The organism is Ruegeria sp. CH6, assembly GCF_056537005.1.
Map to the genome: position 1 here is coordinate 1 of NZ_JBQFQS010000006.1, position 56,878 is coordinate 56,878.

Below are 56,878 nucleotides of genomic sequence, written 5' to 3' on the forward strand. Positions count from 1 at the left end.
CATCTGCTACCTCCATATCTGCTCAAAGATATGGAATCACGGATCAGAAAACTGGGGAAGACTGAATCTGATAAAGCCAGACGCGCTCTAAATATGCTGGTCACGGTCAGCGGCATGGTCATGATTTGGCCGGGGATTGTGCTCTTTTCGGTCACTTCAACCTCCTGAAATTCGCGCATAACTGTTGGAAGTATTGTTTGCTGTTTTTAGAGCGGGGCTTGGGGCATCTCTCCGATTTCCTGCTCGATCCTCCAGGCAGTCTGCAAAACGCCCAGATCATCATATCTGCGCCCGACAAGCTGAACGCCAATCGGCAAGTGGCTGTGATCCAGCCCGGCCGGGATACTCGCAACCGGCTGTTCGGTCAGATTGAACAGGAAGGTATTGGCCCAGCTTTCAAAGGGCCTTTCAGGATCCGATCCGGGCAGTTCGGCCGCAAACGCGGTGTCCGGCGTCGACGGAAGCAGTACAAAGTCATGCACTCCCATCATTGCCAGAGCGCGCTCGCGCAAGGTCTGCGTATGATCGAAGTTACGATGATGCTGAACCGCAGTCAGACTACGGGCATCATCGGACCAGTCACGAATGTAAGGTGTTTTGGCCTGTTCAGCCGCAGGCTGGCGCATCAACTCTGACAAAGTGCGGATCTTATAGAACGCTTCGGCCGGTTCCCAGTCGACACGGCTGAATGGTGCGGTTTCGCAATAGGTGACCTCTGCCCCCAAATCACGCAACACTTGTGCAACCTTCAGGACGGCTACGCGCACATCATCAGCTACCGGTGCACCCAGACCAAGTTCGGGAACGACCAGAACCGATTTTGTCTTGAAATCTGAACGGGACAACCGGGAAATATAGTTGGTGTCTTCGCGTTCCAACGCAGAAAAATCGCGTGTGTCCTCGCCTGTCAGGACATTCATGTGGAGCGCAACATCGCCAAAGCTACGCGCCAGAGGGCCGGCTGTCAGGGCCGGGCTGTTACACCTGTAATATGGCACGCGCCCCTGACTGGGTTTGAAGCCCGCCAATCCGCAATACGAGGCAGGCAGACGGATTGAACCCACAATATCTGTGCCAATTGAAACAGGCTCGATCCCTGCGGCAACACTGGCCGATGCACCAGAGGATGACGCGCCGGTCGTGCGTGACAGGTTCCAGGGGTTACGGGTGACCCCGTGTTTCGAACTGACGCCCCCGGCAAGGATACCGTAGTCGCACATAGTGTTCTTGCCTAGGATGACTGATCCGGCCTCGCGCATCCGCGCGACTGTCGGATGATCGGTGGTGCTGATCGTCTCGGATCCGGCGGCTGACCCGCGAAAAGCAGGCATGCCAATACAATCCAATGCATCCTTGATCGTTGTTGGAACACCGTCCAACGAGCCTTGTGGCTCGTTATCATACCAGCGTTGTTCAGAGGCGCGTGCCGCATCTAACGCGGGCTCTGCCTCCAGATGGTATATGGCATTGATCTTTGAGTTGACCTGAGCGATCCGGTCCAAAGCGGCCTGCGTCACCTCGACCGGAGACAGCTCCAGTCGGGCATAGGCCTGCACCAACGCACGCGCCGAAAGTTGAGAATAAGGGGCCGTCATGTGCGAAAATTCTGGCTCGGTCAGATTGAGGGATCAGTCTTCGGTGCGCTGGACGTAATAAACCTTGGCCGCAATTTTCCAGCCCTCGCCCGTACGGACCAGTGACAGGTAGTCGATGAAATATCGGGGTTGCACGGCGCAGTCGATTTTGACCATGGCGGTATTCGGGCCGGACTGGTCGATCGAGATTGTGTGGCCGTATACCGGATAGTCCTTGGATTTCGGGCTTTCACGCCCGCCAATGAGCTCTTTGTAATTATCCAGCGTCATGTGGACATAGCTACCGTCTTCATTGGCGCAGCACAGGTCGCATTCCGGCAGGAACATCTGATCGGTCTTGCTGATGTCCCCATCATGCAGATTTTCGATGTAAGCTTGCATCAGGGCTTCGATTTCGGCGAATGCGGTCATGGGATGTCCTCGGTCGTGAGTGTGTTGAGACGCTGTGGGAGTTTGCCATCACGCGGCCTTGCTGGCGGGCAACCTCTGACGATATCGTCTGAGGTCTTCGATCGTACCCACCTTGAGACCATGACGAGCCCCGAATTCCAGAAGGTCGGGCAGCCGCGCCATTTCACCGTCATCCTTCATGATCTCACAGATCACGCCGGCATCGCCCTGCCCTGACAATCGGGCCAGATCGACCGCGGCTTCGGTATGGCCTTCGCGTTCAAGCACGCCACCAGACTTTGCCACCAGCGGGAACATGTGCCCTGGCGAAACCAGATCGGCAACCGACCCATCATCGGACGACAGCAACGCAATTGTTCGCGCGCGATCGCTGGCGGAAATACCTGTGGTTGTACCTTCTTTGGCGTCCACAGAAATGGTGAACGCTGTGTGGTGAGGGTCGGTGTTTAACGCTGCCATAGGCCCTAGGCTGAACTGCTGGGCCCGTTCGGGGCTGATCGCCATGCAAATCAGACCCCGACCAAAACGCGCCATGAAGTTTACGGCCACCACATCCGCACAGGTGGCAGGGATTACCAAATCGCCCTCGTTTTCACGGCTCTCATCATCGACGAGGATAACCATGCGTCCCAGAGCGCAGTCCGCGATAATGTCTTCGATAGGCGACAGCCGATAAACTTCGTGCAGGTCGAACATGATATTTCCTTACCCGTTCAGCGGCTTGATGACGCCTTCGGCGAATTCGATCAGTGCTTCTTGTTCGATCTCGTCACCAAAGTAGTTAACGTGGTGCCAGACAAAGAACTCATCGATTTGGTAACGTTCGGCCAACTCACCGACCTGATCCAGAACCTGTTGACGCGAGCCATCCCAGACACGACCAAGCGGCACATGGTATGGCGGCGCGTCGTAGGCCGAGAACCAAAGCTTATCGAACATCTCGCGATACTGTTTGGTCTTGGCCGGGGTCTTGCCCATCATCAGATGTGCGCCCAAAGCCAGAACATCGTTATTGGTCGCGTCTTTGAGACCCTTTTCATGCGCTGCCTGCAGGCAGTTCTCAAGGATCACCGGCATAAACTCTTCTTTGTCGGCGGTCACAAAGGACACCATCTTTGCGCCTTCCGAAGCCCAGAATTTTGCGGTTTCCATCGAGTACGAGAACGGCGCATAGACTTTGGGGTGCGGCTTTTGCAACGGGCGAGGAACGATCCCCGACTTGCGCAGGATTTTGTTCTCATCGACAGGACTGTCACCGCCCCACAGCTTCGTCGGGTTGAACTCCCATTCCACATTGGACGGAAAATTCCAGAACTCGCCCTGATGCTCGGTCAGATCATCGGTCCACAGCGACTTGATCAGACGCCAGTTCTCATACAAGGCGCGGCGATTGCGCTGGTCGGCCTCGGATTTATCGGACTCGGCCGAGGTGATATCCAAATGTTGACCCATAGTTGCGGTCCAGCGCGGTGTGTTCCCACGCGAAAAGCCTGCAAAGACGCGACCTCCAGTCATGTGATCCAGCAAGGCTATGTCCTCAGCCGTCTTGATCGGGTTCATCGCGGTCAGGTTCATCCCCAGCTGACCCACCTTAAAATCCTTGGTGTGCTGGGCGATGTACATGTTCCAGAACAGCGGGTTGGTGGTGCATTCCACCCCTTCGACCTGCATGTGGTGTTCGGTCAGACAGAAACCTTCGTAGCCAAGCTCCTCGGCCAGAACCATCTGATCCCGCAACGTGGTCATCATCTTGTTGAATCGCGCGGGGTCGCGACCGGCAAGCTGAACATCTTCGCCGTGCTGACGCGCGAAAGGAATGGCGAGAATCTTGAACTTCATGCGGGTGTTCTCCCGGAGTTTTATTGAACGTTCACTAACTGTCACACACAGCATCTCTTTGCGTCAAGTCTTGAATCACCTTCCCCAGCGTCTTGTGCGTATTGCAGATTTTTCTAACTGGACATCTGGTAGGGATTTCAAGATGTTGACCACAGGTCAGATCCAAAGGAGGCAGGCCGCGTGTTTTTGTATTCCGCATCGCAAGTAGAGGAATTTCTTGAGAAATCCCAATTGGATACCGTATGCCTGACTCTGGCGATCGATGCTGCACGCGATGAATTAAAGAGCCTGGGAAACACGACGCAATCAACAATGATCAATGCATCAGCGACCAATTTGGCAGCAGCTGGTCAGGGTCAGATCGAGGCGCAGGCAGCCCGAATTTCACCCGACGATTCGCCACTGAACTCGTTTCGCGTTTCCATTGTTCAGACCGATCAGAACCTTGGCAGTTCTTCTGTCATCATGGAAGTGATCTGTACCTTTTCCGTAGAGTCTGCTGTTGGCACAGCTCCCATCACAGTACCGCCAGAAAAACCTGCACGTCCGCTGTCTGATACAGCCGAAGAGCGGCGCCGTCAGATCTTTGAAGGCGCCTGCAAAGTAATTGCAAAACACGGTTTCGGAAACGCATCCATGCGCGAGATCGCAAAGGAATCCGGACTGTCGGTTCCCCTGATGTACAAATACATCAAGGACAAGGACGAAATCCTGCATCTGATTACGACCATGTGCATGCAGGGTATTATCGACTTTTTCGACACAGGCGAGTTGTTTAAGGGCCCTGCAGATCAGAACCTGATTAGAGCCGTGGATCGCTATATCGATTACATCGGCGAAAACCGTCGCTACATTAATCTGGTTTATTCGGAGACTCGTTCAATGTCGGCTGAAAACCGGGCCCGCGTATTCGACATGGAGCGCAAATTCATGGGGCGTTGGCAAACAATTCTGGATCAGGGCGTTGAGCAGCAGATTTTCCGCCCGATGAATACGGAACTCATGGCCAACTATCTGTACTTTCTGTGTACGGTATGGTCATTGCGGCACTGGAGCATCGGCAAGTTCCCCGAACAAGAAATACGCGATAGCCTGAAAATGCTTATCCTCGACGGCGTATTGTCGCCTAGCGGCAATAGTGAGCAGTAAACTTCGCACCATGTGACGCGTTCCAATCAAAGCGAACGTCAACTTTTCGTTGCAAAACCTGCCCATGCGCCCATTCATGATTGCTCAATACGTTCAATTTTTGAAGATTTGTTGACATCCTGATTCAACAAAAAACAGAATTGATATATTACCTAATGTGTTCTGAGAAAGCGCTGCATCAGAGCTGGATTGCGATCGAGCCGATTTTAGATTACCAGTTTCGTATTCAAGAATTTTTTGTGTTATTGTTGCACGAATAGTTAATTGTAAATCGAGTTTTGAGGGTAGTCATTTCTGTGTCCAAACCCCCGACCAGCGCATTCAGACTGCGCCCGTTGACGAAATCGGATCTGGAGATCATCACATACTGGTTTCAGGATGTGGAAGATCTGGCTCGTTTTGACAGAAAATCTCGCATCCCGCTCAACCAGTGCCAGATGGAGGAGCACTGGAGTAATATTGTTGGGACACCTATCGACCATAGTACATGCTGGTTCATGATCGAATCCGACAGTGGCGAAGCGCTTGGGGCGATAGGACTAGAGGCAATATCGCAGATCAACCGAGATGCTGTCGTCGCGCTGTTCATCGATAAATCAATCCGGCGATGCGGCGTCGGGATCAGAGCACTGTGTCTGGTTCTGGATTTTGCTTTCAGACAATTGGGCTTGAATCGCGTAACATCGTACTATCGTGCTGATAACCACAACAGCCGCGATCTGGTCAGCCGGGTAGGATGTCAGGTCGAAGGCAAAATGCGAGAAGCCTGGTTTGCAAACGGACAGTTTCACGACATGGTGGCTGTTGGTATTCTGCAGGAGGAATGGAGGGTTAAGCGTCAGGAATTGACGCATGAATTGGGTTCGGAAACAATAATCACCATTGGGCCGGACGCGTCAGCGGCCTGGTCCTGGCCGCCGCAATGTGCCGAGCGCGAATAAACGACTGAAACTAGCAGTCCATCTTGGGGGAACAGCGTGCAGCCATACCGTAGCCTATATGATCGAAGCAAAGTGCTAATCGAGTACCGACCGTGAACGACACCAATTCTGGACCATTGATCAGACAACGACTTGGCGCCGTATTGTTTGCCGATGTCGTCGGTTACTCAAGGCTCATGAGTCAAAATGAACTGGACACCTACAGTTCATTGAAGTCCCTCCTGTCACAGCTCGAAGCCACCTGTACGCATTATCAGGGCAATGTCATAGAAATTCGGGGCGATGGCATTCTTGCCCTGTTTGAAACGGCCACGAGCGCCGTCAAATTTGCGATCGAACTACACAGAATTGCTGCACAGCACAACAGGACGCGCACGGAAAATGACAAGATCAAGTTCCGCGCTGGCATTCACCTTGGGGAAATCCTGATCGACGAACGCGGTATCCATGGTGACAACGTTAATATCGCAGCAAGGCTGCAGGAGATCGCAGAACCCGAGCGTGTCTATGTCAGTGCAGCGGTATATGAACAGGTCTGCAATCGGCTGCGTTACGGCTATGAGTTCCTCGGACCGAAACAGCTCAAGAACATATTGTCGCCAATTTCGACCTATTGCGTGCGCAGCGAGGCCGAGGGGGCGACCATGGCCGCAACCTTGCGCCCTGATTCACCAGTAGAATTGATGGATCGTCCGGACATCCCTTCCGTAGCGATCCTGCCCTTCACCAGCGCCGGTAATGACGAGGCAGACAGTTGGATCGCAGATGGGCTGACCGATGACATCATTATGAACCTGTCCAAATTCCGGAACTTGTTCGTTATCGCCCGCAACTCATCATTCTTCTTCAAAACCCAGTCTATGTCGCCGAAAGAGGCAGCGCGCCGGCTAAACGTGCGTTACATCGCGCGAGGCAGCGTTCGCAGATCGGACAGTCGCATCCGTATCACTGCCGAACTGATTGATGCGATGTCCGAAAGGACAATTTGGGGTGAGCGTTTTGACCGCAAGATCGACGACGTTTTCGACATTCTGGATGAAGTGACCGAGTGCATTGTTGCCTCCACCGCCGTGATGATTGAATCCCATGAGCGCAAGAGGATGGTCCAAGCCACGCCTAGTAACCTCGCAGCTTACGGAGAGGTCCTCAAGGGGCAGCACTATATTTTCAGATATACGCGCAACGACAACCGGATAGCTCAGAGCTGTTACGAATCCGCCTTGGAGCGCGACGACAGATACGCGCGCGCCGCAGCCGCTTTGTCACGAACCCTGAACATCGACTGGCGCTACTCCTGGACCACTGACCCCGACACCGCGCTCGACAAGGCACTGGTTTATGCGCAGCGCGCGGTAGAGTTGGACCCCACGGATGCCAGAGGCTTTGGCGAGCTGGGCTACGTGCATCTCTATCGCAAAGAACACGACGCAGCGATCGAATCTTACAAGCGGGCATTGTCTCTCAACCCCAATGACGCGGACATGCACTCAGACTATGCTGATGCGATGGCACATTCGGGGCAAAATGAAACGGCAATTGAATATCTGCAGCGAGCCATGCGGCTCAATCCCTACTTTCCGGATCAATATTTGTGGCATCTTGCCGGAGCGTACTTCAATCTTCAGGAATACTCTCAGACTGTTCAGCATGTAAGCAAGATGAACAACCCGACCGAGGGGCAGCGCCTTCTGGCGGCCAGTTTCGCACATATGGGCAAGTTGGACGCGGCCCGGGATATTGCCGACAGGCACCGCAAGGCGCATCCGAATTTTTCGCTCAAGCGTTGGGAGAACGTGCAGCCGGATCGGCGCCCTGAGGACACCCAGCACTTTGTCGAAGGCCTCAAAAAGGCTGGTTTCCAGTAAGGCGCCACCGGGATGCTTACCGACCGAACACGCTCTCGTCGTTAACCGGGGCAGTGGTCCAAAATGTCAGAACTACAATGGTCGCATTTGCGCCCATCGCAGACAAACGGCGTCAAATCAGTCGTCATCCAATCCACGCTCTGACAAGATCACCAAAGGACGAGGGGCATCACCAGCCAGACATGCCGTTAAACCTGCTGCTCCGGAAGGCGTTGTAGAGTACCCCATCTCCCTTGCTTTGCCCACGGCCTCTTCGGCCTCGGCATCTGTCACAATCAACCATTCATCTGCTGCATCACGCAAAATCTCGTACGCAAGCATCGATGGCGTCTTGCAGTCCAGACGGCCCATGTTCGAAGTCGGCCCCGAAACCGTCACCAACTGTCCTGCCCGCGCACTTTCGCGTAGACACGGCGCGGCATCGGGTTCAACGACAAGAATACGTGGTTGTACAGCCCATGATGAGCGGATCATGTAAGCGACTGCCGCAGCCAGCCCACCAACACCAGCCTGCAGATACACATGGCTGGGCCAACTGCCTGTTGCCTCAAAGGTTTCGCGCATCTCCTCAGCCATAACGGTATAGCCCTCCATCACCAGACGGGGCGGTTCGGTATATCCGGTCCACGATCCGTCAGCCAAATGGACGGCACCACTGGCCTCGGAATCCTCGATCGCGGCGGCGATGCTGGCTTCATAATCTGCGCCTGATCTAACAACCTCGGCACCTTTTTCGCGCAGCCGAGTTGCAAAGGCTTCGGGTACTGTCTCCGCGAGGTGAATACGCGCTTTGGCACCAAACATCGCGGCACCTGCTGCGACCGCCATCCCGTGATTACCTGCGCTGGCACACACGAAAGTCATCGCTTCAGCGGTTCGAAGAAAGTCGTCACTGCTATAGCCCTCGGGCGCGACCGAGATACCCGCCTTGTCCGCAATCATTTGCGCCACGGCATAGATCCCACCCAGCGCCTTGAACGCGCCCAACCCCATACGTGCGGTCTCATCTTTGACCAAAAGTGTTCTGCCGCCGTATTCAAAACTGTCCAACGGGGTCGGCCTGTAAACGGAGTTCATCCGCCAAAGAGCACGCGGTTTTTCGGGGTCTAGTGTGATTCTCTGTTCCATGAACACGACGGTATCGAATAGTTCTGATATTATCTGATCACCATTGACGTATTTTGCGAGAATTTTTCTCGACAATTCGTCAAATACCGGAGCCTCTCGATGGACAAGCATGACGCACAGCTTTTGGACTTGATGCAGACCGACTCGAGGCGTGGGCTGGAAGCGATGGCAGCCGAAACCGGATTGTCTGTAGCGTCGGTGCAGCGACGGCTACGATCTTTGCGCGACAAAGGCATGATCACGAAAGAAGTTGCTGTGATCGATCCCAAAAAGATCGGCGTTCATATGACATTTGTAGTGATGGTCGAACTTGAACGCGAACGCCAAGATCAAATCGATGCGTTCACCCGATGCATTCAGACCGAGCCGATGGTTCAGCAATGCTACTACGTAACGGGTGAGGCCGATTTCTGCCTGATTTGCACAGCAATCGACATGGAGGATTTTGAAGCGCTGACAAAACGTCTTTTCTTCAACAACTCAAATGTCCGGCGCTTTCGAACTTCCGTCGTGATGGGGCGCAAGAAAACAGGTCTGGAACTGCCGATCCCAACCGCCGACCTCAACGATCCCTAACTTCGCAAAAACAATATACTCAACTCGGAAAGGGTCACACTCTTTCGATACTCTGCGCGATCTGCGTTGCCTCTTCAACGCTCAGGCGTGGGGGATGCCAATCGCGACCAGGCGCTGCATCAAGCAGCTTCTTGGTATATTCATGTTTGGGCGCGTTAAATACCTCGTCTGCAGTACCAAACTCGACCATCACGCCCTTCTCCATCACAGTGATATAGTCAGAAATTTGCGCAGCGACCCTCAGATCATGGGTGATGAAAATGATGGCCATCTGATACTTTTTTTGCAGATCGTTCATCAGGCGCAGTACCTGTTTTTGAATCGACAGGTCCAGCGCTGAGACAGATTCATCAGCAATCACAACATCCGGGTTCATCGACAGCGCGCGGGCAATGCCAATGCGCTGACGCTGACCACCCGAGAAATTGCGCGGGGTGCGATAATACGCTTCGGGCTTCAAACCGACGAGGTCCAGCAACTCCATCGCTTTGGCTTTGGCCTCCCGCTGGCTCATGCCCTGCAGGGTCGGTCCGCGCGTGATAATGTTCCCAACGGTTTGCGTGGGATTAAGCGACCCGTACGGATCCTGAAAAATCATCTGTATTTCGCGTCGCGCCTGTTGCAGTGACTGGTCCTGCAAGGCGAGAAAATCGTGTTCTTTGACTATGACCGCCCCTTCAGTCGGCTCAATCAATCGGATCAGAGCCTTGGCAAGCGTGGATTTTCCCGACCCGCTTTCACCCACAACCCCCAGAGTTTCGCCACGTCGCAAAGCAAAGCTGGCATCGTTGAGCGCATGGACCTGCTTGGATCCAGTACCATAAACCTTGTGCAGTGATTTCACTTCAACAATAGCGGGGTCGTTTCTCGTCAGATCAGGAGATCGAACAGTCTCTAGCAGCGGCATCGCATCAACCAGAAGCCTTGTGTAATCCTCTTTGGGGTGCATCAGGATTTCTTGTGTGGTCCCCTGTTCGATAACCTTACCCCAACACATGACAGCAACGCGGTCGGCTACATCTGCCACCACACCAAAATCATGCGTGATAAAGACGGTCGCGTTATCGTAAAGCTCTTTCAGATCATTGATCAGGTTCAGGATTTCCTTTTGCGTCGTGACATCCAGCGCCGTGGTCGGTTCATCGGCAATCAAAATGTCTGGCTTGCACGCCAATGCCATGGCGATGACGATCCGCTGACATTGTCCGCCCGAGACCTGGTGGGGGTAGCTATCGTAGATCCGGGGCGGTGAGGGCAGCTTCATCTGCTCAAGCAGTTTCAGCGTCTCTGCTCTGCGCTGCACTCTGGAAATCTCGGGCCTGTGCAGCTTGAAAACTTCATCTACCTGCGCGCCGATTTTGATCGACGGATTCAGCGCTGCCATGGGTTCCTGATAGATCATCGAGATTCTTGCGCCGCGGATTTCATTCAGCTCGGACTGAGTAAAATGCAGCACGTTGCGCCCGTCGAACAGAACCTCACCAGCACTCACGCGCAGACGGGGCGGCACATCGTTCATGATGGCACTGGTCATCACCGACTTGCCTGATCCGCTTTCACCGACAATACAGGTAACTTCACCGCGTTTCAGCGTCAGTGTCACATCTTCAACCGCGTATTTTCGGTCGGCGCCCTTTGGCAATTCAATCGACAGGCTCTTGATTTCCAGGATCGGATCGTTGGAACGGCTGGCGTCAGACATGGCGGCTTCCCTGTTAGTATCTTTCTGCTAGCTGGGAAAACCTGGCCTTGTCGTTCACAGCCAAGCAGTAATTTCGACTTTACACAAGACTCATGATCCATTCCCCTTGACATATTCCTACTATTATAGTCAGGAAAGGCGCGCCCAGCTTTTCCTCGGTTTCCCTGCCAGGCGACTTTTTCATGGTTTGGCAAGGAAGCGCACATGGAGCCGATTTCACAACCATCGCGCGGACCTCAGCGCAACAAAGCTTCGCGGATGGCTAAGCAGCAAACGGTTTCAAGCTGCGGTTTCGATGAATTTGAAAAACATGTGCTGCACGTTTCACGCTACTTCTTTCTGGCGTTTTCCGAACCGCAGAGCGAAGCATGGATCGACGCATTCCGTCACGCTGAACAGGTGTTTCCTGTTCCTTTTGGCGCAACCATCGCAAACGCAGTGCTGATAGCCTTGAATGATATGCGCAAAAGTCGGATTCGGGCGTTTAGGTATACAAACCCGCACTGCGTGAACTGCGCGCAGGGCATAACAGATGAAGAACGCTATCTGATATTGGCTCTGCAGAGCATCCGCCGCGGAACTCGGGGGGTTGCAGAAACCAATTGCATGCTCTTGTGCGAAGGCGGCCACAGCACAAAGCTCTTGGCATCACTTGAGCGTATCGCAATCATAACCGGCGATGTCTCAAAGCCACGATACAACTGATCCTGATCCCGGGCAGCAGCCCGTCCGTTCAGACGGCGTAAACGCGTCAACCGAAACGCACGTGTTTCCATGTCCCCAGCGCCCGTAGTTTCGGCAAGTTGCGCGCAATTGAAGGCCGCTGCCTGCTTCATGCCAACTGGCTGAAAACATACAAGAATCGTCAGATAATGGGGTAAGCCTTTGAACACATCAGGAAATTGCTGACTTTTTGAGAGTGTTACAAATGATGATACCATTCAAACCATAGACTCTACCTCAAGCCACTAAACTCAGCCAGGGAGAAGCACTATGAAGGGCGACAAGAAGGTATTGGAATATCTCAACAAAGCACTGCGCCACGAGTTGACGGCCGTCAGTCAGTATTGGCTCCACTATCGGCTGCAGGATGACTGGGGCCTCGGCAGCATGGCCAAGAAAAGCCGCGAGGAATCCATTGAAGAGATGGAGCACGCAGACAAACTGATCGAGAGGATCATCTTTCTGGAGGGCCACCCAAACCTACAGAAACTTGACCCTTTACGCATCGGACAAAACCCACGTGAAACTCTGGAATGCGACCTCGCTGCCGAACAGAGTGCGCGCAAGCTCTACAAAGAGGCACGCGATGTCTGCAAGGATGCCGGCGACTATGTCTCGATGAGCTTGTTTGAAAGTCTGATGTCAGACGAAGAAGGTCATATCGATTTTCTGGAAACGCAACTGGAGTTGCACGACCGGGTCGGTGCCGAACACTTTGCGCAACTCAATGCCACCAAGATGGAGGATGCCGACTAAACTGAACGTCTGTGAACAGCGGTTCGGACCCAGCGTTCTTATGCGTCAATATTAGTCGTCCAACATGGCAACACAGCTATCAAAACTCCACGCAGCATGATCGCCATGGATCATCAACGAACCCGTACGCTGCCATCTGTAACGGAGTGGCATACACAAGGCACGTGAGGGCGGATCGCTCAGGTAACTGCTTCCGGCGATCCGCCCCAATCCGACACTCAGCTTATTTGATTTCTTCCGTTTCCTGAACCTCACCGGGCCCATGAACCTTCTCGCGGAACCATTGCGCCAACACATAGAGGGCCGGAATAAAGAACACGCCGACAAATGAAGCCGCGATCATGCCGCCAAAGACCGGTGTCCCAACGCCCTTGCGCGCAAGCATTGATGCTCCGGTCGCGATGACCAGAGGGAAAAGCCCTGCGATGAAGGCAAAACTGGTCATCATCACGGCGCGGAATCGAGATCGCCCGCCGTCAATCGCTGCGTCCACGATGCTCATACCCTTCGCGCGCCTGTCCATTGCAAATTCCACAATCAGAATGGCGTTCTTGGCGGCCAAGGCGATCAGAACAACAAGCCCGATCTGGGCATAGAGGTTGTTGGCCAGACCCGCGATCAGCAATGCCGCCATAGCGCCGCAAGCTGCAAACGAGACCGAGAGCAATACGATCAGTGGGATCGTCCAGCTTTCATACAAAGCAACCAGAAACAGGTAAGCAAAGAGCACCGCAAGGCCCAATACGATTGGGGTCTTTCCTGCCGCGGCGATTTCCTGTTGTGCAGTTCCCGTCCAGTCATAGCTATAACCATTGGGCAAGGATTTGGCGGCCATCTGCTCCATGGCGGTGATCGATTGGCCCGATGACACACCCGGCGCCGGATTGCCGGATATCGTCACAGACCGATAGTTATTGTATCGCACCAGTTTCTCAGGTCCGGTCGTCAGTTCCGTCGTAGCAACAGAACGCACCGGAACCATCTCACCCTGATTGTTGCGTACGTGAATCCGACTGACATCTCCGATGGTGCCTCGGAATTCTTCCTCCGCTTCAAGATTAACCTGCCAGGTCCGCCCGAACAGGTTCATGTCATTGACGTAATACCCGCCCATTGTGACCTGCATCGCCTGAAACAATGTGCTGACATCAACACCCAAGGTCTGCAGCTTCTCTCGATCCAGATTCAAATTCAGCTTGGGCGTATTGGCCGAAAACGTCGTATACACGCCCGAAAGCCGCGGATCGCTATTGGCATCCGTGATCAATCCCTTTGCGGCAGCACCCAGTTCCAGCGGGCTGCCACCTTGCAAATCCAAGAGTTGGAATTCGAACCCTGAACCGGTTCCCAACCCGGAAATCGGCGGAAGGTTAAAGGGAATACCGATGGCCGATTTCATTGCCGCGAGGTGTTGGCCCGTATAAGCAATCGATGCATCCACGGACAGGGAAGGGTCCGTGCGTTCTTCGAAAGGTTTCATGATGGCAATCATGAAACCGGCATTTGATTCCGTAAGCCCATCAATAATGCTGTAGCCCGTGACCGTCATCACATCCTGAACGCCCGGAGCCTTCAAGAGGATTTCATAGGCCTCATCCATGACCTTGGCCGTGCGATTTACCGATGCGCCCTGAGGCAGCTGGATTTCCACAAAGTAAGCACCCTGATCTTCGGTCGGCAGGAATCCGGACGGTGCTATCTTGAACAATGTGCCTGCACCAAACATGGCAGCCCCAAGAAAGACCAGGCCAAGAATGGCGCGCCGCGCAAACATACCTGCGACGACAGCATACCCATCCCGGGCGTTGTCAATCCTGCGGGATACCCAGGCCAGAGGGCCCTTTTTGGGTCCCTCATGACGTTTGAGAAGGATCGCACACAATGCCGGGCTAAGCGTCAGCGCATTCAGCGCCGATATCAGCATCGAAAAAGACACCGCCACGGCAAACTGACGGAACATGGCCCCCGTAATCCCCGGTATAAACGCAACCGGAACGAAGACCGACAAAAGAACAAACGTGATGGCCAGAATAGGGGCGGTGATCTGCTCCATCGCCTCGGCGGTGGCTTCGGGGACGGAAAGATCGGGGCGCTCTGACATGACTTTTTCGACATTTTCGAGAACAACGATTGCATCATCAACAACGATGCCGATCGCCAGAACCAACGCTAAAAGTGTCACGGTGTTGATCGAAAAACCAAGCGCCATCATGAATGCCAGCGCGCCGATCAGCGAAACCGGGACCGCAATCAACGGTATCAAGGCCATCCGCAGGCTGCCCAAGAACAGGAACACCACGAGCACGACCAAAGCAAAAGCCTCGATCAGGGTTTTAACAACCTCATCGATACTGGCCTCGACAAAGTAGACAGAGTTATAGGGAATTTGCCATTTGACCCCATCAGGGAAGGATGGTTCCAACTGCTCGATTGCATTGCGCACTTCTTCAGCCGTGTTCAGCGCATTGGCCCCCGGAGCCAGATAGACCCCGATCATCGCAGTCGGACTGCCGTCAAACTGAGCAAATGAGTCCTGCGACTGCGCGCCCAGATCAACCCGCCCGATGTCGCGGATATATATGAACGACCCATCGGGTTGAGCACGGACAACAATGTTCTCGAATTCTTCGACTGTGCTCAGACGTCCCTGCGTCTGAATGTTCAGTTGAAACGTGGGGTCTTCCGACATCGGCTGAGCGCCGACACGTCCCACAGCCGCCTGAACGTTCTGAGAATTCAACGCAGAAACAACGTCAGACACCGCAACATTCAGCCCGGTCATGGTGTCCACATCCAGCCATATCCGCATGGAATAGTTCTGCGCACCAAAGATCGTGGCATCCCCGACACCCGGCGACCGTTTGATACTGTCGAGCAGATTGATGGTTGCAAAATTGGACAAATACAGTGTGTCGTGTTCAGGATTGTCCGACGTGACCGCAATCGCCTGCAAAAGCGAAGTTGATTGCTTTTGCGTAACAACCCCCGCTCGCACCACCTCATCAGGAAGTGAGGCCGTTGCAAGCGATACCCGGTTCTGAACGTTGACCGCATTGATATCCGGATCCGTTCCGGGTTCGAACGTGACCTGTAAGCTGTAGCTGCCATTCCCACCGCTGGTGGACTTCATGTACAGCATGTCGCTGACGCCGATAATCTGTTCCTCAATGGGCTGGGCGACAGTGGATTCGACAACCTCGGCGCTGGCCCCAGGGTAATAGGCTGTCACTTGTACCGTGGGTGGAACAATGTCTGGCAGTTGCTGCACCGGCAATTGCGTCAGCGAGATCAGACCAGCCAACGTGAACAATACGGAAATGACGATCGCAAAGCGCGGTCTGCGAATGAAAAGACGAGAGATCATTCGCTTATTCCTTGGCTGGTTGCTTGGTGGTATCTGCCGGCTCTGCCGTGACTTCCATACCCACGCGCACCTTCTGCGCGCCTTGGGTGATCACCTTGTCGCCCTCTTTCAGCCCGTCAGTGACCACGGCCTGTGTTCCGGTAACCTCACCGGTCTTGATCGGTGTTTTTGCAACCTTCCCGTCGCTTCCAACTGTCAGGACAAAATAGCCACTCTGATCGCTTTGCAGCGCGTCGGCGGGTATGGTCAGGGACTTTTTATCCGGACTGTCTATCACGTTGACCCTGGCAAGCTGATCATTCAGCAACGCCCCGTCAGGATTGGGAAAAATCCCACGGACAAGAACGGTATCCGTGCTTTCCTGAACCGTGGTATCGATGACATCCACCTTTCCCGTGCCCTCATATACCTCACCATTCGCCAGAGTGAGCTGAAGCGTGACTTTACCACCCTGCAGGTTTTTACCTTTTTTCTGGAAATCAAGCAGTTGCGCATTGGCTACCGGAAAGGAAACATAGATCGGATCAATGCTGGTCAGCGTCAGAAGCGTGCCGCTTTGCGGACCCACATAAGCACCCTTGCTTAGGTCTGTCAGACCGATACGCCCGTCAAAAGGTGCTGCGATTTTGGTGTAGGAAAGCTGAATCTGAGCATCCTGCAAGCTGCCCTGCAACTGCGTGATCAAACCATCAGCCTGACCCTGCTCGGCTTGCGCCTTCTGGACGACATTTTCCGGCGTATCACCTTTGGCAAACAGTTTTTGCTGCCGGTCCAGTTCGATATCGGCCAGAGTTTTCTGCGCCTTCGCGGATTCAATCTGGCCCTGAATCTGAGTGATATCGGCCTGATAGGAATCTTCTTCAATCTCAATCAGGACATCTCCTGATGCGACCTTTGCACCGTCTTTGAAATTGATGTTTTCAATGAACCCATCAACGCGAGCGATGATATCGACCGAGTCAATCGCCTCGATGCGACCAAGATAGGTATCGCTGTATGTGACCGCCGTCATCGATGCTTCTGCGACCACGACGCTCGGCTTGGGAGGGGCCTCTGTCTGCGCCTCAACCGGGGCGGACGACAGGATGAATGCCAACAAACATAGTGTCGAACCCGATACGAAGCCTGATTTTGTGAAATACATTGCAAACCCTTGGTAATTTATTTTGCATAGCCCCGCCGCAACGTGGCAGCCCACCCAAAGAATGAGACTGCAACAAATCTGCGAGCGAAGTCACGAAAAAGATCGAAGCAGGGAGCACAATTGACCAAGATATGGCGTGACGCAATAGAAAGTGCCGGATCAACAACTTGGCGACAGATCCTCATGAGCGTCACGATAGTGCCCAGCTCCACTGGTTCGTACCGGTCTAAAACGGCAGTTGGCTCAGATCAAACCCAGAGCAACAGCAGATTGTGGATGGATTTCAAGATCGGAAAAGGTCGCGACATTGTCCCCAACAATGTTGTCCTGCCGCATAAGCGCCACCTGAGCGGTCGTAATAGGCGGCTGGGGCAAGACCGCCATAGTCACCGCAAGCAGCCACCAGAGTTCGTAGGGCACAGGTACTAGCAACCTCTTTTTGCCGCCGCGCCGCGCCAGTCTTTGGACTATATCCCTGTAGGTGAGGACATCTGGCCCACCTAATTCGTAAATGCGCCCGCGAGCATCGGAAAATCCGGAGACACGAACCGCGGCCCTCGCAACATCACCGACCCAGACCGGCTGCAACTGAACACTTCCATCCCCGAACAACGGAAAAATCGGCATGCGTTGTACGATCGCGCCGAGGTCACCAAAAAAAGCACCGTTTCGGCTAAACAAGACACTTGGGCGCAGTATCGTAGCATCCGGACAGGCGCAGAGAACTACTCTTTCTCCTTCCGCCCGCGCACGCACATAGGCGGATCGAGAATTGCGATCAGCTCTGATCCCGGAGACATGAATCAGGGATCTGACACCAACCGAGATCGCAGCCTCGGCGACGGAGCGCGCACCGATCACATGGATATCCTGAAAGGTTTCCGAGCGGGTTTCGCTATAAAATCCGATACAATTGACGACGACGGCAGCGCCATTGAAGACACGCCGCAACCTCTCTGGTTCCTTCAAATCACACCGCACCACACCAACAGAGCTCTCATCACCAATGCCCAGTTGAACAGCATTTTCTGGAAATCGCGTCGCAACGCTGACGATGAACCCCGCTTCCTTCAATTCCCGGACAACTCTGCGTCCGAGGAATCCAGTACCGCCAAGAACGACCGCCGTTTCTCCGGTCTTTGTCGTGGCCATGGCCGCCTCCTGTGATGCTGCGCTTCACCGCTTGCTTCAATCGTCCGACTTTGAGGATTTGGGCAACAGATCAATAGGCAAAGGAAACACGACCGTCGTTGTACCATCCGCGGCGATATCGTTTAGAGCGTTGAAATAGCGCAGTTGCATGGAGTTTGGCTGGGTCGCCAGAAGTTTGCCCGCTTCGACCAGTTTCGACGCCGCCTGAAACTCACCTTGCGCATTGATGACCCGCGCCCGTCGCAAACGTTCGGCCTCGGCCTGTTTGGCAATGGCACGCACCATGCTCTCGTCGATATCCACGTGCTTGATTTCGACATTCGCTACCTTGATGCCCCAAGCGTCCGTCTGGCGATCCAAGATCTCCTGGATGTCAGCATTTAGCTTGTCCCTCTCAGCCAGCATCTCGTCCAGTTCGTGCTTGCCCAGAACCGACCGCAAAGTAGTTTGTGCCAATTGGCTGACGGCGGCCCGGAAATCAGCCACGTTGATGATTGCCCGCTGCGGATCGACGATACGAAAGTAAATCACCGCGTTAACCTTGACCGAGACATTGTCACGGCTGATCACGTCCTGACTGGGCACATCTTCCACGAACATACGCAGGTCGGTGCGCACAAGCTGCTGTACCACCGGAATGATCAGAACAAAGCCCGGTCCCGAAACCCGTGTGAACCGCCCCAGAGTGAACAACACCCCGCGCTCATACTCCCGAAAGATGTAGATTGCTGCCTGCAGGAACAGGAAGACCAGCACCAACGCGATGAGATAGGCGATCCATTCAAACTGGAATGCTTGCATCATCAAACCCCTCCACCAGTTTCAGATTGCTTGTCCATCGCCGGGCCGACACGCAGCGTTAGCCCGTCGACCCCCAAAACGCGCACCTCTTGACCAGGCCGCAAGTCGGCATTCCCGTCGGCCTTCCAGCGCTCGCCCTCGACCCAAACAAACCCGCCCCCATCGGACCAATCCAATACGCGCGCTGGCGCCCCGAGCATCCGGTTCGCGCCCGTAACCGGCGCACGCCGGTAGGTCTGAATCGTATATCCAAGAAGTACAGCCAGGATCGATGCGCTGACCATCGCCATGACACCGATCAGCCACCACGAGACGCGGTAGGCTTCGACATCCGTGTCCACAAGCATCGCTGCCCCCAGAGAGAAGGCGATGATCCCACCCAGCCCCAGCACCCCGAAACTGGGAGAGAAAGCTTCGGCCACCATGAATGCGATACCAAGGCCGATAAGTGCCAGCCCGGCGTAATCAAGAGGCAGTTGATTGAGCGCATAGAGCCCCAGCGTCAGGCAGATCGCACCAACCACTCCGGGCACAACAGCCCCAGGGTTCCAGAACTCGAATATCAGGCCATAAACACCCAACATCATCAGCACCAATGCCACGTTCGGGTTTGAAAGGATGCTGAGTATGCGTGTGACTGCCCCCATCTCGATCCGTTCCACGGGCAGACCTGAGACCTTCAGCGTTTCTCGGGTTTCACCCATCACCACGCTGCGCCCATCCGCATCCCGCAACAGCGCATGCAAATCCGAAGCCATCAGGTCGATAACATTCAGTTCCAGCGCCTGTGCTGCGGACAGACTCTCTGCTTGCCGCACCGCGCTTTCAGCCCAGTCCGGATTGCGATCGTGCAATTCAGCCAGACTGCGGATCAGGGCCGCCGCATCGTTTGTGGCCTTGGCCGACATGACATCCTTTGGGGCCAGCGGATCGTCAGCGCCACCCTCTTCAGTCTCGTCACTCTTCTCGTCTGCAGCATCGTGGGGTTGCCCAGGCAAACCACCAGGAAGACCACCAATTGCAACTGGTGTGGCCGCACCCAGATTGGTTCCCGGTGCCATTGCTGCAACATGGCTGGCATAGAGGATATAGGTACCTGCGCTGGCGGCATGGGCACCCGGAGGCGCGACATAGGTAATTACCGGAACTGGTGAAAGCAGTATCTCGGAAATAATCTCGCGCGTTGCGTCAGCCAGCCCTCCCGGGGTGTTGAGCTGAAATACGACAGCAGAGGTTGGTTGGTTCCTTGAGCCCTCAAGAACGCGGGCAACATGATGCACTGTTGCCGGGCCAATTGGTCCTTCTATCACCGTGTGCAACACGCGGTTCTCAGTTGCCTCTGCCGTATCAACCTGACCATCTAAACGGTCTGCTGACAGAAAGGCCAGAATAATAAGACAGAGGAATCGTAGCTGTTGCTTCGCAAGCTCCATCTCTGCTTCTCCAGAACATAAGATAGAGCGATCCGCCGTGGGCTCAAATCACCGACAGAATTTGCGCTGCTTATTCGAGCGCGTGGCCACGGTCACAAGATTGATCGCAAGGCTATACTTCCGCTGCATCCATTGTGACCTCACAGGCCGCTGCCGGACGTTGCGTAGTCAATATTGATATAAAGATTGTTTGTTGACTATTTTAGTAAGCTTTATTAACGGTCCCACGTCACTGAACAGTGATTCAGAAAACAAGACCAAAACAGACCACCGCCAGCTTAGTGCAAGCCCTTCCGGTCCAAGTGTGTATCGAAGGGACAGAAATGCGTGCACAATTTCGAATGATGAGGCTTTTGGGCACAGCCTCTTGCCTGAGCATAATCGCAGCAGGGGCTTTGGCGCAGGAACAGGGACAGGAAGATGGCTTCCTGGGCACCTTGGAACTGAGTGAAAGTAAACGTGAGATCCAGACAGACACGGCAATTCCGATCACAAACATTGATCAGGAAGAGATCAATGATCGGCAGGCCAACACTGTTGCAGAACTGATCGACTCGGTTCCTGGTGTGACGCTTGTGAATGGCTCGACGCCTCAGGGGTCCGGTATTAATATCCGCGGCTTCGGCGCGAATGGTACATTCGGAACCGACCAGAAAGTTCTGATTCAGGTCGATGGCGCGACCACCGGTGCCGAAGAGCTTTATCGTATCGGCAACCAGCTGTTCACCGATCCGGAGCTTTATAAAAGCGTATCCGTTCTACGCGGCACCGTAGGTTCATTCGAGTACGGATCCGGCGTTGTTGGCGGTGCAATTCTGCTGGAAACCAAAGACGCCTCTGACTTCACCGGAGGTCAACCTGGCTTCCGCTTCCGACAAACCTTTGGCGGAGCATCAAATGGCGATGGCTTCCTGTCCTCATCCATTCTGGCATGGCAACCGACCGAGCAGTATGAATTCTTGCTGAACTACACTCACCGCGAACAGAGCGATCAGAAAGATGGCGGCGGCGAAACCATCGGAAACAGTGCATTTGAGCTGCCGTCATACCTTGCGAAAGCCAAATTCTCATTCGGTGACAATCTCGAGCACTCTCTGACCGCGTCTTGGAACAACTCGACCTCTCAGGAAAGAGATGTCCCTTACGACTCGTTTGGAACGACTTCCGGTGCTTTTGGGAATGTCGACAGAGATATCGAGACGGCTGTTGGTATCTTGCGCTATCAATATCGACCTGCAGACAATGATCTGATCGATCTTGACGTCAATCTGAGCTACTCGGATCAGCAAATCGACAGTTCTGCCGTAGGACGTCCTTCGCCACTGCTGGACGCCGATCACCGGTATGAAACGACTAAGCTGACGGTCAAGAACACAGCTTATTTCCAGACCGGAATAGTCAATCACGACCTGCGCGTCGGTGTTGAATACATCAACCGCGAACGGCTTGATGCGTTTGCAGCGCCCGGTGGAACGGATCGTCGATTTGCATTCTTTGCAATTGACGACATGCAGGTAGGTGAAAACTGGACAATCACACCCGCCATTCGCTACGAGACCCAATCGATCAAAGGCGACGCGGACCAAAGCCCGCCGGACAACGCCAGCTACAACAACAATGCCCTGATGGGCGGGTTGTCGGCACGTTACGAATTCGAAAGTGGTTTCGCGGTATTTGCCAGCGGTGCCTATACGGAGAATCTGCCGATCATCGACGATCTTGGAACTCCGTTGTTCATGACCCAGCCCGAGAAATCGACGACCTGGGAAGCTGGCTTCTCATATGACCGTGGCGATGTGTTTTCCTCTGGTGACGTTATACGTGCCAAAGTCAACCTGTACGATACAACCCTGCGGGACATCACGTCGTATCGTAATCTTGACGAAGTCAACGCTCAGGGCGTTGAGATCGAAGCATCCTATGCACATGCAAGCGGCTTCTACGTCGACTTCAATGCCAACGTGACAGATGCGACAGAAACCAACAACACCGGGGCTGAATCCCGCTGGCGCAACGAACCGGCAGACACAGCCCGCCTTACACTCGGCAAACGGTTTGGTGAAACGCTGGATGTAAGCTGGGAAATCTTGGGTGCCAAAGCGGTTCAAACCAACGGCCGTACTCTGGCTGCCGGGTATGGTGTGAATACACTGCGCGCAACCTACCTGCCGCAAGAAGGCGTCCTTGAAGGTTTCGAGTTCCGCGTCGGGATCGAGAACATCCTGGACAAGAACTACCTGCCGTATCTGTCGACCCGAAATGCACCAGGTCGCAACTTCAAGCTGACACTGGCGAAAACCTTCTGAACCAATCGAAAGGACCGACAATGAAGAAAACCCATTTTCGCAACATTGTCCGAGCGGTCCCGACAATCCTGCCCCTGATCACAGGGGCAGGATTTGCCGCAGCTCAGGAACCCCCCGGTGTTATGATCGAACTGAGTTCGGCGGAAGCCAAAGACGACGGCTGCCTGCTGAATTTTCTGATCGAGAACAGCAATCCGGATGATATTTCCTCAGCGGTTTATGAGGTCGTCCTTTTCGGCGAAGAGGGAGAGGTTTCGTTGCTGACTCTGCTCGACTTCGCCGAACTACCCACCGGACGCCCGAGGGTAAGACAGTTTCAGTTCAACGACAGACAGTGCGACCAGATCGGAGGAATTCTGATCAACGGCGCAGCGACCTGCGAGATTAACGGCAATTCGACAGACGCCTGCATGGATGGACTGCGTCTCAAAAGCCGGCTTGAAACAGAGATGATCGGTTAACCAATGTCTTATCTTCACAATACCCTCCTGGAAATACTCGAACTTGGCGGCCCGGTTGTCGCCATTCTGATCGCCGCATCAATCGCCACGCTGTCATTGGTCCTGTATAAGCTGTGGCAATATAAAGTTGCGGGCGTTGGACGCCATCTGGAACTCTCTCTCGCGATTGAAGCCTGGGACAGACATGACCGCGACGCAGCGCTGGCCCATTTACGCAAAAGCCGCAGCTATCTGGAGCCTGTGGTCCGGATGGCACTGTCAGGCGGAAATCAGACACTCTCGGACCGCGTCGATGCCGAGGCCGAAGAACGCTTTGCCCGGCTGGAACGCGGATTGAATGTTCTGGAAATGGTGTCACAACTCGCACCTCTTCTGGGGCTGTTTGGAACCGTACTCGGAATGATTGAAGCCTTTCAGGAGCTTCAGGGCGCCGGAAGCGCGGTGGACCCTTCGCTATTGGCTGGCGGTATCTGGGTAGCCCTTATGACAACCGCCGCAGGTCTGGCAGTGGCGATGCCCACCTCTTTGATCCTGACCTGGTTCGAGGCTCGTATGCGACGTGAACGCATTTTTGCGAACCGGGCTCTGCGGACGATCTTTGCACCCGGTCACGCGGCAGAGGAACCACTGGGCGACACCCTCGCGACCACGAAACTGGCTCATGGCGCTTGATACCCGGAAAAAACGGCGCAAGCGCCTGTCACTGACATCGCTGATCGATGTCATCTTTCTGTTGCTGCTTTTCTTCATGCTCAGTTCGACCTTTTCAAAGTTTGGCGAGATCGAACTGACTTCGGCAGGGGCTGGTGGCAGCACACAGGAAAGCACCATCCGTTTTCTGAAACTCGAGGCCGAGCGCATCACACTTGATGGCAAACCCCTGCCCCTCGACCAGCTTGGGGCAGCATTGCAAAGTGACAAGCAGCAGACGGTGTTGATCAGTCTCGAAAAAGAAGCAAGCTCGCAGCAACTTATTAACCTGCTGACGGTGCTGCGCCCCATGAAGATGCTACAGACACGGGTGCTGGGATGATCAGTCTTGATCCAAAATCTGATCAGGCCAAAGAGCCGACAATTGCACTTATCAATGTCGTCTTTCTGATGCTGGTCTTTTTCATGAGCGCGGGCAGTATCGCGCCACCGCTCAGCAACTCTGTACAGCTTGCAGAGACACGGGATCTGGAAGGGCGCGAACCGCCGGATGCATTGGTGATCCGAGCTGACGGCGTTCTTGAATATCGCGGCGCCGAACTGACCTCGGTTGGCGCATATGTGGATCGTGCAGCGCTGGAATTGCCGCTGGATAGTGTTCGGGTCGTCCCGGATCGGGCCTTGCCAGCAACCGAGCTGGTGAAGGTCAGCACAGAATTGCGCGGCCTTGGGGCCAAAAAGATCTTCGTCGTCACTGAAAGAGCGCTGCAATGATCCCGAGTTCCCGTACTGCGGCCATCATCGCCGTCCTGCTGGCCCTCGCCACCCACAGCGTTGCGCTGCACGATTTCTCAGCAAAGGAAGAGATACAGATCGAAGGCGGTGGATCTGTAGAGGTTGCCGCGTTGGGTTCCTCTTTTGAAGACTACACAGCGGGAACTGCAGCGGCAGCTGAAATCACCAAACAACATACCGCCGAAACATCCGAACAATCAAAATCTGTAGACCCTGCCAAGCAGTTGACAGAACCAGAGACCGCTGCTGCAGTCAGTCCGGCACCGGCAACCGCCTCAGCCACACCTGTCGTTGCCGTTCAAAAACCGGCCACGCAACAACAGGCCATGAAACCGGTCGAGCAGGCCGAAACAAAAGCTGTGCCAGAGCAAAGCAAAGTCAAAAAACCTGAACCCGAACCAGAGGCGAAAAGTCAGGTCGCGGCGCAGCAGGGGAATTCTAAGAACAATGCCAAAAAAGGCAGTGAGGCTGGCGAGACAAGCAAGGGCGCTGCAAATGCGCAAAAAGCCAAGGTCAATTCCGCAAAGCAAGGCAATGCCGAGGCGAGTAATTATGCCGGACTGGTCAAGCGTGCCATCATGCGCTCGCGCCGAAAAAGCGTTAACATCCGAGGAGCGGCGCTGGTATCATTTCGCATTGCCGATAACGGCTCCTTGCTGTCCGCCTCGATCAGCCGCAGCTCGGGATCAAAGCGACTGGATCAGGTCGCACTTGCACAGGTAAAAGCCGCGGCTCCTTTTCCCCCGCCACCGCCCTCTGCCAGACGGGATTTCACCATAAAGATTGTGGGGAAATAGCAAGCATCTGCTTCTCGCGGAGAAGGTGCTAATTCATCGGCAGGCAGTATGGCCTGCCTCCCTGCCCCGATTTGCAATAGAGTTCGATAAGGTTCTGCTACGCTTGGCTTTTACAGCAAAGCCGGGCGATATCGACGTTGTGTTTGTCAACGGCTACGGCTTCCTTCGGCATAAGGGTGGGCCGCTTTACTTTCAGAATTCACGGAAGCCCACATCCTGAGGCAACGCGGTATTCCGATCAGCCGAGCAGTCCTCAATCGATGCCCAAGTGCGCAAACCGATCGCCTTAGGGGATCAGACCCTGACCGCCTGCAGCTCCTCAAGCAGGTCCAGTAGCTGATCAAGCTTCTCCTGCCCCATCTGCTGTTCGATGCTGCTGTAAATTGCCAGCGAGGTCGCAAGGTTTTCTTCGAGTATGAGGCGACCGCTATCGGTGATCGTCACCATGGTGCGCCGCTTGTCCTGACTGTCCTGACGACGAGTAACATGACCGTCAGCCTCCATCGTCCGAAGGATACGGGTAAGGCTGGGCAGCAGCAGGCAGGCCTCTTTCGAGATCGTGCTCTGCTCCACTTCTCCCATCTCATCGAGAACGCGAAGGATCCTCCACTTTTGCTCGGTCAGCTGGATGCCTTGCAACATTTCGCGGATCGGCGCCATGACGGTTTCGCGCGCGCGCAGCAAGGCGATGGGCAAAGCACGCGAGGTGCTGGTGGTATGGCTTTGTACAGTCATATCCGCGTTCTAGAGACCTGGTCCGGGAATTGCAAAGATTAACAAAGCAAGTTCTTGACAGTGTCGATATCATTTACTAAACATGTTTACTAATTAGAGGAGATCACATGCCCCATTTCCACGTCGAATATTCCGGCAACCTCGAGGATCGGATCGACATGGCTGGCCTGTGTGAATGCATCCGATCAACCGCAGCCGAAATTGATACCTTTCCCATGCCCGGCATCCGCGTGCGCGCAACAAAGGTCGATCACTACGCCATCGCCGATGGCAACCCTGATCATGGCTTTATTGATATTTCGATCCGGTTACGGGCCGGGCGCCCTGACGAAGTCAAACAGGATGCCACCCACCGGATATTCGGAGCCGTGAAGGCATATCTGGCACCGGCCTTCTCGCAATACTCCATCGCGCTATCGCTCGAAATGCGCGACATCGACCCCGACCTTTCCCCCAAAACCGGTACGATCCGTGACCATTTGGGACCAAGCACTCAGGAGACCTGACGCATGAGCGCACTGGACACCAACATCGAAAAACTGACCGGCTATCTGGCGCGCTTCAGGCAAGGAGGGATCAAGAACCGTATCGCTGGCAAAGATAAGGACGGCACAGCAGGTGTGTTCCAATCTACATCACCGGTCGACAAGTCAGTGATCTGCGATGTGGCACATGGCACCGCACAGGACATAGATGTCGCCGCCAAAGCCGCCGCTGATGCCTTTCCGGAATGGCGCGACATGCCAGCCACCGAACGCCGCAAAATCCTGCTGAATATCGCTGATGCGATCGAGGCACGCGCCGAAGAAATTGCCTTGTGCGAATGCTGGGACACCGGCCAGACCATCCGTTTCATGTCCAAAGCGGCCCTGCGCGGCGCAGAGAACTTTCGCTACTTCGCCGATCAGGTTGTTCAGGCGCGGGATGGGCAGCATCTGAAATCCCCGACCCTGATGAATGTCACAAGCCGCGTACCAATCGGGCCGGTGGGTGTGATTACCCCATGGAACACACCGTTTATGCTGTCCACGTGGAAGATTGCACCCGCGCTGGCCGCAGGCTGTACAGTGGTCCACAAACCAGCCGAAGACTCGCCGCTGACGGCAAGGCTGCTGGTTGAGATCGCGGAAGAGGCCGGGCTGCCCAAAGGTGTGCTGAATACCGTGAACGGGTATGGCCCCGATGCAGGCAAAGCTCTGTGCGAACACCCGCTGCTAAAAGCGATCGCTTTTGTGGGCGAAAGCCGCACCGGCAGCCTGATCGTAAAACAAGGTGCCGATACTCACAAACGGAACCATCTTGAACTGGGCGGCAAAAACCCGGTCATCGTCTTCGACGACGCTGATCTGGATCGGGCGCTGGATGCCGTGATTTTCATGATCTATTCGATCAACGGTGAACGCTGCACATCTTCTTCACGCCTGTTGATCCAGGACACGATCAAGGAAGAATTCGAGGCGAAACTGATCGAGCGGGTGAACAATATCAAGGTCGGTCACCCGCTGGATCCGGCGACCGAAATCGGCCCGCTGGTCACTCAGGAACATTACGACAAGGTCACCAGCTATTTCGACATCGCCAAAGAAGATGGCGCCACCGTTGCAGCTGGAGGGGTCAAGGTAGGTGACGAAGGCTATTTTGTACGCCCCACACTCTTCACCAATGCAAGCAACGATATGCGCATTGCGCGGGAAGAGATCTTTGGCCCTGTCCTGACTTCGATCCCGTTCACAACCGAAGATGAAGCCCTGCGAATTGCCAACGACACACCCTATGGTCTGACCGGCTATGTCTGGACCAATGATCTGATGCGCGCGCTTCGGTTTACCGACAAGCTCGAGGCCGGAATGATCTGGGTGAACTCGGAAAATGTACGCCACTTGCCCACACCATTCGGCGGGGTCAAAGCATCGGGCATCGGCCGCGACGGCGGTGACTGGAGCTTTGAATTCTATATGGAGCAAAAGCACATCGGCTTTGCCACTGGCCAGCACAAGATCATGCAATTGGGCAAGCTCTAACGGCAGGCCCCGATCCAAGACGCGCGAAACCACACCAACTCCAGGAGGCTTCAATGCCCGTTCCCGCCCCCAATCTGTATCCTGATTTCAACACGATCCGCCTGAGCCACGTCTGCCTGAATGTCAGTGATCTGGCCGCATCGTGTAAGTTCTATTCCGAAGTTCTGGGCCTGCAGGTTTCAGACGAGAGCGACACCCATGTCTATCTGCGAGCCATGGAAGAGCGTGGTCATCATTGTGTGATCCTGCAGAAATCAGATCAACCGGGCACCGTCGAAGTCATGGGGTTCAAAACCTTCGATGAAGCGGACTTGGACCGGGCCGAAGCATACTTCAAAGCCAAGGGCCGTCCGACCGAATGGGTTGAGCGTCCTTATCAGGGGCGGACACTCCTGACCTCTGACAATATGGGAATCCCGCTGGAGTTCTATCACAAGATGGACCGGTTGGAGCCGATCCATCAGAAATACGCCCTCTATCGTGGGGTAAAGCCGCTGCGGATCGATCACTTCAACTGTTTCTCGACCAATGTCGACGACAGCGTCGCTTTCTACAGCGATTTCGGGTTCCGCGTGACCGAATACACCGAGGATGAAGACAGCAAACGTCTGTGGGCCGCATGGATGCATCGCAAAGGTGGCGTTCACGACATGGCATTCACCAACGGAACGGGCCCGCGCATGCATCACGTGGCGTTCTGGGTACCGACGCCGCTCAATATCATTGATCTGCTCGATCTGATGTCCACGACCGGCTATGTCGACAATATCGAGCGCGGACCGGGGCGGCATGGTATTTCAAACGCATTCTTCCTGTACATCCTCGACCCCGATGGTCACCGCATCGAAATCTATTGCTCGGATTACCAGACCGTCGATCCTGATCTGGAGCCGATCAAATGGGACCTGCAAGATCCGCAGCGCCAAACCCTCTGGGGAGCCCCTGCCCCGCGCAGCTGGTTCGAGCACGGTACACCCTTCGTCGGTATTGACGTGAAAGAGGCTGATCTTGCCGCCTCACCCATCATTGCGCCGTAAGGGACTGGAATGCTGGAACTGAAAGATCCCGGGCTGCTGCGTCAGGCAGCCCTTGTTGGCGGTGACTGGATTGAGGCCGATGCAAAAAACGGCTTGGCCGTAACCAACCCAGCCACAGGTGATGTCATTGGATATGTTCCTAATCTGGGGGCTGAAGAGACACGCGCAGCCATCAAAGCAGCTCAAATTACGCAAAAAAACTGGGCAAAGCGGACGGCCAAAGACCGTAGCCAGATCCTGCGTCGCTGGTTTGAGCTGATGATGGCGCATCAGGACGATCTGGGCGCGATCCTGACTGCTGAACAGGGCAAACCGCTGGCTGAAGCGAAAGGAGAGATCGCCTATGGCGCCTCCTTCATCGAATGGTTCGCCGAAGAAGCCCGGCGCGCCTATGGTGACGTCACGCCCGGTCATTCGCCGGACAAGCGGATCATCACGATCAAACAACCCATCGGTGTTGTTGCTGCAATCACACCATGGAACTTCCCCAACGCTATGATCACGCGCAAGGCAGGGCCAGCCTTTGCGGCAGGCTGTTCAATGGTGCTGAAACCCGCCAGCCAGACTCCATTCTCGGCAATTGCACTGGCAGTATTGGCTGAACGGGCGGGCCTGCCCACCGGTTTGTTCTCGGTCATCACAGGCTCAGCCCGCGACATCGGCGGCGAGATGACGTCGAACAAGATCGTGCAAAAACTGACCTTTACCGGGTCGACCGAGATCGGTGCGATACTCTATGCGCAATGTGCGCCCACGATCAAGAAGCTGGGTTTAGAGCTGGGCGGCAACGCACCGTTCATCGTGTTCGACGATGCAGATCTGGATGCTGCCGTCGAAGGTGCTGTAATCGCCAAATTCCGCAACAACGGCCAGACCTGTGTCTGTGCCAATCGAATTTACGTGCAGTACGAGGTTTATGACGCCTTTGCTGAAAAGCTCGCCGCCAAGGTCGCGACCCTGCCCACCGGAAACGGGTTTGACGAAGGCATCATTTTCGGTCCGCTGATCGACCAAGCCGCTGTGGACAAGGTGACCGAACATATTACCGACGCTTCATCAAAGGGTGCTCAGATCACGCTTGGTGGCAAACCGCATGCTCTTGGCGGCACCTTCTTTGAGCCCACCATTCTGACCGGCGTAACGCCGGATATGGCTGTGGCCAGTGAGGAAACGTTTGGCCCGGTCGCGCCACTATTCAGGTTCGACACCGAAGCCGAGGTCGTCGCGGCAGCAAATGATACCGAGTTTGGGTTGGCCTCGTATTTCTATTCGCGTGACATGGCTCGTGTCTGGCGCGTCTCTGAAGCGCTTGAATATGGCATGGTTGGCATCAACACCGGATTGATCTCAACCGCCGAAGCTCCCTTTGGCGGCGTTAAAATGTCCGGACTGGGCCGCGAGGGATCGCGCCATGGTCTGGATGACTTCATGGAACTCAAATACCTGTGCATGGGCGGGATCGATGCCGCCGAGGAGGTCTGATGCGCTTTGCCACCTATACCGCCAACAGCGAAACCTACTTCGGTGCAATCACCGACGAGGGGGCAATTGCGTTGAATGACGCCTTCCCGGGTCACAGCAGCCTCTATGAAGTGATCGCCGCAGGTCAGTTCGACCAACTGGCTAAAGCAGCAGAAGGAAAGCCGGTTACCCACACGGATTTCACCTATGAAATGGTCATGCCCGATGCCCGCCGTATCCTTTGCGTCGGGGTGAACTTTCCGGACCGAAATGCCGAATACAAAGATGGTAGTGAACAGCCAAAATACATGTCGCTGTTTCCCCGCTTTGCCAGCGGCTTCACCGGCCACAACCGCCCTATGATCCGCCCGCCTGAGAACCACACTCTGGACTATGAGGGCGAAGTGGCCATCGTAATCGGCAAAGCCGGGCGGCGGATTTCGCAGGTAGATGCCTATGACCACATCGCTGCACTGACATTGTGCAACGAGGGTACGATCCGTGACTGGGTGCGGCACGCCAAGTTCAACGTCACACAAGGCAAGAATTGGGACAACTCGGGCGCAATTGGTCCGTGGCTGGTGCCTTACACCGATGCGACGCAGCTGGATGACGCCCGCATTCAAACCCGCGTAAATGGTGAATTACGTCAGGACGACACGTTGAACCGCATGATGTTCCCGATCCGGCGCGAGATCGAGTACATCTCGACCTTCATGACGCTGCAACCTGGCGACATCATCGTCACAGGCACGCCCACAGGTGCCGGCGCGCGGTTCGACCCACCCAAATACCTTGCCCCGGGTGATGTCGTCGAAATCTCGGTCAATGGAATCGGTACATTGCGAAACACGGTTGAGGATGAACAGGTATGACACCCGAAGATCACGCCCGTGCCGCAGCAGATCTGCTGGAAGCCGAACGCACGGGTGAGCAGATCGGTTTGCTCACAATGCGCCACCCTGAGATGGGGATGGACGACGCTTATGAAGTGCAGAACGCCATCTATCGCCAGAAACTGGCCGAAGGGCGCAAGGTGATCGGATGGAAGATCGGACTAACCTCGAAGGCGATGCAATACGCGCTGAACATCGACATCCCCGACAGTGGCATACTGTTCGATGACATGGCGTTCGACAACGGTGATACGGTGCCTGCAGGCCGGTTCATTCAGCCCCGGATCGAGGCGGAAATCGCCTTTGTCATGAAGTCAGCCGTCGGTGGGGAAAACGTTGCGCGCGACGATATAGTTGCCGCAACAGACTATGTTGCGCCCTCAATCGAAATCCTCGACACGCGCATTCAGCGGGTAGATTCTGCAACAGGCAAATCCCGGACCGTCTTTGACACGATCAGTGACAATGCTGCCAACGCGGGCATCGTTTTGGGAGCCGAACAACACGCCATCGATATGTTTGATTTGCGCTGGGTCGGGGCGCTGACGTTCCGAAATGGTGAGATTGAAGAGACCGGTCTGGGTGCAGGTGTACTCAACGATCCGGTTGAAAGCGTTGTCTGGCTGGCACGACGCATGGCGCAATACGGCCAAAGCATCGAACCCGGTCAGGTCATCCTGTCTGGCAGCTTCATTCGCCCCGTCGAATGCCCGTCAGGCACCGAGGTTCACGCGGATTTCGGACCGTTCGGATCGGTCGATATCAACTTCGCCTGAAGGAGCGCCACACATGCCCGCGCCAAAGAATATGTTCAAAGCCGCTCTGAAAGCAAGTCAGCCTCAACTTGGATGCTGGATCGGGATGGCTAATGCCTATGCTGCTGAAATCTCATCGACCGCAGGGTTTGACTGGTTGTTGGTCGATGGAGAACACGCACCCAACGATCTACGCTCGATCCTTGACCAGGTGCGTGTGATCGAAGGTTCGGGCAGTGTGCCAGTCGCACGTCTGCCGGTCGGTGAGACCTGGATGATCAAACAGTATCTGGATGGAGGTGTTCAGAACATTCTGGTGCCGATGGTCGAAAGCGGCGAACAGGCCCGAGAGCTGGTTCGGGCCGTGCAATATCCGCCACATGGCGTACGGGGTGTCGGGTCAGCACTTGCACGCGCATCAAACTTTGCTGCGATCCCGGACTATCTGAATACGGCCGACGAACAGATCTGCCTGCTGGTCCAGGTTGAAAACCGCGCTGGTCTGGACGCATTGGACGATATTCTGGCGACCGAAGTTGACGGAGTTTTCATCGGGCCATCAGATCTCGCGGCGGATATGGGACATATTGGTGAGGCCGGTCATCCGGACGTAACAAAGGCCGTTTTGGACGCGATACGCCGGATCGTTGCATCGGGTAAAGCTGCCGGTATTCTGACGCTCGATCCAGTGCTGCAGCGTGAATGTCTGGATCTGGGTGCAACATTTGTGGCCACCAGCATTGATGTGACCTTGTTTGCCAATGCAATACGCAAGGCGGCAGAAGACGCGCTTGCCCTATTGCCGAACCAAAGAGCGTCTGGTGTCGCCCAGACCGGTTCGGCCAGCAAATATCTGCAGCAATTGTGCAAGCACTGGTCCCATAAGGCCGAAGCGTCGTTTGATGCGCATCAGGGCAGCGTGTCGTTCGCCGATGGCTATCGGGTCTCAATGACTGCCGACGACACCCATCTGAATATTCAGGCTGAAACCGGCCCTCGGGGTGATATCACAAAATGGAAAGACGTGATTGAGAGCCATCTGATACGATTTGCCTTCCGCGAAGATTTCAAAATCGAATGGGCTGATTAGCGCCAGATAAGGCCAGAAAGGAACGATCGATTGGCACCCAATCCCGTTTACGCCATCGGAGATATCCATGGCCAGCTAGAGATGCTGCAGGAGGCATTGGCACGGATTGAACAGGACGGCGGAACGGATGCCAGGATTGTCTTTCTGGGCGACTACACGGATCGCGGGCCACAAAGCCGTGAGGTAATAGACCTGTTGCTGCGCGGACAGGCAGACGGTCGCAACTGGATCTTCTTGCGCGGCAATCACGATCAGATGTGTTCCATGTTCATGGAAGAATATCCTCGCAACGATGCCCGTCTATTGGTCGGATATCACTGGCTTCATCCCCGGATCGGAGGGATCGATACGCTGAAATCATATGGGGTGAACGTTGCTGAAGGCGACCGGATCTATCAGGTTCATTCCCAAGCCCGAAACGCTGTACCAAAAGCGCATTTGGAGTTTCTGGCAGGGCTGAAGACCTTTCATCAGGAAGATGGGGTTCTGTTTGTGCATGCCGGTATTCGACCCGGTATCGCACTGGATCAACAGGATCCCGACGATCTGATCTGGATCCGCGACGAGTTTCTGACCTACCGCGAGCCACACCACCATCTCGTCGTCCATGGTCATACCCATGTGGACATGCCCGAACATCATGGCAACCGGATCAATCTGGATACGGGTGCGGGATACGGGAATGCGCTTACCGCCGCCGTGTTCGAGGGCACCCGGTGTTGGGTTCTGGATCAGGACGGCCGAAAACCACTCGCCCACTAGCCCACTAGCCCACTAGCCCAAAACTTAGGGGTACTCGATTGTCAGCGCATCCGATTCAGCAACGCTTTGACAGGTCAGGATTTCTCCGCGCGCGATCTCTTCGTCATCCAAGGCCATCTGCGCACGCATATGGACCTTGCCCTTTTTCAACCTCGCCCTGCAACTTCCGCAAACGCCCGACTGACAGCTATAGTTTGGACGCAAACCCGCAGCGAGGGCAGCTTCGAGCACGGTTTGATCCGCAGCAACCTGAACCGTATGCTCCTGACGGTCCAAAGTAATCGAAGCTGTTGCCGCGATGCCTTTGACCGTTGTGTCAATGGCGCCTGCGCCACCAAAGCTTTCCAAGTGAATACGGTTGTCAGGCACGTCCATCGCCAGCAATGCAGCTCGGGTTGCCTTGTTCATCTCCCCTGGTCCGCAGATCCAATATTGTACGTTCTGCGCGACTGGAGGTGTCTCATCGATCGCAGCCGCGATCGCCTCGGCATCTACCCGACCAGAGCGCCATGGTGAAAACCAGGTCCACATCGAAGGCGAGGACAAAATGTGCCGAACAATGAAACGTTCAGGGTATTCTGCTGCCAGTGCATCAAGTTCTTCGTGAAAGATGATGCTCTTGTGGGATTTGTTACCATAAATCAGATACGCAACCGAATAAGGTTCATCAGTCAGTACTGCATTGATCATCGCATATAGTGGGGTGATACCACTGCCCGCGCCAAAGAAGTAATGCGTGCGCCGTTTCAACGATCCCGGTTCAAGAACAAACCGTCCATCCGGCCTCTGAGATTCAACGATATCGCCAACTGCCAGCCGATCAGCCACATAGTTTGAAACCACACCACCTTTGGTTCGTTTGACGGTGATACGCAGATTTTCACCCGGCGGGTTCGAGATCGTGTAACAGCGGCGATGCTCCTGCCCGTCGATCATAAACCGCAACGGCAGATGTTGCCCCGCCTGCCACTGAAACTGATCGAACGCCTCATCCGGAACGGTCAGGATTACGGTTGTCGCGTCACCGCCAATTTCCTCGCGAATGTCACTTACAGTCAGTTTGAAGAATGCGGCTGTCATGCAACGTACTCTGCACCTAACATCACCCAAAGGCCGCCCAGCACCGCGAGAATTGCGCCCCAGATCCAGTTGGGCGGTTCATATCCGGTAATCCACATGACCGCGTAGTCGACAGCAAACCAGGCGACAACCCATCCCGCCCACATGATCAGGCCAGCACCGCTCAGCATCAACCAGACAAAGCTGGCCAGGAAGATCAGATTAGAAAGAAAAAACAGTATCATGGCTACCCCATCTAAAGTTCAAAACCGGCAACAAAACCAGTTGATCAATCAGCCTGATGAACTCGCAGTGTTTCAGTTACCTCAAGACGCCTCTTGCGCCTTCATGAAATCCAGAATTGCCTGCTGATGGTTCGTAATCGGACTTTCGCCAACGGCGGAAGGCCCGATTTCCAGATACGGGCTATACAGGGATTTCTGCTGCTGTTCACAGGCATAGATATCCTCGGCGGTGAAATCACCCGACGCCATCGGATCGTTTTCATCCATGACGTCATCGCCTTCGTATTTGGGCCCACCAAAACCCTTCCAGAATCCCCAACTGTTCCATTGTTGCTTCTGGAATTCCCAGCCCGAGACGTTAGCCAGCTTGCTCCGGTTCTGGATTCGCGTCAGATCAGGTGCCAGTGGGGTGATGATGAACAGATTCCAGCTCTCTTCACTTGCCCCTATTCCGATCCCGGGGAACAGCATCGGCACCCACGCCCCCGAGTGCGGTTTGGGGATGACACGCGGAAACGGCAGGTTGTTTTCCAGATCTTCCGCATAGTCCGGCGCCGGCGGTTCCCAGAAATGATAATGCGGACCTTTCCAGCCATACTCGGCCTTGGCGTGATCATACATATACAACGTATTCGAATGCAGATGGCTCAGGTGATAGACATCGATATAGTTCTCGACGACGATCTTCCAGTTCGCCCTGATCTCATACGAGCTGGCTGAATCCGGGTATTCGACCAATTCTTCCGGTTTGTGAGGTCCAAGATACGGGTCAACCGCACCGAACCATTCTGCCAGAGATGGCGGATTCGGGTCCGGATGTACGAACAGCATTCCCCGCCAGATATCGACACTCGCCGGTTTCAGACCAAAACACTTCTTGTCAACACCGTTCGGGAACTCTCTGGCCTCATCTGGCACCGAAATCAGGTTGCCTTCCAGGTCATATGTCCAGTCGTGATAGGGGCAGGTCAGAGCCTTTTGCGTCTTGCCCACCGCGCGGATCAACTGAGTGCCGCGATGGCGGCAAATGTTGTGAAACGCGCGCAAACGACGATCCCGCCCCATCACGATAAAGATATTGTTCAGGCCCGCCTGCACCGAGATATAATGCCCGGGCTCAGGAACGTCCTCGGCCAGCCCGGCAAAGCGCCATGTCCGCGAGAAAATCAGGCGTTGTTCTTCATCAAACCAATCCTTTGAGGTGTATGCCTCAACCGGCAGACGGTGGTACATTCGGGTCATTTAATGGCTCCTCAGCCAAGATCGATGGCACGTGTTTTGAATTGCCAAAGCTCTATTTTTTTGGTTCCAGACTGCTTGTCAGCAAGAGGGCCGCGCTTTTCAGCTCGTCGCGCCATGTCTCTGGTGGTTTCAGGGGTGACAGAGAGTCAAATGATACAAAAATCGAAGATACGCCCTGCGCCACAGCGCGAACGCGCTCGGCATCTGCATCGGGGCATGTTCGTTTCAATGTCTCTTCGAGCACTGCCAAAAACCGCACCATGGTCTCCAGTAGTGGTTGAGCAAGGGAGGGGTAATCCCCAACGGATGCCGTCAAAGATTGCCAAACGGTCATCAGTCGTGGATCGATAGCACCATCGCTGGCGAACAGGACTTCGACCAACTGATCGCTGGTTTCAATGTACTGCAATACCTGATCCAGCTCTCCCGTCAGAGCATTGAATGTCCCGACCACATGCTCATTAAGCGCCTCAATCATTTGATCTCGATTGCCCAGATAGTGACGCAGCAATGGGCGCTTTACTCCCGCCTCTTCCGCAATTCTTTCTTGCGTGGCACCTTCAAGCCCAAAACGTGCAACACACGTCATATACGCGTTCAGAATTTCCTCGGAACGTTGTGTTTTCAAACTTGGTCGCGGCATCGAAATTCCATCATTTGTCGGAGTTATACATAGTTGGTCACAGTAAATTGTCAATGTTGACGATAATCGGTATTGTTTCAGAAGAACCTGAATTCAGGCACGTGTCCATGCCGCACAGCCGTCACCAAAGTTCAATAGGTCACCAAGTTCTCGGAAAACAAACAACCCCATTGGCTACAAAAACCTAAGTTTTGCAGCCAGAACTGACCAAGTCAGCAGAAGCAAAAAATAAAGATCATATTTGTCTGGATCCGCAGCTGCCTTCAGGAGGTACAGCCAGGCCAGCACCCGTCACGACAAACCAGACCTGCAGTCCATGTGGATTATCATTAGAGGCCCGCAAAAATTGCGGGCCTCATTGAGTACTTAGCAACCAGATCCGCCCCGACGGCACGGACTAGTTTGGCTCATTCAGATTGGCCAGATACCGGCCATAGGCATTCTTTTTGAACATCTCAGCGCGTTCTGCGATGTCATCCGCGCTGATCCATCCCTGACTGAAGGCGATTTCCTCAAGACAGCCGGTCTGCAAACCCTGTCGCTGCTCAAGGGTGCGGACGAAATTGCTGGCATCCAGCAAACTGGCATGAGTGCCCGTATCGAGCCAGGCATAACCACGCCCCATCCGCTTAACGGTCAGCTTACCAGCCTCCAGATACATCTCGAGCAAGGTCGTGATCTCAAGCTCGCCCCGCTCGGACGGCTTCACCTCGCGCGCAAGCTTTGGCGCATCACCATCCAGGAAATACAGTCCTGTCACCGCATAATTCGATGGGGGCACTTCCGGCTTTTCAATGATCTCCACGGCCGAGCCGTTCTCGTCAAAGCTGACAACACCATATCGCTCTGGGTCGGTCACGTGATAACCAAACACCGTGCCGCCGTCTTGCTGGCCGTCAGCCTCTGCCAGAATATCCGGCAATCCGTGACCAAAAAAGACATTGTCGCCCAGAACCAGAGCCGAGGGCGCACCATCCAGAAAATCCTCTGCCAGCAGATACGCCTGCGCTAGTCCATCAGGCGATGGCTGTACGATATATGTCAGAGAAACGCCCCACTGACTGCCATCCCCGAGCGTCCGCTTGAACTGTTCCTGATCCTGAGGCGTAGTGATTAACGCAATCTCGCGAATGCCAGCCAACATCAGCACCGAAATCGGATAATAGATCATGGGCTTGTCATAGAGCGGCAAAAGCTGCTTTGAGATGCCCATCGTGATCGGATACAGCCGTGTTCCGGAACCACCGGCCAGAATAATACCTTTGCGATCTGTCACGTTTCGCTCCTTGAGGCTAATCGGATTTTTGAGAAGCGCTCATGAAATCTCACCCTTCTGCCGCAGTTGTCCAACAATGGTCTGTGTTGCATCGCGCCAATCCGGGCGTGGCACGCCAAACACGGCCTCAGTCGTACTGCAGTCCATGCGCGAATTCATCGGGCGGGTGGCAGGTGTCGGATAATCCGCCGTCGGAATCCCGGTGACATCAACGGTGCGACCGGCAATGCTGAAAATCTCGCTGGCGAAATCCTTCCAGCTGACATCGGGTGCGCCGGAGAAATGGTAGATCCCGCTCTTGCCGGAATCTTCACATAGCTGCTCGGCAATCGCCAGGCAGGCCCGGGCAATGGCGCGGGCTGGCGTTGGTCCACCGATCTGGTCATCGACAATCGACAACGCATCGCGCGTCTCTGAAAGCCGCAACATGGTTTTGAGGAAATTGTTGCCATGTCCCGAGAACACCCAGGACGTACGCAAAATGGCATATGTAGCGCCCGAAGCGGCGATACCTTTCTCCCCCGCCAATTTGGACCGGCCATACGCATTTTGCGGGTCCACTGGGTCGGTCGGAGACCACGGGGTCTCACCCTGTCCGTCAAAGACATAATCGGTAGAAATATGTACCAGCGGACAATCAAGCGCGGCGGCTGCACGCGCCATGGCGGCAGGTGCCTCGCCATTGATGACATGAGCGAGTGCGTCTTCTTCTTCGGCCCTGTCCACGGCAGTATAGGCAGCTGCGTTAATAACTGCGCGCGGTGTATGTTGGCGGATTGCCGCTTCACAAGCCTCGGGATCTGACAGATCGACAGCAGATCTGGGCAGGAATACAGCGTCGGGCGCCAACGAAGTCAGTTCATGCGCAACCTGTCCGGTTTTGCCGAATACGAGGAGTGGAGCAGCCATCAGCCGTGCCCCAACCTTGTGCCAACGCCTTCGCGATCCAGGAGGGGGCGCCACCAGTCCTCGTTTGCCAGATACCAATCGATGGTACGCTCAAGACCTTCCTCGACAGTAACCGACGGGCGCCAGCCCAGCTCGGTTCGAATACGATCGGGATCAATCGCATAGCGGGCATCGTGACCCGGGCGATCGGTCACAAAGGTGATCAGCTTCTCATAAGGTTCCGAACCCGGGCGCTTTTGATCCAGCAGCCGACAGATCGTTTCTATCAGCTCGATGTTGGATCGTTCGTTTTCACCACCGATATTATAGCTGCGGCCAAGCTTGCCTTTTTCCAGAACGCACAACAGCGCGTCGGCGTGGTCTTCGACATAAAGCCAGTCACGAACGTTCAGTCCCTGACCGTAAACCGGTATCTCTTTGCCGGAAATGGCATTGAGGATCACTTTCGGCACCAGCTTTTCGGGGAAATGGTAAGGACCGTAGTTGTTGGAGCAGTTGGTCAGAACCACTGGCAGACCGTAAGTCTCATGCCAGGCGCGAACCAGATGATCGGATGATGCTTTTGATGCCGAATACGGGCTGCGCGGATCATACGGGGTTTCTTCGGTGAACATTCCATCTTCACCAAGCGAGCCATAGACCTCATCCGTCGAGATATGATGGAAGCGGAAATTGTCTGGGCGCCCCTGCCCCACCCAATAGCTGCGCGCAGCCTCGAGCATGTTATAGGTGCCGGTCACATTGGTTTCGATGAAATCGCCCGGACCATCAATAGAACGGTCAACATGACTTTCTGCGGCGAGGTGCATCACAGCATCAGGGTTGTGCTTTGCAAAAACCCGATCCAGATCAGCCCGGTTTCTGATGTCGGCCTGTTCAAAATGATAAAGCGGGCTGTCCGCTACTGGCGCTACATTCTCGAGGCGCCCGGCATAAGTCAGTGCATCAAGATTGATAACCTCATGGCCCCTGCTGATGGCCAAACGCACAACAGCTGAACCGATGAAACCTGCGCCGCCGGTGATCAGTAGCTTCATGTTCGTTCCTCGTATTCAAATGGGCTGTCAAAGTCTTTCAGCAAAGTCGCATCCTTGTCTTTTTGAGACAGAACAGCATCTGCCGTCAGACCCCAGTCGATCCCGATATCAGGATCGTCAAAACGAACGGACCCGTCACATTCCGGCGCATAATAATCTGTGCATTTATAGACGATTTCGGTATCAGGTTCGCGCGTGACAAAGCCGTGCAGGAAACCTTCGGGTATCAGCAACTGCCTGCCGTTTTCACTGCTGAGTTCAACCCCGATCCACTTGCCATAGGTCGGGCTCCCCTTACGGACATCGACAGCAACATCGAACAACCGTCCACGACCGCAGCGGACCAGTTTGGCCTGTGCATGTGGAGGTGACTGGAAGTGCAGCCCCCGCACAGTATTCACTGTCGCTGAAAGTGAATGGTTATCCTGCACAAAATCGATGTCGATTCCTTCAGCGAGTAGCGTCTTGCGGTTCCAACTTTCTGAGAAAAAGCCGCGCTCATCGCCAAAACGGGCGGGTTCTAACAACAGAACTCCGGGCAACTCGGTTTGTGTAACTTTCACAGGACCCTCCACTTCGGGTGCAATACATTAAATTTGCTCGTAAAAACCCTCTTATACCTGCAAGAAAGAAGGCTTCGACTATCGTTCTTTATCCGGATGACTGACGCCTGTTACAACGTCCATGATGCGCGCCCAGCTGTATCACTTTGATATCACTTTTAGTCAATCTCCACTCTGGCCGCGAGTCTGTGGGTGACCTCGGCAGTGGCTATACCTCCGGCATCCAAGACGCAAAGTTGGTCGGCTGTTACAACACATGTTAGAAGATGCGCAACCGTGATTGTCAAATGATCCCACTGAGTGATTGCGGCGAAACAACACCTGCGTAACGTCGAAAAAAAAGCAAGTTCCCTCATCAGCATCAGCGAGAAAATGCCCTTTGTCAGCAAAGACATGGGCACAGTGCAGCGAACCTACCGGCAGAGATGGCACCTCTGGCGTATTGAAGTGAGATGTGACACCCATAGCCATCTGAGACAAGCTGAAGTCTGCCGATTGCAGATTGGCACAGATCAACTCCTAGCTGTACTGTCGCCTCGTTCCAAGCTGACATTCTGCACAGCGGAGCAGTGCTTAGTGGGTCTTCCGAAGTACGATTTCCGGATCAACAAACACAGTCTGCGATGCTCTGCCCGGATTGGTTAGGCGGTGCTCAAGCAAGGCAATGGTTTCATCGACTGATGCGTTAATGGGATTGCGAACTGTGGTCAGGCACATTTGCGGCCAGCTTGCCATCGACACATCGTCAAATCCGACCACTGAAATATCGCCGGGAATATCAAGCCCGTTGTCTTGTGTTGCGGACAACGCCCCAAAAGCCGTCGCATCATTAGCGCAAATCAATGCGTCAATACCAGGCGCCCTCTTTAGAATTTCCGATGCCGATTGGTAACCACCTTCAACGGTGTAGTCTCCCTGTACTTCAGCCTCCAGTTCCAGACCAGCTTCTTCCAGAGCACTCACAACTCCATTCCGCCGCTCACCCGAAGAATAAAAGTCCTGAGGACCTGCGATAAACCCAAATCGCCGACGCCCCTTTTCCAGCAACATTCGCGTCATCATCATCGTGCCTTCGGCATTCCGGCAACAAACGTTATCGACACCGGGCGCGTCAATGGGGCGGCCTGAGGATATCATCGGAATACCCAGCTTGGTGCATTGCCCAACCATCTCGGCAGACATGCTGCCACCTCTGACAATCAGGGCGTCCAACGGATACCGCAATACATCTTCGATCGCAGATCTAGAGTTATTGTCGCTGCCATCAATGAGAATGGGCCAGCGCTTCATTCCGTTTAGCTTTCCCACGAGCCGGCTGACGAAAGCTGTGTCATAAGCGCTGCGCATATTGCCTACGAATATGGCAACCAGTCGCGACCGACCGCCCTGCAACCCGGCAGCCAATGCATTGGGCTGATATCCAAGCTCTGCCGCGACTGCATGTATCCGCTTTCGTTTCTGCGCATCAACATAAGCGCCTGGCGTAAAGGCACGAGAAACCGCGGATCGCGATACGCCAACCATGTCGGCCACTGTTTGTGCCGTCACGCGACGGTGTTTTGGGCTGTCTTCGTTCATATACAACGTCTCATCGAGGCACGGTGAATTTGTCAAGATTCTCAAACAAAAGCTTCACAAGACTGTCACGCTAACCGGCTATGTGAACGCGTGTGCACATCTGGTGCGCATTCGACCAGAGATGCGGCTGCCGCATTTCTGCAAACACTGCTGCAACGGGGTCTTTTCCCTTATATTCTGAGGATGTTCAGCATCCTCACCGACGCCCTGTATTGGGTGCGAAAACCGGAGTACCGAGATGCTTAACATGAAGTTCAGCACCACCGCCGCCGCCTTTGCCATGATGGCAGGCACCGCCTTCGCCGAAACCGAAATCACCTGGTGGCATGCAATGGGCGGCCAGCTGGGAGAGACCGTCAACAAGATCGCCGAGGATTTCAACGCCTCGCAGGACGAATACAAGATCACCCCCGTATACAAAGGCAGCTATGAAGAGACGCTGACTGCTGGCATCGCCGCCTTCCGCGCGGGCGAGCAGCCCAACATCATGCAGGTGTTTGACGCCGGTGCCGCCACCGTAATCGGTGCCAAAGGTGCAACCATTCCTGTTCAGGACCTGCTGGCCAGCAACGGCGTTGAGTTCGACATCAACGACTATATCGCCGGCGTTCGCTACTTCTATGCCGACAGCGACGGCAAGATGATCGGCATGCCGTTCAACTCGTCGACGCCCATCATGTACTATAATGTCGACGCGCTCGAAAAAGCAGGCGTCACCCCGCCGAAGACATGGGAAGAGTTCCAGTCCACCACAGCACCTGCCCTGAAAGATGCGGGCTACATCGCACTCAGCCAGTCGCACCTGCCGTGGATCTTCACCGAAAACTTCATGTCGCGCCACGACCTGCCGTTTGCGACTAACAACAACGGCTATGACGGCAATGACACCCAGATCCTGGTGAACAACGACGCGATCAAAGCTCACTTCACCGCCGTGACCGAGTGGAAAGAAGACGGTCTGTTCGAATGGTACGGTACCGGTTGGGGTGACAACGCCAAGCCGTTCGAAGAAGGCAAAGTTGCCATGTGGCTGGGCTCGTCCGGTTCCTTTGGCGGACTACTGCAAAAAGACCTGCCATTTGAGTTCAGCGCGACCGAGCTGCCCTATTGGGAAGCTGTCACAACCGAGCCAACCCAGACCTTCATTGGTGGTGCTGCCCTGTTCGCCATGTCGGGCAAGTCGGATGAAGAAAACAAGGCAGCCGCCGAATTCTTCCGTTTCCTGACCTCGCCTGAGACTCAGTATTTCTGGCATCAGGAAACCGGTTACGTTCCGATCACCGAAGCCGCATACGAAGTTGCCAAGAAAGACGGCCACTACGACCGCTTCCCAGCCGCCGAAGTAGGTGTAAACCAGCTGCAGGCCAAAGCCGGTGACAACACCAAGGGTTACCGCATGGGCTTCTATGTTCAGATCCGGGACATCATGAACCGAGAATATGGTCGTATCCTGACCGGTGAAACTGATGTGGAAACCGCGTTCAAGACCATCGAAGCCGAAGCCAACGAACTGCTGGCCCGCTTCTCCAAGACCCAGAGCTAAACTCTGGATCACCCCCAGGATGGTCACGCTGTCACGGCGTGGCCATCTCTCTTTTTCGCAATGGACCACTCATGAAACGCGCGGGCTTCGACAATATCTGGCTTCCTGTGGCGCTGCTGCTGCCTCAGTTGATGATCATCGCCATCTTCTTTTACTGGCCCGCTGGCTGGGCACTGCAATCCTCTTTCTTTCTACAAGACCCGTTCGGGTTCGGATCGACCTTTGTCGGCGCCGAAAACTACACCTCCTTGCTGGGCAACGATCAGTACAAACGCGTCGCAGGTTTTACGATCATCTACTCGGTGCTGGTCACGTTCTTCTCGCTGGCCATTGCCCTGCTGCTGGCGGTCAAAGCCGACAAGGTAATCCGGGGGGCCAAGACCTATCGCACGCTGCTGATGTGGGTTTATGCGATTGCGCCACCTGTCGCAGGGTTTCTGGGCATCTTGTTCTTTGACCAAAGCACAGGCCCCATGACCAAGTTCTTTCAGATGTTCGGCTGGGATTTCAAACTGGGCGTGGATTATAACGCCACTGCAACGGCAATGATCATCGTCGCCGTCTGGAAGCAAATCCCGGTCAACTTCATCTTCTTCCTGTCTGGCCTGCAATCCATTCCGCGTTCAGTGCGCGAGGCAGCCATGATCGACAACCGATCGGCCACCGGGCGTTTCTGGGAAGTGACCTTCCCTCTGCTGGCGCCAACTGCGTTCTTCCTGCTGATCATCAACATCACCTACGCGCTGTTCGACACGTTCGGCATCATTGACGCGCTGATGAAGGGTGAACCGGGCAACAACCCGATGACGCTGGTCTACAAGGTTTATCTCGACGGGTTCCGAGGCAATGACCTTGGCGGATCATCGGCACAATCCGTGGTTCTGATGGTGCTTGTTCTGATCCTGACTGTCTTTCAGTTCCGGCTGGTTGAACGCCGGATTCACTATACTTGAAAGGGCTGACAATGGCTGACACAACCCTTGAAACACCTGTCACTGTTCATCGCCCGCGCCGGATCAAATGGGAGGCGATTGGGGATCATACCGTTCTGATCCTTGGCGCATTGTTGATGATGCTACCGCCCCTTCTGGCCCTGACCACGGCCAGCCACGATGCGGTCACCATTCACCGCGAGGGTCTGCAACTGACATTGGGTGACGATCTGGGCAAGAACTTCAACGCCGCCATGTTCGAAAAGGGCGGCTTTACCCAGACGGTCGATGGCACACTTATGCTGATGAACTCGTTCATTCTGGGCATCGGCTTTGCAGTAGGCAAAATCGTGATTTCGATGATGGCCGCCTATGCCATCGTTTATTTCCGCCTCCGCTTTGCTACGCTGGCCTTCTGGGTGATCTTCACCACGCTACTGCTGCCGCTTGAGGTGCGCATCCTGCCCTCTTATGAAGCAATCCAGAAACTGGGCCTGACGAACACTTACACCGGTTTGATCGTCCCTTTGATCGCATCGGCAACCGGTACGTTCTTTTTCCGGCAATTCTTCATGTCCGTGCCCGAGGAACTGGCCGAGGCCGCCCGGATCGACGGCGCGGGGCCGTGGAAGTTCTTTATCGACATCCTCGTACCCCTCAGCCGGACTATGATCGCGGCAATCTTCATCATCATGTTCGTCTTTGGCTGGAACCAGTATCTGTGGCCGACGCTGATCACCACGGATGAAAGCTTCTTCACGCTGGTCCGCGGCATCAAGCAGATCGTTCTGTCCTACACCGACAGTCAAATCCCCGAACACGGGCAGGCTTTGGCGCTGGCCATCGTCGCGATGATCCCGCCGGTGGCGATCGTCGTTTTCTTCCAAAACTGGTTCGTCAAGGGCCTCACAGAATCCGATAAATAAGGAATACGCGAATGGCTCAGGTATCATTAGAGGGCATCCGCAAGGTCTATCCCAACGGCTTTCAGGCGGTAGAGACCACCAGCTTCACCATTCATGATGGCGAGTTCGTCGTTCTGGTCGGCCCGTCGGGCTGTGGCAAGTCCACTTTGCTGCGCATGATCGCGGGGTTGGAAGATATCACCGAAGGGACGCTGAAAATCGGCGACCGGGTGGTCAATGATGTGGACCCCGCAGATCGGGACATCGCGATGGTGTTCCAGAACTACGCTTTGTATCCGCATATGACAGTCCGCAAGAACATCGGTTACGGACTGAAAAACCGCGGGACATCGGCAAGCGAGATCAACACCAAGGTACAGGACGCAGCAAAGATGCTGAACCTGACCGAATATCTGGACCGGAAACCGGCGCAATTGTCGGGCGGCCAGCGTCAGCGCGTCGCCATGGGTCGGGCAGTGGTCCGCGACCCGTCCCTGTTCCTGTTCGATGAACCCTTGTCCAACCTTGACGCCAAGCTGCGCAACCAGATGCGGATCGAAATCAAGGCCCTGCAACGCCGCCTTGGAACCACGGCCGTCTACGTCACCCACGATCAGGTCGAAGCGATGACCATGGCCGACCGCATCATCGTTCTGAACGCTGGGCGGATCGAGCAAATCGGCACGCCATCCGAGATTTATCACAACCCGGCCTCGACCTTTGTTGCCTCGTTCATGGGTGCGCCACCCATGAACCTGATCGACGCGCAAGTGGAACAAGGACAGGTCAAGATCAACGGGTATGAAGGGCTGATGCCAGCCTCAGCCTCCAACACAGGTCCGGTTACACTGGGCATTCGCCCCGAGGACGTGGTGCTTGACGAGCAAGGTGCGGTTCCTTTCCGAGTCGACATCCTTGAGGAGCTTGGAGCACACCGGCTGTTGCATGGTGATCTGGGCGGTCAGTCCTTCACCGTCCTCATAGGCAAGGACCATGCGGCTGAAATCGGTGAGACCCGGGTCCACCTGAAACCCGACGCCCTGCGTCTGTTTGATGTTGAATCGGGAAAAGTTCTTTGATCACAACCACGGTAAGCGCGCTGCCCGCGATCACACCGGAACAGCGCGAACGGATTTTGACTGCACCTCGAACGGCCGAGGCACATCGCGCACTGCTGTCCGATCTGCCTGCCATGAATGCTTTGCAAACGGGGGGCGAGGCATCATCCAAGCAACTGCCCGGCAATTTCACTGTGGCGGCCTGGAATGTCGAACGTTGCCTGTTCCCGGAAGAAACAGCTGCTCACCTCAGCAACATCGCCCCGGATGTAGTTTTGCTCTCCGAGGTCGATCACGGCATGGCTAGAACAGGTCAACGGCACACGACCGAAGCCATGGCCTCCGCTTTGGATATGGCCTATGTCTTTGGCGTCGAATTCCACGAACTGGATTTGGGCGGACCGACAGAACGTGCATTCTGTTCCGACAATTTCAATGTGCTTGGATGGCATGGCAATGCGATCCTGTCCTCTGCGCCTTTCGAGCGCACAGTGTTGATCCGCCTCGATGATCATGGACACTGGTATGCTGCAGATGCAGGCGCTGCCGACCCCGATCAACCCCGGGTCGGGGGTCGCATGGCTATCGCAGCCGTCATTCCGACAGCCAATGGACCCGTGTGTTTCGTTTCCACCCATCTGGAGAGCAATGCCGCAGCTGCGCACCGCCATGAACAGTTTCTGACCTTGTTGAATGCTCTCGACCAGTTTGCACCAGATATGCCGATCCTGATTGGCGGCGATCTGAACACCGGCAATCACCTGCCGCCCGATTTTGACTGGCGGCATGAGACATTGTTCGAACTGGCTGAACAGCGCAGTTACAATTGGGATTTTACTGCTGATGGGCCGACAACCCGGCCCAGTCTGATCACCCCGCACCCGGACCGGGTCATGAAGCTCGACTGGATCGCAGGCCGTGATCTGACATGTGTGGATAAGGGCGTTCTGTCTTCGCTCGACCAGAACGGAAAACCTCTGTCAGATCATGATTGCGTCTGGAGCATGGTCACGGTTGCGGATCACCAAGCGCCTAATAAATCCTGACAGAACAAAGATCTGAAAGATCAGATCACAGGCAGGGCTTGGCGCCGATATGATTTAATACTATTATATGAGATATGAAAAACGTCAGTATCTCACTTACGGATCACCACGCTGCAGAAATTGATGCGTGCATTGCCACGGGCGACTATGCGTCTGTTTCTGAGGTTGTGCGCACCGCTTTGCGCGAATTCTTGTCGCGTGGGATGGTCCCGGATGCCCGCCAGATCGATCATGACATCGCCGAATATCTGGAAAGTCAAAGGAATGGTGAAAGACTGTTGAGCGCAGATGCAGCGAAACGGGATATTCTGGGCGCTCTGACCGGTGACACCTAACAAACTTGTTTTCACAGCAAGGGCCAGAACGGATATCAAACGCCGCGCGCGTTATCTGAAGGGTGAGCGTGGTCAGGCATTTGCCACAGCCTGGGTAGATGCACTTTTCGACTGGCTTGAAAAAATTGCCGAAGGGGGTGCGCTCATTGGAACCGCGCATCCGGTGCAATCGCAAATTCGAACTTTCGGCTACAAGCGTCAGGCGACAATTCTTGCTGAATTTGCCCAAGGCGAAATGCGGATTATCCGCATCTACTTCCCCGGGCAGGATTGGTCTCGGTAGGTGAAACCATCACATCCGGTTTCCAAACCGTCGTCAGATTTCTGGACCAATTGGAGCAGCAATCACTCCTTTCCCGACCGCCACTCTTTCCAAATCAGATAGCTGTTTACCCCAAGCGATCCGAACGGCTCCGGCGGCAATCGGGGCGGCATCGGCTGAGCAAGGAAATGATCCGCGATCTGTGATCCCCCCTGCAATATCAGTTCTGAAACTCCCATCCCTTGCAGAGTACCGCGGGCAATGCCCAACCCGTTCTGACAGCACGCGGAAAACACCCCTGAGTCCAGCTCTCCGAAAGCCGCTGATCCATTTCGGCTCAGACACAGCATTCCGGCCCAGCGGTGCTCCATCCTGACATCCGCAAGCTGAGGAAACCTCTCGCTGAACTTGCGATCATGGACCCAGCCGGCATTGCGCAAACGCATATTGGTCGTTTCCTGCGTCGGATGAAAACTCGAACAGCTACGGATCAGAATTCGGTCACCATAGCTGCCGGAAACACGGCGTACCGATGTTCCCATCGGATCTGCAGGCGTGGCGGCCCAACGTGGCTGACCACCCAACCTGTTGATCTGCTCAGACGTCAGCGATTGGGTCAGCGAGGCATAAAGGCAGATGTGCATCAAACGTCGTTGATAGAAACCGAAACTTTCCAGATGACCATTATTGGTCAGAATGATCCGACCTGTTGAAACACGGGCATCTGGCGTTTCGACCAACCAGCCCGCACCTACCTTTTGAAAACCTGTAACCGGAGAGTTTTCAAACAACTCAACCTTCTGCGCCAACTGCACTGACAAGGCCCTGATGTAGGCGGCAGGCTGAATCATCACGGTACCGGGCGCAAACAGCCCTGATCGATAGTGCGTGCTGCCTGTGATCTCCTGCATCTCACGACGGTCATAAAGCGTATGCGGCTCACCCAGCCGTTCAAGATAGGTTGCGAAATCGCGGTTGTGCCTGTCCCCTGCTCGCGTCGCTGCAGCATTGATCTTTCCGCAGGAATCAAACATCTCATCCGACAACGCGCATTCATCAGCAACCTGCGTCGCAAAAGCGATGGCTTGCCGATTCAATGCGATGGTGTGTTTATCATCCTCAAACGTTTCTCCCGCGTAGTTATCCGAACTCAGATCATGGGGCAGATCAATCATGAACCCCGAGTTCCGCCCGGCTGATCCTTCAGCAAACCGACCAGCCTCGAGAACAACAACCCTCAGCGTTGGATCAAGCTGGTGCAGACGCCGGGCAGCGGTAAGGCCAGCAAACCCACCACCTACAATCGTGATATCGGCAGAGATGTTATGCTCAAGCTTTGGGAAAAACGTCTGTGACGGCAGAATGGCATTCCACCCTGAGGCACCAATCTGCCGAGGCAAACGTTTCGCACTGTACTGAGTCAAAGGTCCGCCTTTTCCGATTTACGCAACCCGAAGATCACTACCTTTATACTCGGCAGCGTCATAGCTGAAACTACACGGCGAGCTCTTGCACCGCCAACTCGACCAACCCTAGGGTGTTGTCAGATTAGCTCACCAATTGTTTTCCGCTCTGCCACACACCCTGCAGAGTCCGATCAACACCAATATGCAGAATGTTCGCTGCAGCACCCGGAGATAGACGACCCAAATGCTGCTGCCGAACCAAATCTGCAGGGATGCGACTGGCCATTTCAACAGTTGTCTCAAATGAGACATCGGTCAGTTGGGCAACATTCTTCACTGCGTCCAACAACTCGAGATGCGCCCCGGCCAATGTACCATCAGACAGGGTCAGCTGGTTTTCGCTGCGCAATATTTCTCTGCCATTGAGCATGAAGCTGGCGATGTCTGAACCCGCCGTCGCCATGGCGTCACTGACCAGAAACACGCGACCCGGTCCATTCTTTGCGTGGATAGCATTGCGCATTGAGGCCGGGTGAACATGAATCGTGTCAGCGATCAGACCAGCAGACAATTCACCCAAAGCAAGTGCCGCCCCGACAGTGCCCGGCTCACGATTGCCCATCTGACTTTGCGCGTTGAACAGATGCGTCACGCAAAGCGCGCCAGCTTCAGCTGCAGCACGACAATCTTCATAACTCGCATCAGTGTGGCCCAAGGACACCACGATCCCAGCCTCTGACAAGGTTCTGATCTGGTCACCCGAGACACTCTCGGGTGCAACTGTCACCTTCAGAACCGGCAGTTTCTGTGCAGCTGCAAGCAGCCGTTCTAGATCCGTTTGCTCCATTGGCCGGATCAGATTGGCTTCATGTGCCCCTTTTCGCGATCTGGACAGATGCGGACCTTCGAGGTGGAGGCCAATGATACCTGGCACCCCGTTTTCAACAGCCTCGATGGCAGCCGCAATTGCCTGTTCCGTAATCTCGGGCGTATCGGTGATTAGTGTCGGCAGGATCGAAGTGGCACCGATCCGCGCATGCGCCTCAGCCATACGGCGCAGCGTCTCAACATCCGGCGCATTGTTGAACATCAATCCGCCGCCGCCGTTGACCTGAAGGTCAACAAAACCCGGGATCAGCACACCTCCGTCGAGCTCGATAACTTCGACACCAGCCCTAAGATCAGCTTTCGGCACAATGGACTCGATGCGGCCAGCGTCATGCAGCAAAGCATGATCCCGCACGATACCTTCAGGCGTCAGTATGTCTGCACCGATTACGGCACTCGGCTGCTGGCTCATACGGTTTCAGTCACCTTGTTCAAATGGCGCGGAGTATCTGGATCAATACCCCGGGATGCTGCAAACGCCTCTACCATGGAATAGAATGACACGATAAGGCTCAGCGGGTCGGCAAGCGCATGATCCGTCCGCACATGATCCACCCTGAGCGCCCGTTTCACCTTGTCAGTTGTCGCAAACACCCGCGCACCCTTGGCGCTGATCGCATCCGCCACTTCGGCCAGAGCATTTTCAGCGGCATCTGCTGCCGCAAAGCTCAGAACAGGAAACCCCTCCTGAACGATGGAAACCGGTCCGTGCAGCACCTCGGCAGAAGAATAGCTTTCTGCATGCAACTGACAGGTTTCCTTAAACTTCAAAGCCGCCTCATGTGACACGGCCAGGGCCTGCCCGCGTCCCAGAGTAAACAACGATGGATGCGCTCCGATTGCCTCTCTGACTTCGGGCCAGTCAATCCTGGCTGCCGCTTCCAACTGCTTTGGCAGTGCCCGAATGGCCGCGAGCAGCTTGTCGTCCCTGCTCCACTCTGCCAGCAACCACAGGCCGGCAACAGCAGATGTCACAAAGGTCTTGGTTGCAGCAACGCTCAACTCAGGTCCTGCGTGAATATCAATCGGGTGCGCACTGGCCTCTGCCAATGGAGAGGTTGCATCATTTGTCAGCGCGACAGTTAACGCCCCATCGCGTCCCGCATTACGTGCCATGGCCAGAATATCCGGGCTTTTTCCGGATTGTGAGACTGACAGGCATAAGCCTTGCTGCAACTTCAGAACGGAATCATAGATCGATGCAATGGATGGCCCGACTGACGCTACCGGAACCCCCAGCACAATTTCGGAAGCGTATTTAAGGTAGGTACACACGTGATCAGAAGATCCTCGCGCAACCGTCACAATGAAGGTTGGATCAAGCTCTCGCGCAACATTGGCGACGGCCGCGATATCGCTCTGACCCTGAACCAACAGCCGCTCAACGGCCTGTGGTATCTCATCGATTTCCCGACGCATTCGGGTGATCTGTTGCTGCATGCTGTTTCCTAGCTATTGGCCAAGCGCAGTTCCGCCACAAAGTCATAGGCATCGCCGCGATATATGGATCGGGTGAACTCAACGACCCGGCGGTTCGACAGGTATGAGGTGCGTACAATGCGCAATCCAGCCGCTCCCGGTTCAACACCCAAAAGGGCGGCGTCGTCGTCTTCGAGATTGATGGCTGAAATCCTCTGCAATGCGCGAACCGGACGATTTCCATCGCGTTCCAGAACTTCATAAAGCGAGGATTCAACCAGTTGAGGTTTTGGCAAAATATCGATCGGTAGTGAGGCGCGCTCGATCGCCATCGGTCGGTCGTTGGCGCGGCGCAGGCGGGAGATCCGCGCAACCGCTTCGCCCGAAGACAAGGCAAGCGCCATCACCTCTTCAGGAGAAGGTGTATGCACACCACGCTCCAGCCATTCGCTGGAGGAGTCCAGCCCGCGCCGGGTCATGTCTTCGGTAAACGACGTCAGCCGGGAAAGGGATTGCTCAACCTTCGGCGTGCCGTCAGCAACAAAGCTCCCCGATCCCTGACGCTGAATGATAATGCCCCTGTCCACCAGATCCTGCATCGCGCGACGAACCGTAACGCGCGACAGGCCGGTCAGATTGGCGATTTCCCGTTCTGCAGGCAAAGGCGCACTCTCGCCCAGCAGACCCGTTTCGATACTCTCTTCGATCCGCTTACGCAGGCGCACATATCGTGGACCGGTGGCGTCTTGCATCCAGTCGTCGGATTTGAGGAAGTTCTCGATGGTATCTGCCATCACTCTGCCTCCACTTTCGCTCGCTCGGCCAACCGACCCGCCAGTAACAGGGCTCCATCGACTGCGGTCCCTTTGGGATTTATTAAAGCCTCGCGCATATCTGACGGCAGATAATCTGCATAATGTGGCGCCACGCCACCTACTGCGCAGATGGGTTCGTCTTTGGCGCATCCCAGTGCGCGTAACCCAGCCACCAGGTAATCCGCACCGCTTTGCATGATCTCCACCGCGACCTGATCCGCTTCCTTCGCGGCCGAAATGATGATGGGGGCGAACTCGGCAAATTCAGCGGGTCGCGCAACCCCTGAGAACTTGACGATTTCCGCCGGATCATCGCTGAACCTTTTGCTGATGCCTCGGGTCAGTGGGCTGTGCGGCGCAATTGCGTCCATGGCCAGCAAGACGCGCCGAACAAGTTGCAGACCCAACCAGTTTCCCGATGCCTCGTCTCCGATCAACGGTCCATAGCCACCGATGAATCTGATCTCCCCATTATATTGACGCGCCAAAAATGAACCGGTCCCAACGCCAAGCAATGACCCATTCATTGTCCCCAGCGCACCCACGACCGCTGATCTGCGGTCATCTTCAACCTCAACGATCCGCGATGGCAATCGGTCTGCAACCTCTGACGCCACTGTCGCATCAGTGACGCCGGCCAGCCCCGCATAAACCGGAATGTCCGGCAGTGCTGAAAACGGAAGCCCAGCCCGCTCGATCAATGCACCCAGACCATCCACCAACGTCTGCACGGCTGCTTCACGATCCGAGAAAACATTGGCGCTACCAAGCATTACCTCAATCCGACCCGCAGGCGAAGTCATGGCAAAACGGCAGCGCGTGCCACCGCCATCAATTGCAATGAGATATGGGAAGGACTCATCCATATAGATACCTTTACAATACCTATTGTATGAAAAAAAGACCTTTGCCACATTTATCTTGCTGTTTTGGTGATTTTTCTTAGTAATTACGCTATTTTTAGGCAAGAGGTAGACAAAAGGTATTATATAGGTATTAATTACTCCATCAAAGGGGAATCACATGTCGCCGCAAATGCTGCCGCAAACCGAAATGCTGCGAGACGAAGCTGAAGGGCTGGACCTGCGTCCAGACCCGGACATTCTCGTACGCCTGCTCGACGCGCAGAAGGCTGCCCTAAACGGTCTGGACAACTGCATTGAAGATCTATCCTCGGGTGCAGCGATCCTTGCGGAAACAATCAGAAACAACGGTCGCATCTATTATGTCGCTGCGGGTTCTTCGGGCCTGATGGGGCTGGCGGATGGCGCCGAGCTGCCGGGCACATATGGGCTGTCCCCTGAATCGATCGCCATCTGCATGGCTGGCGGAGTGCCAACCGGCGCTGAAATGCCCGGTCATACCGAAGACGATGCAGAAACAGCCAGGGCCGCAACAGCCAAGATCAAACCCGGGGACTCGGTCATCGCCATTTCAGCAAGTGGCTCCACCCCCTATCCCGTGGGCTTCGTTCAGCATGCCCGTGCGGCGGGCGCCCGGATCATCTGCATTGCCAACAATAAAGATGCCCTGCTGTTCGAACATGCCGACTGCGCCATCTTTTTGGATACACCGCCAGAAATGATTGCAGGGTCAACCCGGATGGGTGCTGCTACGGCGCAGAAGGTGGCGTTGAACATGATGTCTACCTTGATGGGTATTCGACTGGGGCATGTCCATGACGGCATGATGGTCAATGTCATCGCAGACAATCGCAAACTGCGTCAGCGCGCTGAAGGTATTGTTCAGAACATTACCGGAGCCTCGTATCGTGCCGCTAGCGAGGCGCTGGATCAGGCCTCGGGCAACCTGAAACAAGCCGTTCTGCTGGCCGCAGGGGCAACCGATCTGACGCAGGCAAAGCAATTGCTTGATAGCGCAGGCGGACATCTGCGCCCGGCGCTTGCACAAATTTAGACCAGAACAAAACATTAGGGAGAGAAGACCATGAAAAGAACATCACTAAGCGCAATTCTGCTTGCGTCCTCAGCTCTGGCTGGTGCCGCGCAGGCAGAAACGGTTCTGACAATCGAAAGCTGGCGCAATGACGACCTTGCCCTTTGGCAGGAAAAGATCATTCCGGCCTTTGAGGCACAAAACCCTGACATCAAGATCAAATTCACACCTTCCGCCCCGGCTGAATATAACGCCGCGCTGAATGCCAAACTGGATGCCGGTTCCGCCGGTGACCTGATTACCTGCCGCCCGTTTGATACTTCGCTGGGTCTGTACGAGGCCGGACATCTGGCGGATTTGTCTGATCTGAGCGGAATGGCCAATTTCTCGGATGTAGCAAAATCCGCCTGGCAGACCGATGACGGCTCGGCCTCGTTCTGCGTTCCGATGGCCTCGGTGATTCACGGCTTCATCTACAACAAGGACGCCTTCGAAGAGCTTGGCCTGTCCGTGCCGGAAACCGAAGAAGAATTCTTTGCTGTCCTCGAAAAGATCAAGGAAGACGGCAACTACATTCCAATGGCCATGGGCACGAATGACCAGTGGGAAGCCGCCACCATGGGCTACAACAATATCGGCCCGAACTACTGGAAAGGCGAAGAAGGTCGTCTGGGCCTGATCGATGGATCGCAGAAACTGACGGACGAGCAGTGGGTTGCCCCTTATCGCCAACTGGCAAAATGGGGCGACTATCTGGGTGATGGGTACGAGGCGCAAACCTATCCCGACAGCCAGAATCTGTTCACGCTTGGGCGCGCCGCCATCTACCCGGCGGGCAGCTGGGAAATCAGCGGCTTTAACAATCTGGCCGATTTCGAAATGGGTGCGTTCAAACCACCAGTTCCTGCAGCAGGTGATGATTGCTACATCTCCGATCACACTGATATCGCGATTGGCCTGAATGCCGCATCTCCGAATGCCGAAGCAGCCCGGACCTTCCTGGATTGGGTCGGCTCGGAAGAGTTCGCAACGATCTATGCAAACGCCCTGCCCGGTTTCTTCTCGCTGTCCAGCTTTGATGTTCCCATGGAAGATCCGCTGGCGCAGGAGTTCGTAAGCTGGCGCGGAGATTGTGGGTCGACCATCCGCTCGACCTATCAGATCCTGTCGCGCGGAACACCAAACCTTGAGAACGAAACCTGGAACGCCTCGGCTCAGGTGATCAAGGGCGAGGAATCTCCAGAAGACGCCGGTAAGCGACTGCAGGATGGACTGGCCACCTGGTACGCCCCGCATCAGTAAACCACTCACGACACCAATGGCTCCGGCTGTCAGGCCGGAGCCAACCTGAACTTTCGAGGCATGACATGGGCAATAGCCGGATCAAATGGCACATCGTGGTTTTTCTGGCACCCGCCGTGCTGGTTTACACCGCCGTCATGGTCTTTCCACTGTTCAATACGCTGCGGTTGGCG

56 protein-coding genes (1 of these 56 cut by a window edge) are annotated in these 56,878 nt (G+C 55.0%); 30 read left to right on the forward strand and 26 right to left on the reverse strand.

Features of this window, described 5'->3' with window-relative positions:
- Positions 1–206: 206 nt before the first annotated feature.
- Genes ACR0CW_RS13755 through ACR0CW_RS13770 form a run of 4 tightly spaced genes read right to left on the reverse strand, consistent with a single transcriptional unit; the run spans position 207 to position 3,845 of the window.
- Entirely contained in the window at positions 207–1,595 is a 1,389-nt protein-coding gene (locus ACR0CW_RS13755; RefSeq protein ID WP_480788208.1) for an amidase family protein, read from the reverse strand.
- A 33-nt stretch (positions 1,596–1,628) separates the two neighbouring features.
- Positions 1,629–2,006, reverse strand: a complete 378-nt coding sequence (locus tag ACR0CW_RS13760) for a nuclear transport factor 2 family protein (protein ID WP_480788209.1) — start codon at positions 2,004–2,006, stop codon at positions 1,629–1,631.
- A 48-nt stretch (positions 2,007–2,054) separates the two neighbouring features.
- Complete coding sequence (gene ribB / locus ACR0CW_RS13765; protein ID WP_480788210.1) at positions 2,055–2,702, reverse strand: 3,4-dihydroxy-2-butanone-4-phosphate synthase; 648 nt, start codon at positions 2,700–2,702, stop codon at positions 2,055–2,057.
- 9 nt (positions 2,703–2,711) lie between these two features.
- On the reverse strand, positions 2,712–3,845 hold the full coding sequence (locus tag ACR0CW_RS13770; protein WP_480788211.1) for an LLM class flavin-dependent oxidoreductase: 1,134 nt from the start codon (positions 3,843–3,845) through the stop codon (positions 2,712–2,714).
- A 180-nt stretch (positions 3,846–4,025) separates the two neighbouring features.
- Between ACR0CW_RS13770 and ACR0CW_RS13775 the strand changes: the two genes are divergently transcribed.
- The 3 genes from ACR0CW_RS13775 (at position 4,026) to ACR0CW_RS13785 (ending at position 7,800) form a co-directional block, all read left to right on the forward strand.
- Positions 4,026–4,994, forward strand: coding sequence for a TetR/AcrR family transcriptional regulator (locus tag ACR0CW_RS13775; protein ID WP_480788212.1), 969 nt, complete (start codon positions 4,026–4,028; stop codon positions 4,992–4,994).
- Between the two features lie 296 nt (positions 4,995–5,290).
- A complete protein-coding gene (locus tag ACR0CW_RS13780) occupies positions 5,291–5,935 on the forward strand; it encodes a GNAT family N-acetyltransferase (protein WP_209016347.1) in 645 nt (214 codons plus the stop codon).
- A gap of 92 nt (positions 5,936–6,027) precedes the next feature.
- Positions 6,028–7,800 carry an adenylate/guanylate cyclase domain-containing protein gene (locus tag ACR0CW_RS13785; protein ID WP_480788213.1) on the forward strand — a complete coding sequence of 591 codons (1,773 nt, stop codon included), beginning with the start codon at positions 6,028–6,030 and terminating at the stop codon, positions 7,798–7,800.
- 117 nt (positions 7,801–7,917) lie between these two features.
- Here the strand turns inward: ACR0CW_RS13785 and ACR0CW_RS13790 are convergent, their stop codons facing one another.
- Positions 7,918–9,039, reverse strand: a complete 1,122-nt coding sequence (locus ACR0CW_RS13790; RefSeq protein ID WP_480788214.1) for a pyridoxal-phosphate dependent enzyme — start codon at positions 9,037–9,039, stop codon at positions 7,918–7,920.
- Here ACR0CW_RS13790 and ACR0CW_RS13795 point away from each other — a divergent pair.
- Complete coding sequence (locus tag ACR0CW_RS13795; RefSeq protein ID WP_480788215.1) at positions 9,028–9,504, forward strand: Lrp/AsnC family transcriptional regulator; 477 nt, start codon at positions 9,028–9,030, stop codon at positions 9,502–9,504. The genes ACR0CW_RS13790 and ACR0CW_RS13795 overlap by 12 nt on opposite strands.
- Before the next feature lie 34 nt (positions 9,505–9,538).
- Here ACR0CW_RS13795 and ACR0CW_RS13800 read toward each other — a convergent pair whose 3' ends face one another.
- Positions 9,539–11,206, reverse strand: a complete 1,668-nt coding sequence (locus tag ACR0CW_RS13800; RefSeq protein ID WP_480788216.1) for a dipeptide ABC transporter ATP-binding protein — start codon at positions 11,204–11,206, stop codon at positions 9,539–9,541.
- A gap of 204 nt (positions 11,207–11,410) precedes the next feature.
- On the opposite strand from ACR0CW_RS13800, the gene ACR0CW_RS13805 reads away from it, so the two are divergent.
- On the forward strand, positions 11,411–11,911 hold the full coding sequence (locus tag ACR0CW_RS13805; protein ID WP_480788217.1) for a hypothetical protein: 501 nt from the start codon (positions 11,411–11,413) through the stop codon (positions 11,909–11,911).
- Between the two features lie 288 nt (positions 11,912–12,199).
- Entirely contained in the window at positions 12,200–12,685 is a 486-nt protein-coding gene (bfr, locus tag ACR0CW_RS13810; protein ID WP_155149524.1) for a bacterioferritin, read from the forward strand.
- A gap of 223 nt (positions 12,686–12,908) precedes the next feature.
- On the opposite strand, the gene ACR0CW_RS13815 is transcribed toward bfr, so the two are convergent.
- From ACR0CW_RS13815 to ACR0CW_RS13835, 5 genes are all read right to left on the reverse strand, one after another.
- A complete protein-coding gene (locus ACR0CW_RS13815) occupies positions 12,909–16,049 on the reverse strand; it encodes an efflux RND transporter permease subunit (protein ID WP_480788218.1) in 3,141 nt (1,046 codons plus the stop codon).
- Between the two features lie 4 nt (positions 16,050–16,053).
- Positions 16,054–17,193 carry an efflux RND transporter periplasmic adaptor subunit gene (locus tag ACR0CW_RS13820; protein WP_480788219.1) on the reverse strand — a complete coding sequence of 380 codons (1,140 nt, stop codon included), beginning with the start codon at positions 17,191–17,193 and terminating at the stop codon, positions 16,054–16,056.
- A 243-nt stretch (positions 17,194–17,436) separates the two neighbouring features.
- Entirely contained in the window at positions 17,437–18,345 is a 909-nt protein-coding gene (locus ACR0CW_RS13825) for a complex I NDUFA9 subunit family protein (RefSeq protein ID WP_480788220.1), read from the reverse strand.
- 36 nt (positions 18,346–18,381) lie between these two features.
- A complete protein-coding gene (locus ACR0CW_RS13830; RefSeq protein WP_244328098.1) occupies positions 18,382–19,149 on the reverse strand; it encodes a slipin family protein in 768 nt (255 codons plus the stop codon).
- Positions 19,149–20,579, reverse strand: coding sequence for an NfeD family protein (locus ACR0CW_RS13835; protein WP_480788221.1), 1,431 nt, complete (start codon positions 20,577–20,579; stop codon positions 19,149–19,151). Before ACR0CW_RS13835 ends, ACR0CW_RS13830 begins: the two co-directional genes overlap by 1 nt.
- 323 nt (positions 20,580–20,902) lie before the next feature.
- Here ACR0CW_RS13835 and ACR0CW_RS13840 point away from each other — a divergent pair, with 323 nt between their 5' ends.
- The 6 genes from ACR0CW_RS13840 to ACR0CW_RS13865 are packed head-to-tail and all read left to right on the forward strand — an operon-like array spanning position 20,903 to position 25,589.
- Positions 20,903–22,885, forward strand: coding sequence for a TonB-dependent receptor domain-containing protein (locus tag ACR0CW_RS13840; protein WP_480788222.1), 1,983 nt, complete (start codon positions 20,903–20,905; stop codon positions 22,883–22,885).
- Positions 22,886–22,905: 20 nt separating this feature from the next.
- A complete protein-coding gene (locus ACR0CW_RS13845; protein WP_209016345.1) occupies positions 22,906–23,346 on the forward strand; it encodes a hypothetical protein in 441 nt (146 codons plus the stop codon).
- Between the two features lie 3 nt (positions 23,347–23,349).
- Positions 23,350–24,018, forward strand: a complete 669-nt coding sequence (locus tag ACR0CW_RS13850) for a MotA/TolQ/ExbB proton channel family protein (protein ID WP_480788223.1) — start codon at positions 23,350–23,352, stop codon at positions 24,016–24,018.
- A complete protein-coding gene (locus ACR0CW_RS13855; protein ID WP_480788224.1) occupies positions 24,008–24,379 on the forward strand; it encodes an ExbD/TolR family protein in 372 nt (123 codons plus the stop codon). The genes ACR0CW_RS13850 and ACR0CW_RS13855 overlap by 11 nt, the downstream gene beginning before the upstream one ends.
- Positions 24,376–24,771 carry an ExbD/TolR family protein gene (locus ACR0CW_RS13860; RefSeq protein ID WP_480788225.1) on the forward strand — a complete coding sequence of 132 codons (396 nt, stop codon included), beginning with the start codon at positions 24,376–24,378 and terminating at the stop codon, positions 24,769–24,771. The genes ACR0CW_RS13855 and ACR0CW_RS13860 overlap by 4 nt, the downstream gene beginning before the upstream one ends.
- On the forward strand, positions 24,768–25,589 hold the full coding sequence (locus ACR0CW_RS13865) for a TonB family protein (RefSeq protein ID WP_480788226.1): 822 nt from the start codon (positions 24,768–24,770) through the stop codon (positions 25,587–25,589). Before ACR0CW_RS13860 ends, ACR0CW_RS13865 begins: the two co-directional genes overlap by 4 nt.
- 294 nt (positions 25,590–25,883) lie before the next feature.
- On the opposite strand, the gene hpaR is transcribed toward ACR0CW_RS13865, so the two are convergent.
- Positions 25,884–26,324, reverse strand: a complete 441-nt coding sequence (hpaR, locus tag ACR0CW_RS13870) for a homoprotocatechuate degradation operon regulator HpaR (RefSeq protein ID WP_480788227.1) — start codon at positions 26,322–26,324, stop codon at positions 25,884–25,886.
- 107 nt (positions 26,325–26,431) lie between these two features.
- On the opposite strand from hpaR, the gene ACR0CW_RS13875 reads away from it, so the two are divergent.
- Genes ACR0CW_RS13875 through ACR0CW_RS13910 form a run of 8 tightly spaced genes read left to right on the forward strand, consistent with a single transcriptional unit; the run spans position 26,432 to position 34,346 of the window.
- Positions 26,432–26,830, forward strand: a complete 399-nt coding sequence (locus ACR0CW_RS13875; protein WP_480788228.1) for a 5-carboxymethyl-2-hydroxymuconate Delta-isomerase — start codon at positions 26,432–26,434, stop codon at positions 26,828–26,830.
- 3 nt (positions 26,831–26,833) lie between these two features.
- Entirely contained in the window at positions 26,834–28,345 is a 1,512-nt protein-coding gene (gene hpaE, locus ACR0CW_RS13880) for a 5-carboxymethyl-2-hydroxymuconate semialdehyde dehydrogenase (RefSeq protein ID WP_480788229.1), read from the forward strand.
- A 53-nt stretch (positions 28,346–28,398) separates the two neighbouring features.
- A complete protein-coding gene (gene hpaD, locus ACR0CW_RS13885; protein WP_480788230.1) occupies positions 28,399–29,382 on the forward strand; it encodes a 3,4-dihydroxyphenylacetate 2,3-dioxygenase in 984 nt (327 codons plus the stop codon).
- Between the two features lie 9 nt (positions 29,383–29,391).
- Complete coding sequence (locus tag ACR0CW_RS13890; RefSeq protein WP_480788231.1) at positions 29,392–30,864, forward strand: NAD-dependent succinate-semialdehyde dehydrogenase; 1,473 nt, start codon at positions 29,392–29,394, stop codon at positions 30,862–30,864.
- Positions 30,864–31,718 (forward strand): fumarylacetoacetate hydrolase family protein, encoded by an 855-nt coding sequence (locus ACR0CW_RS13895; protein WP_480788232.1) that lies wholly within the window; start codon positions 30,864–30,866, stop codon positions 31,716–31,718. Before ACR0CW_RS13890 ends, ACR0CW_RS13895 begins: the two co-directional genes overlap by 1 nt.
- A complete protein-coding gene (gene hpaH, locus ACR0CW_RS13900) occupies positions 31,715–32,515 on the forward strand; it encodes a 2-oxo-hept-4-ene-1,7-dioate hydratase (RefSeq protein WP_480788233.1) in 801 nt (266 codons plus the stop codon). Before ACR0CW_RS13895 ends, hpaH begins: the two co-directional genes overlap by 4 nt.
- Positions 32,516–32,528: 13 nt before the next feature.
- Positions 32,529–33,584, forward strand: a complete 1,056-nt coding sequence (locus tag ACR0CW_RS13905) for an aldolase/citrate lyase family protein (RefSeq protein WP_480788234.1) — start codon at positions 32,529–32,531, stop codon at positions 33,582–33,584.
- Positions 33,585–33,614: 30 nt separating this feature from the next.
- The gene (locus tag ACR0CW_RS13910; protein ID WP_480788235.1) at positions 33,615–34,346 is read left to right on the forward strand and encodes a metallophosphoesterase family protein; all 732 of its coding nucleotides are present in this window, start codon (positions 33,615–33,617) and stop codon (positions 34,344–34,346) included.
- A gap of 24 nt (positions 34,347–34,370) precedes the next feature.
- Here ACR0CW_RS13910 and ACR0CW_RS13915 read toward each other — a convergent pair whose 3' ends face one another.
- The 9 genes from ACR0CW_RS13915 to ACR0CW_RS13955 all read right to left on the reverse strand — a co-directional run bounded on the left by ACR0CW_RS13915 (position 34,371) and on the right by ACR0CW_RS13955 (position 42,898).
- Complete coding sequence (locus ACR0CW_RS13915) at positions 34,371–35,426, reverse strand: 2Fe-2S iron-sulfur cluster-binding protein (RefSeq protein WP_480788236.1); 1,056 nt, start codon at positions 35,424–35,426, stop codon at positions 34,371–34,373.
- The gene (locus ACR0CW_RS13920; protein WP_480788237.1) at positions 35,423–35,650 is read right to left on the reverse strand and encodes a hypothetical protein; all 228 of its coding nucleotides are present in this window, start codon (positions 35,648–35,650) and stop codon (positions 35,423–35,425) included. The genes ACR0CW_RS13915 and ACR0CW_RS13920 overlap by 4 nt, the downstream gene beginning before the upstream one ends.
- 81 nt (positions 35,651–35,731) lie before the next feature.
- Positions 35,732–36,892, reverse strand: coding sequence for an aromatic ring-hydroxylating oxygenase subunit alpha (locus tag ACR0CW_RS13925; protein ID WP_480788238.1), 1,161 nt, complete (start codon positions 36,890–36,892; stop codon positions 35,732–35,734).
- A gap of 52 nt (positions 36,893–36,944) precedes the next feature.
- Positions 36,945–37,520, reverse strand: coding sequence for a TetR/AcrR family transcriptional regulator (locus ACR0CW_RS13930; RefSeq protein ID WP_480742424.1), 576 nt, complete (start codon positions 37,518–37,520; stop codon positions 36,945–36,947).
- A 412-nt stretch (positions 37,521–37,932) separates the two neighbouring features.
- Entirely contained in the window at positions 37,933–38,811 is an 879-nt protein-coding gene (gene rfbA, locus ACR0CW_RS13935; RefSeq protein WP_480742425.1) for a glucose-1-phosphate thymidylyltransferase RfbA, read from the reverse strand.
- 39 nt (positions 38,812–38,850) lie between these two features.
- Positions 38,851–39,720 carry a dTDP-4-dehydrorhamnose reductase gene (gene rfbD, locus ACR0CW_RS13940; RefSeq protein ID WP_480788239.1) on the reverse strand — a complete coding sequence of 290 codons (870 nt, stop codon included), beginning with the start codon at positions 39,718–39,720 and terminating at the stop codon, positions 38,851–38,853.
- A complete protein-coding gene (gene rfbB / locus ACR0CW_RS13945) occupies positions 39,720–40,757 on the reverse strand; it encodes a dTDP-glucose 4,6-dehydratase (protein WP_480788240.1) in 1,038 nt (345 codons plus the stop codon). The genes rfbD and rfbB overlap by 1 nt, the downstream gene beginning before the upstream one ends.
- Positions 40,754–41,320: a dTDP-4-dehydrorhamnose 3,5-epimerase gene (rfbC, locus tag ACR0CW_RS13950; RefSeq protein WP_368669844.1), complete on the reverse strand. Its 567-nt coding sequence runs from the start codon at positions 41,318–41,320 to the stop codon at positions 40,754–40,756. The genes rfbB and rfbC overlap by 4 nt, the downstream gene beginning before the upstream one ends.
- Positions 41,321–41,893: 573 nt before the next feature.
- Entirely contained in the window at positions 41,894–42,898 is a 1,005-nt protein-coding gene (locus ACR0CW_RS13955; RefSeq protein WP_480788241.1) for a LacI family DNA-binding transcriptional regulator, read from the reverse strand.
- A gap of 247 nt (positions 42,899–43,145) precedes the next feature.
- Here ACR0CW_RS13955 and ACR0CW_RS13960 point away from each other — a divergent pair, with 247 nt between their 5' ends.
- The 7 genes from ACR0CW_RS13960 to ACR0CW_RS13990 all read left to right on the forward strand — a co-directional run bounded on the left by ACR0CW_RS13960 (position 43,146) and on the right by ACR0CW_RS13990 (position 49,000).
- Entirely contained in the window at positions 43,146–44,441 is a 1,296-nt protein-coding gene (locus tag ACR0CW_RS13960) for an extracellular solute-binding protein (protein ID WP_480788242.1), read from the forward strand.
- Positions 44,442–44,512: 71 nt separating this feature from the next.
- Complete coding sequence (locus ACR0CW_RS13965; protein ID WP_480742429.1) at positions 44,513–45,394, forward strand: ABC transporter permease subunit; 882 nt, start codon at positions 44,513–44,515, stop codon at positions 45,392–45,394.
- An 11-nt stretch (positions 45,395–45,405) separates the two neighbouring features.
- Positions 45,406–46,299 carry an ABC transporter permease subunit gene (locus ACR0CW_RS13970; protein ID WP_480742430.1) on the forward strand — a complete coding sequence of 298 codons (894 nt, stop codon included), beginning with the start codon at positions 45,406–45,408 and terminating at the stop codon, positions 46,297–46,299.
- 11 nt (positions 46,300–46,310) lie between these two features.
- Positions 46,311–47,357, forward strand: coding sequence for an ABC transporter ATP-binding protein (locus ACR0CW_RS13975; RefSeq protein WP_480788243.1), 1,047 nt, complete (start codon positions 46,311–46,313; stop codon positions 47,355–47,357).
- On the forward strand, positions 47,354–48,382 hold the full coding sequence (locus tag ACR0CW_RS13980; RefSeq protein ID WP_480788244.1) for an endonuclease/exonuclease/phosphatase family protein: 1,029 nt from the start codon (positions 47,354–47,356) through the stop codon (positions 48,380–48,382). Before ACR0CW_RS13975 ends, ACR0CW_RS13980 begins: the two co-directional genes overlap by 4 nt.
- Positions 48,383–48,456: 74 nt before the next feature.
- On the forward strand, positions 48,457–48,717 hold the full coding sequence (locus ACR0CW_RS13985; protein ID WP_480788245.1) for a ribbon-helix-helix domain-containing protein: 261 nt from the start codon (positions 48,457–48,459) through the stop codon (positions 48,715–48,717).
- Positions 48,707–49,000: a hypothetical protein gene (locus ACR0CW_RS13990; protein ID WP_480788246.1), complete on the forward strand. Its 294-nt coding sequence runs from the start codon at positions 48,707–48,709 to the stop codon at positions 48,998–49,000. The genes ACR0CW_RS13985 and ACR0CW_RS13990 overlap by 11 nt, the downstream gene beginning before the upstream one ends.
- Positions 49,001–49,062: 62 nt before the next feature.
- On the opposite strand, the gene ACR0CW_RS13995 is transcribed toward ACR0CW_RS13990, so the two are convergent.
- From ACR0CW_RS13995 to ACR0CW_RS14015, 5 genes are all read right to left on the reverse strand, one after another.
- On the reverse strand, positions 49,063–50,403 hold the full coding sequence (locus ACR0CW_RS13995; protein WP_480788247.1) for an NAD(P)/FAD-dependent oxidoreductase: 1,341 nt from the start codon (positions 50,401–50,403) through the stop codon (positions 49,063–49,065).
- A gap of 124 nt (positions 50,404–50,527) precedes the next feature.
- Entirely contained in the window at positions 50,528–51,685 is a 1,158-nt protein-coding gene (gene nagA, locus ACR0CW_RS14000) for an N-acetylglucosamine-6-phosphate deacetylase (protein ID WP_480788248.1), read from the reverse strand.
- Complete coding sequence (locus ACR0CW_RS14005) at positions 51,682–52,713, reverse strand: SIS domain-containing protein (protein WP_480788249.1); 1,032 nt, start codon at positions 52,711–52,713, stop codon at positions 51,682–51,684. Before ACR0CW_RS14005 ends, nagA begins: the two co-directional genes overlap by 4 nt.
- A gap of 8 nt (positions 52,714–52,721) precedes the next feature.
- Positions 52,722–53,486, reverse strand: coding sequence for a GntR family transcriptional regulator (locus ACR0CW_RS14010; protein ID WP_170334671.1), 765 nt, complete (start codon positions 53,484–53,486; stop codon positions 52,722–52,724).
- On the reverse strand, positions 53,486–54,373 hold the full coding sequence (locus ACR0CW_RS14015) for a glucosamine kinase nucleotide-binding domain-containing protein (protein ID WP_480788250.1): 888 nt from the start codon (positions 54,371–54,373) through the stop codon (positions 53,486–53,488). The genes ACR0CW_RS14010 and ACR0CW_RS14015 overlap by 1 nt, the downstream gene beginning before the upstream one ends.
- Positions 54,374–54,530: 157 nt before the next feature.
- Between ACR0CW_RS14015 and ACR0CW_RS14020 the strand changes: the two genes are divergently transcribed.
- The 3 genes from ACR0CW_RS14020 to ACR0CW_RS14030 form a co-directional block, all read left to right on the forward strand.
- Entirely contained in the window at positions 54,531–55,424 is an 894-nt protein-coding gene (locus ACR0CW_RS14020) for an N-acetylmuramic acid 6-phosphate etherase (RefSeq protein WP_480788251.1), read from the forward strand.
- A gap of 30 nt (positions 55,425–55,454) precedes the next feature.
- Complete coding sequence (locus ACR0CW_RS14025; RefSeq protein ID WP_155149455.1) at positions 55,455–56,705, forward strand: ABC transporter substrate-binding protein; 1,251 nt, start codon at positions 55,455–55,457, stop codon at positions 56,703–56,705.
- 65 nt (positions 56,706–56,770) lie between these two features.
- On the forward strand, positions 56,771–56,878 hold the 5' portion of the coding sequence (locus ACR0CW_RS14030) for a carbohydrate ABC transporter permease (RefSeq protein WP_480788252.1). 807 nt of this gene lie beyond the right edge of the window; the window shows 108 of its 915 coding nt (coding positions 1–108); its start codon is at positions 56,771–56,773; the stop codon falls past the right edge of the window.

Excerpts from the sequence above, each read along its gene's own strand:
- ACR0CW_RS13755 (WP_480788208.1), bottom strand. The coding sequence starts at position 1,595 with ATGACGGCCCCTTATTCTCAACTTTCGGCGCGTGCGTTGGTGCAGGCC.
- ACR0CW_RS13760 (WP_480788209.1), bottom strand. The coding sequence starts at position 2,006 with ATGACCGCATTCGCCGAAATCGAAGCCCTGATGCAAGCTTACATCGAA.
- ribB (WP_480788210.1), bottom strand. The coding sequence starts at position 2,702 with ATGTTCGACCTGCACGAAGTTTATCGGCTGTCGCCTATCGAAGACATT.
- ACR0CW_RS13770 (WP_480788211.1), bottom strand. The coding sequence starts at position 3,845 with ATGAAGTTCAAGATTCTCGCCATTCCTTTCGCGCGTCAGCACGGCGAA.
- ACR0CW_RS13795 (WP_480788215.1), top strand. The coding sequence starts at position 9,028 with ATGGACAAGCATGACGCACAGCTTTTGGACTTGATGCAGACCGACTCG.
- ACR0CW_RS13790 (WP_480788214.1), bottom strand. The coding sequence starts at position 9,039 with ATGCTTGTCCATCGAGAGGCTCCGGTATTTGACGAATTGTCGAGAAAA.
- ACR0CW_RS13800 (WP_480788216.1), bottom strand. The coding sequence starts at position 11,206 with ATGTCTGACGCCAGCCGTTCCAACGATCCGATCCTGGAAATCAAGAGC.
- ACR0CW_RS13805 (WP_480788217.1), top strand. The coding sequence starts at position 11,411 with ATGGAGCCGATTTCACAACCATCGCGCGGACCTCAGCGCAACAAAGCT.
- bfr (WP_155149524.1), top strand. The coding sequence starts at position 12,200 with ATGAAGGGCGACAAGAAGGTATTGGAATATCTCAACAAAGCACTGCGC.
- ACR0CW_RS13815 (WP_480788218.1), bottom strand. The coding sequence starts at position 16,049 with ATGATCTCTCGTCTTTTCATTCGCAGACCGCGCTTTGCGATCGTCATT.
- ACR0CW_RS13820 (WP_480788219.1), bottom strand. The coding sequence starts at position 17,193 with ATGTATTTCACAAAATCAGGCTTCGTATCGGGTTCGACACTATGTTTG.
- ACR0CW_RS13825 (WP_480788220.1), bottom strand. The coding sequence starts at position 18,345 with ATGGCCACGACAAAGACCGGAGAAACGGCGGTCGTTCTTGGCGGTACT.
- ACR0CW_RS13830 (WP_244328098.1), bottom strand. The coding sequence starts at position 19,149 with ATGATGCAAGCATTCCAGTTTGAATGGATCGCCTATCTCATCGCGTTG.
- ACR0CW_RS13835 (WP_480788221.1), bottom strand. The coding sequence starts at position 20,579 with ATGGAGCTTGCGAAGCAACAGCTACGATTCCTCTGTCTTATTATTCTG.
- ACR0CW_RS13840 (WP_480788222.1), top strand. The coding sequence starts at position 20,903 with ATGCGTGCACAATTTCGAATGATGAGGCTTTTGGGCACAGCCTCTTGC.
- ACR0CW_RS13845 (WP_209016345.1), top strand. The coding sequence starts at position 22,906 with ATGAAGAAAACCCATTTTCGCAACATTGTCCGAGCGGTCCCGACAATC.
- ACR0CW_RS13850 (WP_480788223.1), top strand. The coding sequence starts at position 23,350 with ATGTCTTATCTTCACAATACCCTCCTGGAAATACTCGAACTTGGCGGC.
- ACR0CW_RS13855 (WP_480788224.1), top strand. The coding sequence starts at position 24,008 with ATGGCGCTTGATACCCGGAAAAAACGGCGCAAGCGCCTGTCACTGACA.
- ACR0CW_RS13860 (WP_480788225.1), top strand. The coding sequence starts at position 24,376 with ATGATCAGTCTTGATCCAAAATCTGATCAGGCCAAAGAGCCGACAATT.
- ACR0CW_RS13865 (WP_480788226.1), top strand. The coding sequence starts at position 24,768 with ATGATCCCGAGTTCCCGTACTGCGGCCATCATCGCCGTCCTGCTGGCC.
- hpaR (WP_480788227.1), bottom strand. The coding sequence starts at position 26,324 with ATGACTGTACAAAGCCATACCACCAGCACCTCGCGTGCTTTGCCCATC.
- ACR0CW_RS13875 (WP_480788228.1), top strand. The coding sequence starts at position 26,432 with ATGCCCCATTTCCACGTCGAATATTCCGGCAACCTCGAGGATCGGATC.
- hpaE (WP_480788229.1), top strand. The coding sequence starts at position 26,834 with ATGAGCGCACTGGACACCAACATCGAAAAACTGACCGGCTATCTGGCG.
- hpaD (WP_480788230.1), top strand. The coding sequence starts at position 28,399 with ATGCCCGTTCCCGCCCCCAATCTGTATCCTGATTTCAACACGATCCGC.
- ACR0CW_RS13890 (WP_480788231.1), top strand. The coding sequence starts at position 29,392 with ATGCTGGAACTGAAAGATCCCGGGCTGCTGCGTCAGGCAGCCCTTGTT.
- ACR0CW_RS13895 (WP_480788232.1), top strand. The coding sequence starts at position 30,864 with ATGCGCTTTGCCACCTATACCGCCAACAGCGAAACCTACTTCGGTGCA.
- hpaH (WP_480788233.1), top strand. The coding sequence starts at position 31,715 with ATGACACCCGAAGATCACGCCCGTGCCGCAGCAGATCTGCTGGAAGCC.
- ACR0CW_RS13905 (WP_480788234.1), top strand. The coding sequence starts at position 32,529 with ATGCCCGCGCCAAAGAATATGTTCAAAGCCGCTCTGAAAGCAAGTCAG.
- ACR0CW_RS13915 (WP_480788236.1), bottom strand. The coding sequence starts at position 35,426 with ATGACAGCCGCATTCTTCAAACTGACTGTAAGTGACATTCGCGAGGAA.
- ACR0CW_RS13920 (WP_480788237.1), bottom strand. The coding sequence starts at position 35,650 with ATGATACTGTTTTTTCTTTCTAATCTGATCTTCCTGGCCAGCTTTGTC.
- ACR0CW_RS13925 (WP_480788238.1), bottom strand. The coding sequence starts at position 36,892 with ATGACCCGAATGTACCACCGTCTGCCGGTTGAGGCATACACCTCAAAG.
- rfbD (WP_480788239.1), bottom strand. The coding sequence starts at position 39,720 with ATGGCTGCTCCACTCCTCGTATTCGGCAAAACCGGACAGGTTGCGCAT.
- rfbB (WP_480788240.1), bottom strand. The coding sequence starts at position 40,757 with ATGAAGCTACTGATCACCGGCGGCGCAGGTTTCATCGGTTCAGCTGTT.
- ACR0CW_RS13955 (WP_480788241.1), bottom strand. The coding sequence starts at position 42,898 with ATGAACGAAGACAGCCCAAAACACCGTCGCGTGACGGCACAAACAGTG.
- ACR0CW_RS13960 (WP_480788242.1), top strand. The coding sequence starts at position 43,146 with ATGAAGTTCAGCACCACCGCCGCCGCCTTTGCCATGATGGCAGGCACC.
- ACR0CW_RS13965 (WP_480742429.1), top strand. The coding sequence starts at position 44,513 with ATGAAACGCGCGGGCTTCGACAATATCTGGCTTCCTGTGGCGCTGCTG.
- ACR0CW_RS13970 (WP_480742430.1), top strand. The coding sequence starts at position 45,406 with ATGGCTGACACAACCCTTGAAACACCTGTCACTGTTCATCGCCCGCGC.
- ACR0CW_RS13975 (WP_480788243.1), top strand. The coding sequence starts at position 46,311 with ATGGCTCAGGTATCATTAGAGGGCATCCGCAAGGTCTATCCCAACGGC.
- ACR0CW_RS13985 (WP_480788245.1), top strand. The coding sequence starts at position 48,457 with ATGAAAAACGTCAGTATCTCACTTACGGATCACCACGCTGCAGAAATT.
- nagA (WP_480788248.1), bottom strand. The coding sequence starts at position 51,685 with ATGAGCCAGCAGCCGAGTGCCGTAATCGGTGCAGACATACTGACGCCT.
- ACR0CW_RS14005 (WP_480788249.1), bottom strand. The coding sequence starts at position 52,713 with ATGCAGCAACAGATCACCCGAATGCGTCGGGAAATCGATGAGATACCA.
- ACR0CW_RS14010 (WP_170334671.1), bottom strand. The coding sequence starts at position 53,486 with ATGGCAGATACCATCGAGAACTTCCTCAAATCCGACGACTGGATGCAA.
- ACR0CW_RS14015 (WP_480788250.1), bottom strand. The coding sequence starts at position 54,373 with ATGGATGAGTCCTTCCCATATCTCATTGCAATTGATGGCGGTGGCACG.
- ACR0CW_RS14020 (WP_480788251.1), top strand. The coding sequence starts at position 54,531 with ATGTCGCCGCAAATGCTGCCGCAAACCGAAATGCTGCGAGACGAAGCT.
- ACR0CW_RS14025 (WP_155149455.1), top strand. The coding sequence starts at position 55,455 with ATGAAAAGAACATCACTAAGCGCAATTCTGCTTGCGTCCTCAGCTCTG.